Source organism: Cryobacterium sp. TMT2-18-2, from assembly GCF_004402245.1.
Classification (GTDB): domain Bacteria; phylum Actinomycetota; class Actinomycetes; order Actinomycetales; family Microbacteriaceae; genus Cryobacterium; species Cryobacterium sandaracinum.
In genome coordinates, this window is record NZ_SOFU01000005.1 from 1 (window position 1) to 57,671 (window position 57,671).

General features: G+C 69.3%; 50 protein-coding genes and 2 tRNA genes (1 of these 52 running past the window's edge). 16 read left to right on the plus strand and 36 right to left on the minus strand.

The features are described from left to right. Positions 1-771 (plus strand): ATP-binding cassette domain-containing protein (locus tag E3O22_RS00665; protein ID WP_134397064.1); only part of this gene is annotated, 771 nt, incomplete at its 5' end. Positions 772-991: 220 nt separating this feature from the next. Here E3O22_RS00665 and E3O22_RS00670 read toward each other — a convergent pair. Further along, a complete protein-coding gene (locus E3O22_RS00670) occupies positions 992-1,456 on the minus strand; it encodes a glycosyl hydrolase-related protein (RefSeq protein WP_134395626.1) in 465 nt (154 codons plus the stop codon). A gap of 222 nt (positions 1,457-1,678) precedes the next feature. Further along, complete coding sequence (locus E3O22_RS00675; protein ID WP_134395627.1) at positions 1,679-3,532, minus strand: phosphoenolpyruvate carboxykinase (GTP); 1,854 nt, start codon at positions 3,530-3,532, stop codon at positions 1,679-1,681. A gap of 154 nt (positions 3,533-3,686) precedes the next feature. Here E3O22_RS00675 and E3O22_RS00680 point away from each other — a divergent pair, with 154 nt between their 5' ends. Further along, positions 3,687-5,129, plus strand: a complete 1,443-nt coding sequence (locus tag E3O22_RS00680) for a helix-turn-helix domain-containing protein (RefSeq protein WP_134395628.1) — start codon at positions 3,687-3,689, stop codon at positions 5,127-5,129. A gap of 82 nt (positions 5,130-5,211) precedes the next feature. Here the strand turns inward: E3O22_RS00680 and E3O22_RS00685 are convergent, their stop codons facing one another. The 7 genes from E3O22_RS00685 to E3O22_RS00715 all read right to left on the minus strand — a co-directional run bounded on the left by E3O22_RS00685 (position 5,212) and on the right by E3O22_RS00715 (position 13,401). Further along, positions 5,212-6,342, minus strand: coding sequence for an ABC transporter ATP-binding protein (locus E3O22_RS00685; protein WP_134395629.1), 1,131 nt, complete (start codon positions 6,340-6,342; stop codon positions 5,212-5,214). After that, a complete protein-coding gene (locus E3O22_RS00690; protein ID WP_370448435.1) occupies positions 6,339-7,982 on the minus strand; it encodes an ABC transporter permease in 1,644 nt (547 codons plus the stop codon). The genes E3O22_RS00685 and E3O22_RS00690 overlap by 4 nt, the downstream gene beginning before the upstream one ends. Before the next feature lie 10 nt (positions 7,983-7,992). After that, positions 7,993-9,042 (minus strand): iron ABC transporter substrate-binding protein, encoded by a 1,050-nt coding sequence (locus E3O22_RS00695; RefSeq protein ID WP_134395630.1) that lies wholly within the window; start codon positions 9,040-9,042, stop codon positions 7,993-7,995. 112 nt (positions 9,043-9,154) lie between these two features. After that, entirely contained in the window at positions 9,155-9,994 is an 840-nt protein-coding gene (locus E3O22_RS00700; RefSeq protein WP_134395631.1) for an SDR family NAD(P)-dependent oxidoreductase, read from the minus strand. A gap of 1 nt (position 9,995) precedes the next feature. Further along, complete coding sequence (locus E3O22_RS00705; RefSeq protein WP_134395632.1) at positions 9,996-11,297, minus strand: thiolase family protein; 1,302 nt, start codon at positions 11,295-11,297, stop codon at positions 9,996-9,998. A 267-nt stretch (positions 11,298-11,564) separates the two neighbouring features. Further along, positions 11,565-12,362 carry an RNA methyltransferase gene (locus E3O22_RS00710; protein WP_134395633.1) on the minus strand — a complete coding sequence of 266 codons (798 nt, stop codon included), beginning with the start codon at positions 12,360-12,362 and terminating at the stop codon, positions 11,565-11,567. A gap of 322 nt (positions 12,363-12,684) precedes the next feature. Continuing rightward, on the minus strand, positions 12,685-13,401 hold the full coding sequence (locus tag E3O22_RS00715; protein WP_134395634.1) for a hypothetical protein: 717 nt from the start codon (positions 13,399-13,401) through the stop codon (positions 12,685-12,687). 629 nt (positions 13,402-14,030) lie between these two features. Between E3O22_RS00715 and E3O22_RS00720 the strand changes: the two genes are divergently transcribed. From E3O22_RS00720 to hpaD, 7 genes are all read left to right on the plus strand, one after another. Beyond that, positions 14,031-14,768, plus strand: coding sequence for an IclR family transcriptional regulator (locus tag E3O22_RS00720; RefSeq protein ID WP_134395635.1), 738 nt, complete (start codon positions 14,031-14,033; stop codon positions 14,766-14,768). 214 nt (positions 14,769-14,982) lie between these two features. Next, complete coding sequence (locus tag E3O22_RS00725; protein WP_134395636.1) at positions 14,983-16,338, plus strand: MFS transporter; 1,356 nt, start codon at positions 14,983-14,985, stop codon at positions 16,336-16,338. Positions 16,339-16,351: 13 nt separating this feature from the next. Continuing rightward, positions 16,352-17,935, plus strand: coding sequence for a fumarylacetoacetate hydrolase family protein (locus E3O22_RS00730; protein ID WP_134395637.1), 1,584 nt, complete (start codon positions 16,352-16,354; stop codon positions 17,933-17,935). After that, complete coding sequence (locus tag E3O22_RS00735) at positions 17,932-18,681, plus strand: GntR family transcriptional regulator (RefSeq protein WP_134395638.1); 750 nt, start codon at positions 17,932-17,934, stop codon at positions 18,679-18,681. The genes E3O22_RS00730 and E3O22_RS00735 overlap by 4 nt, the downstream gene beginning before the upstream one ends. A 113-nt stretch (positions 18,682-18,794) precedes the next feature. Beyond that, positions 18,795-19,754: a 4-hydroxy-tetrahydrodipicolinate synthase gene (gene dapA, locus E3O22_RS00740; RefSeq protein ID WP_134395639.1), complete on the plus strand. Its 960-nt coding sequence runs from the start codon at positions 18,795-18,797 to the stop codon at positions 19,752-19,754. A 33-nt stretch (positions 19,755-19,787) separates the two neighbouring features. Continuing rightward, positions 19,788-21,308, plus strand: coding sequence for a 5-carboxymethyl-2-hydroxymuconate semialdehyde dehydrogenase (gene hpaE, locus E3O22_RS00745; RefSeq protein ID WP_134395701.1), 1,521 nt, complete (start codon positions 19,788-19,790; stop codon positions 21,306-21,308). Between the two features lie 82 nt (positions 21,309-21,390). Next, positions 21,391-22,467, plus strand: a complete 1,077-nt coding sequence (gene hpaD, locus E3O22_RS00750) for a 3,4-dihydroxyphenylacetate 2,3-dioxygenase (RefSeq protein ID WP_134395640.1) — start codon at positions 21,391-21,393, stop codon at positions 22,465-22,467. Positions 22,468-22,486: 19 nt separating this feature from the next. Here hpaD and E3O22_RS00755 read toward each other — a convergent pair whose 3' ends face one another. The 16 genes from E3O22_RS00755 to topA all read right to left on the minus strand — a co-directional run bounded on the left by E3O22_RS00755 (position 22,487) and on the right by topA (position 41,688). Continuing rightward, a complete protein-coding gene (locus E3O22_RS00755; RefSeq protein WP_134395641.1) occupies positions 22,487-23,347 on the minus strand; it encodes an anti-sigma factor domain-containing protein in 861 nt (286 codons plus the stop codon). Continuing rightward, a complete protein-coding gene (locus E3O22_RS00760; protein WP_241976459.1) occupies positions 23,334-23,990 on the minus strand; it encodes an RNA polymerase sigma factor in 657 nt (218 codons plus the stop codon). Before E3O22_RS00760 ends, E3O22_RS00755 begins: the two co-directional genes overlap by 14 nt. A 29-nt stretch (positions 23,991-24,019) precedes the next feature. Next, positions 24,020-24,679: a class F sortase gene (locus E3O22_RS00765; protein ID WP_134395642.1), complete on the minus strand. Its 660-nt coding sequence runs from the start codon at positions 24,677-24,679 to the stop codon at positions 24,020-24,022. A gap of 28 nt (positions 24,680-24,707) precedes the next feature. Beyond that, positions 24,708-25,547: a DUF4397 domain-containing protein gene (locus E3O22_RS00770; RefSeq protein WP_134395643.1), complete on the minus strand. Its 840-nt coding sequence runs from the start codon at positions 25,545-25,547 to the stop codon at positions 24,708-24,710. A 154-nt stretch (positions 25,548-25,701) separates the two neighbouring features. Beyond that, a complete protein-coding gene (locus tag E3O22_RS00775) occupies positions 25,702-26,988 on the minus strand; it encodes an MFS transporter (protein ID WP_198410545.1) in 1,287 nt (428 codons plus the stop codon). Between the two features lie 423 nt (positions 26,989-27,411). Then, positions 27,412-28,161 carry an alpha/beta fold hydrolase gene (locus E3O22_RS00780; RefSeq protein ID WP_241976460.1) on the minus strand — a complete coding sequence of 250 codons (750 nt, stop codon included), beginning with the start codon at positions 28,159-28,161 and terminating at the stop codon, positions 27,412-27,414. 77 nt (positions 28,162-28,238) lie between these two features. Continuing rightward, positions 28,239-28,829, minus strand: a complete 591-nt coding sequence (locus E3O22_RS00785) for an isochorismatase family protein (RefSeq protein ID WP_134395644.1) — start codon at positions 28,827-28,829, stop codon at positions 28,239-28,241. A 28-nt stretch (positions 28,830-28,857) separates the two neighbouring features. Next, positions 28,858-30,276 carry a D-alanyl-D-alanine carboxypeptidase/D-alanyl-D-alanine-endopeptidase gene (locus E3O22_RS00790; protein WP_241976461.1) on the minus strand — a complete coding sequence of 473 codons (1,419 nt, stop codon included), beginning with the start codon at positions 30,274-30,276 and terminating at the stop codon, positions 28,858-28,860. Positions 30,277-30,320: 44 nt separating this feature from the next. Then, positions 30,321-32,621 (minus strand): bifunctional diguanylate cyclase/phosphodiesterase, encoded by a 2,301-nt coding sequence (locus tag E3O22_RS00795; RefSeq protein ID WP_134395645.1) that lies wholly within the window; start codon positions 32,619-32,621, stop codon positions 30,321-30,323. Positions 32,622-32,886: 265 nt separating this feature from the next. Next, complete coding sequence (locus E3O22_RS00800) at positions 32,887-33,885, minus strand: Gfo/Idh/MocA family protein (RefSeq protein WP_134395646.1); 999 nt, start codon at positions 33,883-33,885, stop codon at positions 32,887-32,889. A 248-nt stretch (positions 33,886-34,133) separates the two neighbouring features. Next, positions 34,134-34,209 (minus strand) — tRNA-Thr (locus E3O22_RS00805). 45 nt (positions 34,210-34,254) lie between these two features. Further along, positions 34,255-34,893 carry a TetR/AcrR family transcriptional regulator gene (locus E3O22_RS00810; RefSeq protein WP_134395647.1) on the minus strand — a complete coding sequence of 213 codons (639 nt, stop codon included), beginning with the start codon at positions 34,891-34,893 and terminating at the stop codon, positions 34,255-34,257. A 45-nt stretch (positions 34,894-34,938) separates the two neighbouring features. Then, entirely contained in the window at positions 34,939-36,420 is a 1,482-nt protein-coding gene (locus E3O22_RS00815) for an alpha/beta hydrolase (protein WP_134395710.1), read from the minus strand. 101 nt (positions 36,421-36,521) lie between these two features. Beyond that, a complete protein-coding gene (locus E3O22_RS00820) occupies positions 36,522-37,685 on the minus strand; it encodes a DNA polymerase III subunit delta' (RefSeq protein WP_134395648.1) in 1,164 nt (387 codons plus the stop codon). A 326-nt stretch (positions 37,686-38,011) separates the two neighbouring features. Then, entirely contained in the window at positions 38,012-38,668 is a 657-nt protein-coding gene (tmk, locus tag E3O22_RS00825; protein WP_134395649.1) for a dTMP kinase, read from the minus strand. Then, positions 38,665-41,688, minus strand: coding sequence for a type I DNA topoisomerase (gene topA / locus E3O22_RS00830; protein WP_134395650.1), 3,024 nt, complete (start codon positions 41,686-41,688; stop codon positions 38,665-38,667). Before topA ends, tmk begins: the two co-directional genes overlap by 4 nt. 138 nt (positions 41,689-41,826) lie before the next feature. On the opposite strand from topA, the gene E3O22_RS00835 reads away from it, so the two are divergent. Then, positions 41,827-42,066, plus strand: a complete 240-nt coding sequence (locus tag E3O22_RS00835; protein ID WP_134395651.1) for a hypothetical protein — start codon at positions 41,827-41,829, stop codon at positions 42,064-42,066. Positions 42,067-42,100: 34 nt separating this feature from the next. Here the strand turns inward: E3O22_RS00835 and E3O22_RS00840 are convergent, their stop codons facing one another. The 5 genes from E3O22_RS00840 to E3O22_RS00860 form a co-directional block, all read right to left on the minus strand. Continuing rightward, on the minus strand, positions 42,101-42,484 hold the full coding sequence (locus E3O22_RS00840) for an Rv3654c family TadE-like protein (RefSeq protein WP_241973528.1): 384 nt from the start codon (positions 42,482-42,484) through the stop codon (positions 42,101-42,103). 59 nt (positions 42,485-42,543) lie between these two features. After that, positions 42,544-42,990, minus strand: coding sequence for a TadE family protein (locus E3O22_RS00845; RefSeq protein ID WP_134395652.1), 447 nt, complete (start codon positions 42,988-42,990; stop codon positions 42,544-42,546). Continuing rightward, positions 42,971-43,234: a DUF4244 domain-containing protein gene (locus E3O22_RS16660; RefSeq protein WP_134395653.1), complete on the minus strand. Its 264-nt coding sequence runs from the start codon at positions 43,232-43,234 to the stop codon at positions 42,971-42,973. Before E3O22_RS16660 ends, E3O22_RS00845 begins: the two co-directional genes overlap by 20 nt. Positions 43,235-43,346: 112 nt before the next feature. Next, entirely contained in the window at positions 43,347-44,351 is a 1,005-nt protein-coding gene (locus tag E3O22_RS00855) for a type II secretion system F family protein (RefSeq protein WP_134395654.1), read from the minus strand. Beyond that, positions 44,348-45,556 (minus strand): TadA family conjugal transfer-associated ATPase, encoded by a 1,209-nt coding sequence (locus E3O22_RS00860; protein WP_134395655.1) that lies wholly within the window; start codon positions 45,554-45,556, stop codon positions 44,348-44,350. The genes E3O22_RS00855 and E3O22_RS00860 overlap by 4 nt, the downstream gene beginning before the upstream one ends. A gap of 437 nt (positions 45,557-45,993) precedes the next feature. On the opposite strand from E3O22_RS00860, the gene acs reads away from it, so the two are divergent. Further along, the gene (acs, locus tag E3O22_RS00865) at positions 45,994-47,949 is read left to right on the plus strand and encodes an acetate--CoA ligase (RefSeq protein WP_104170784.1); all 1,956 of its coding nucleotides are present in this window, start codon (positions 45,994-45,996) and stop codon (positions 47,947-47,949) included. A 103-nt stretch (positions 47,950-48,052) separates the two neighbouring features. Here acs and E3O22_RS00870 read toward each other — a convergent pair whose 3' ends face one another. Together E3O22_RS00870 and E3O22_RS00875 are read right to left on the minus strand one after the other, a co-directional pair. Further along, the gene (locus tag E3O22_RS00870) at positions 48,053-48,523 is read right to left on the minus strand and encodes a RidA family protein (RefSeq protein WP_134395656.1); all 471 of its coding nucleotides are present in this window, start codon (positions 48,521-48,523) and stop codon (positions 48,053-48,055) included. A 3-nt stretch (positions 48,524-48,526) separates the two neighbouring features. Then, positions 48,527-48,691 carry a DUF4177 domain-containing protein gene (locus E3O22_RS00875; protein WP_134342594.1) on the minus strand — a complete coding sequence of 55 codons (165 nt, stop codon included), beginning with the start codon at positions 48,689-48,691 and terminating at the stop codon, positions 48,527-48,529. A 50-nt stretch (positions 48,692-48,741) separates the two neighbouring features. Between E3O22_RS00875 and E3O22_RS00880 the strand changes: the two genes are divergently transcribed. The 5 genes from E3O22_RS00880 (at position 48,742) to E3O22_RS00900 (ending at position 54,747) form a co-directional block, all read left to right on the plus strand. Further along, positions 48,742-51,324 carry a transglycosylase domain-containing protein gene (locus tag E3O22_RS00880; RefSeq protein WP_134395657.1) on the plus strand — a complete coding sequence of 861 codons (2,583 nt, stop codon included), beginning with the start codon at positions 48,742-48,744 and terminating at the stop codon, positions 51,322-51,324. Then, positions 51,321-52,304, plus strand: a complete 984-nt coding sequence (locus tag E3O22_RS00885) for a metallophosphoesterase (RefSeq protein WP_134395658.1) — start codon at positions 51,321-51,323, stop codon at positions 52,302-52,304. The genes E3O22_RS00880 and E3O22_RS00885 overlap by 4 nt, the downstream gene beginning before the upstream one ends. An 80-nt stretch (positions 52,305-52,384) precedes the next feature. Continuing rightward, a tRNA-Pro gene (locus E3O22_RS00890) sits at positions 52,385-52,458 on the plus strand. A gap of 112 nt (positions 52,459-52,570) precedes the next feature. After that, the gene (locus tag E3O22_RS00895) at positions 52,571-54,040 is read left to right on the plus strand and encodes a DHA2 family efflux MFS transporter permease subunit (RefSeq protein WP_134395659.1); all 1,470 of its coding nucleotides are present in this window, start codon (positions 52,571-52,573) and stop codon (positions 54,038-54,040) included. Between the two features lie 221 nt (positions 54,041-54,261). After that, positions 54,262-54,747 carry a VanZ family protein gene (locus E3O22_RS00900; protein ID WP_134395660.1) on the plus strand — a complete coding sequence of 162 codons (486 nt, stop codon included), beginning with the start codon at positions 54,262-54,264 and terminating at the stop codon, positions 54,745-54,747. Between the two features lie 423 nt (positions 54,748-55,170). Here the strand turns inward: E3O22_RS00900 and E3O22_RS00905 are convergent, their stop codons facing one another. The 4 genes from E3O22_RS00905 to E3O22_RS00920 all read right to left on the minus strand — a co-directional run. Beyond that, entirely contained in the window at positions 55,171-55,392 is a 222-nt protein-coding gene (locus E3O22_RS00905) for a hypothetical protein (protein ID WP_134395661.1), read from the minus strand. Continuing rightward, a complete protein-coding gene (locus E3O22_RS00910; RefSeq protein ID WP_134395662.1) occupies positions 55,380-55,700 on the minus strand; it encodes a hypothetical protein in 321 nt (106 codons plus the stop codon). The genes E3O22_RS00905 and E3O22_RS00910 overlap by 13 nt, the downstream gene beginning before the upstream one ends. 138 nt (positions 55,701-55,838) lie before the next feature. Further along, a complete protein-coding gene (locus tag E3O22_RS00915) occupies positions 55,839-56,672 on the minus strand; it encodes an LCP family protein (RefSeq protein ID WP_166784515.1) in 834 nt (277 codons plus the stop codon). 342 nt (positions 56,673-57,014) lie between these two features. Further along, a protein-coding gene (locus tag E3O22_RS00920) for an HAD-IIB family hydrolase (protein WP_134395664.1) crosses the window boundary here: on the minus strand, positions 57,015-57,671 show its 3' portion. 144 nt of this gene lie beyond the right edge of the window; only the last 657 of its 801 coding nucleotides appear in the window; the start codon falls outside the window, past its right edge; it ends in the stop codon at positions 57,015-57,017.

The following is a 57,671-nucleotide window of genomic DNA, read 5'->3' on the forward strand; positions in this document are numbered from 1 at the left end:
GCCGCCGCCGCGGCCGCGGCCGACCGTGCTGCCGAGCAGGCGACCGAACGGGCGACCGAGCGCAGCGACGCCGACGCCGCCGGCAAGCCCCGCCCGGTGCTCCGCGGCGTCTCCTTCGACGCCCCGCGCGGCAAGCGCACCGCCCTGGTCGGCCCGTCCGGTGCCGGCAAGAGCACCATCCTGGCCCTGATCGAGCGCTTCTACGACCCGACCGGAGGCGTTGTGCGCATGGGGGGACTGGACATCCGCACCCTCGACCGCACCGCGCTGCGCTCGCAGATCGGCTACGTCGAACAGGATGCCCCCGTGCTGGCCGGTTCGCTGAGGGACAACCTGACCCTGTCCACGCCCGACGCCACCGACGAGGAGTGCATCGCCGTGCTGCACGCCGTGAACCTCTCCGAGGTGCTCGAGCGCGACCCGGCCGGGCTGGGCGCGGCGGTCGGCGAGTCCGGCGTGATGCTCTCCGGCGGCGAACGCCAGCGGCTGGCGATCGCGCGCGCCCTGCTGGCCGCGCCGCCCATCCTGCTGCTGGACGAGTCCACCTCGAGTCTCGATGGCGTCAACGAGCAGAAGATGCGGGCCGCAATCGACGCGGTCGCCGTGGACCGTACCCTGATCGTGATCGCGCACCGCTTGTCGACCGTGGTCGACTCCGACCAGATCGTGGTGCTCGACCACGGCCAGGTCATCGGCACCGGCACGCACTCCGAACTGGTCGCCTCGACGCCGCTCTACCGCGAGCTCGCCAAGCACCAGCTGCTCGTTTAGCCTGGGCTGCCCGAACGAATTCGACGGAGATTTAGTCTAAACCGCCAGTTTTGGGCCTGAAACACCCGATCCAGCCAAAATCTCCGTCGAATTCGTTAGGCGCATGTGACCCTGTCAGCGCGCGGACGGCGGGTAGCAGGGAGGGAACCAGGGCGGGTACCAGGGCGGGTAGCAGGGCGGGAACCAGGGCGGGTAGCAGGGCGGCCGGGACCGCGGGCGGTCAGCGGCGTGCGAAGCGCAGGGTGACCTGCTGGAAGGGACGCAGCTCGAGCGTCAGCGCGGAGCCATCGGCGGCAAACGGAGCCCGCGGCGCGGCCAGGGGGCGTTCCAGCAGGTCGGTTTCGGTGACATCCGTCGCGGCGAAGTGACGGATGACCCGCGCCCGCACCCGCGACCCGTGCGCCTCGTAGAGCCGCACGATCAGATCCCCGCTGTGGTCCTCGGCCAGCTTGACCGCCTCGACCACGACGGCCGGGTGGTCGACCTCGATCAACGGATCCACGCGGGCCGCTCTCACCCCGGTCACCGAACAAAGCGGCAGGTTCAGCTGGCACCCCTCCGCGACCGCCTCGGGGATACCGGCGCCGGCCCGCAACGGCACGGGTGCCCGGTGCACCGCCGGGCGCAGCCGCTCCCGCACGAACCGGTCGATGCGTTTCTCCACGAGTGCGCCGTCGTCATGCATCGCAACCTGCGACTTCCCGCCGGGCACCGCCGCCCGACTGGCAGCATCGTACGACCGCCCCCGGCCCCACAGGCGCCCCACTGCAGGCGCTCGTGAACCAATTCGACGGAGATTTTCGGATCTGAAGCGGTTTACACACCCGAAACAGCCCCACGGGAGCAAAATCTCCGTCGAATTCGTCAGGCAACGGATGCCGCAGCGCACCAGCGGCGCCGAGCCCCGCTACGCGTTTCGGAGGTTGTAGCGCACGCTCGCGAGCTCGGAGAGCAGCGCCGGCGGCACCCGGTCACCGAACTTGGCGAAGTACTCCTCGGTGAGGTCGCACTCGGCCAGCCAGGAGGCCGGGTCGATCGCAAAGAGCTGCTCGACATCCGCGTCGGCCAGGTCCAGACCCTTCAGGTCGAGGCCACCCTGGACCGGAAGGTGTCCGATCGGGGTGTCCACGGCGTCCGCGAAGCCTTCGACGCGGCGCACGATCCACTCGATCACGCGGGAGTTCTCGCCGAAACCGGGCCAGAGGAAGCTTCCGTCCGCGCCCTTGCGGAACCAGTTCACCTGGAAGATCTCCGGCGCCTTGCCGCCGAGACCACGGCCGACCTTGAGCCAGTGCGCCCAGTAGTCCGCCATGTTGTAGCCGCAAAAGGGGAGCATCGCGAACGGGTCCCGGCGCAACTCGCCGACGGTGCCCTCGGCGGCCGCGGTCTTCTCCGAGGAGATGGTCGCGCCCATGAACACGCCGTGCTTCCAGCTGCGGGCCTGGGCCACCAGCGGCACGTTCGTCGCGCGGCGTCCGCCGAAGAGGATGGCGTCGATCGGCACGCCGCCGAAGGCCTCCCAGTCGTCGGCGATCGACGGGCACTGCGCCGCAGAGACCGTGAAGCGGGAGTTGGGGTGGGCGGCCGGGCGTCCGGAGGCGGGCGTCCAATCCTTGCCCTCCCAGTCGATCAGGTGGCTGGGAGTGGTCTCGGTCAGACCCTCCCACCACACGTCGCCGTCGTCGCGCAGCGCGACGTTCGTGAAGATCGTGTTGCCCCAGACGGTGGCCACGGCGGTCGGGTTGGTGACCTCGCCGGTTCCGGGGGCCACACCGAAGAAGCCGGCCTCCGGGTTGATCGCGTACAGCCTCCCGTCGGGCCCGGGGCGCAGCCAGGCGATGTCGTCGCCGATGGTCTCGACCTTCCACCCGGGGATGGTCGGGCGCAGCATCGACAGGTTCGTCTTGCCGCAGGCCGACGGGAACGCCGCGGCCAGGTGCGACACGCCGCCCTCCGGGGAGGTGACCTTGATCAGGAGCATGTGCTCGGCCAGCCAGCCCTCGTCGCGGGCCATGACGGATGCGATCCGCAGCGCGAACGACTTCTTCGAGAGCAGCGCGTTGCCGCCGTAGCCCGAGCCGAAGGACCACACCTCGCGGGTCTCCGGGAACTGCACGATGTACTTGGTGTCGTTGCACGGCCAGGAGACGTCCCCACGGCGGCGCCCCTCGGCGTCGACCAGCGGGTAGCCCACGCTGTGCACGGTGTGCACCCAGGGGGCTCCGGCCTCGATCATGTGCAGCACCTTCTGGCCCATGCGCGTCATGATGCCCATGTTCAGCACCACGTAGGGCGAGTCGGTGATCTCCACGCCGAGCTGGGAGATGGGGCCGCCAAGCGGGCCCATCGAGAACGGCACGATGTACATCGTGCGCCCGCGCATGCTGCCCGCGAAGACTCCCTGCAGCTCGCCCCGCATCGCGTCCGGGTCGGCCCAGTTGTTGGTGGGGCCGGCATCGCCTGGGTCGACCGAGCAGATGAAGGTGCGGTCCTCGACGCGCGCCACGTCCGACGGGCTCGTGCGGGCCAGGTAGCTGTTGGGGCGCCACTCCGGGTTCAGGTGGATGAGCTTGCCTTCGGCTACGAGCTGTTTCGCGAGCACATCGGCTTCGCGCAACGATCCGTCGCACCAGACGACGGCGTCGGGCTGGGTCAGCCGGGCAATTTCGTCCACCCAGGCCTGAAGGTTGGGGTCGGTGGTGCCGGCGACAAAGCGGGACTCGCCCCCGCCGGTCTCGACTCGGGAATTCGCGATCGTCATCTCCTGGCCTTTCGTGGTCAATCCGGCGTGAACCAGTGGTCTGCAGTCGTGGGGGGACGCAAATACGCCCTCCCTCTCCACAATGATCCACCGATGCCACCGGTGCCGGAAGTGCTCAGGTTAAGAACAGCGAATCTTTCGTTATCGTTAAGGAATGTCGACACGTGCCGCTGATCTGATCACCCTGGGACTCCGTGTCCGTCATTTCCGGGCCGAGCGCGGCTTCACGCTCGACCAGCTCGGCGAGCAGGTCGGCATGGCCGGGAGCCAGCTCTCCCTGATCGAGAACGGCCGCCGCTCCCCCAAGCTGTCGACGTTGCAGGACATCGCCACCGCCGTCGACGTGGAGCTCACCGACCTGCTCAAAAACGAAGCGCCGAACACGCGGGCCGCACTCGAGATCGAGCTGGAGCGCGCGCAGCGCAATCCGCTCTACGGCGCCCTCGGCCTGCCGCGGGTGAAGATGACCAAGGGCATGCCGATGGCGGCGCTCGAGTCCCTTCTCGGCCTGCACCGCGAACTCGCCCGCCGCGCCAGCGAGGCCATCGCCACGCCGGAAGAGGCCCGCCGCGCGAACACGGAACTGCGCGAACGGATGCGCGAACAAGATAATTTCATGCCCGACATCGAGCAGCTCGCCGAGGACCGAGTGCGGGCATCCGGGCATGTGTCGGGCGCCCTCACCCACCGGGAGGTCAGCGTGATGGCCGAGCAGCTCGGCTTCAACCTCATCTACGTCAATGACCTGCCCGGCTCGACCCGGTCGGTCACCGACCTGGTCAATCACCGCATCTACCTGCCGCCGGCGTCGATCCCCGGCGGTCACGGCTTGCGCTCGATGGCGCTGCAGGCCATGGGGCACCGGCTGCTCGGCCACGAGCGGCCGGGCAGCTACGCCGAGTTCCTCTGGCAGAGGCTGCAGATCAACTACTTCGCGGCCGCCTGCCTGATGCCACAGACGGCATCCGTCGCGTTCCTCTCCCACGCCAAGCGCGAACGCGAACTCTCGGTCGAGGACTTCCGCGACGCCTTCGGGGTGACCCATGAGGCCGCGGCGCTGCGACTGACGAACCTGGCCACCTCGCACCTGGAGATGCCGCTGCACTTCCTACGCGTCACCGGCGACGGCGCCCTGCAGAAAGGCTACGAGAACGACGACCTTCCCCTGCCGGCCGACGTGACCGGCTCGATCGAGGGCCAGTTCGTCTGCAAGCAGTGGAGCGCCCGAAGCGCCTTCACCCACACCAACCGCACCACCGAGTTCTACCAGTACACCGACACGCCGGCCGGCACCTTCTGGTGCGCCACCCAGACCGGGGCAACGGATGCCGGCGAGTTCTCGATCAGCGTCGGCGTGCCCTTCGTTCAGGCCAAGTGGTTCCGCGGCCGGGAGACCACGCAGCGGGCGGTGTCCCGCTGCCCGGACGAGTCCTGCTGTCGCCGCCCGGCCTCCGAGGTCTCCTCGCGCTGGGCCGGCAAGGCCTGGCCGAGCGCCCGGCTGCACGCGCACGTGCTGTCGCCGCTGCCCAGCGGTACCTTCCCCGGCGTCGACGACACCGAGGTCTACGAGTTCCTCGAGGCGCACGCCGCGGAGTAGTGGGGAACCTGGCGCTGAGCCTCTGACGGCACGGCGAGGGTCAGGGTCCGACGGGGCGGCACGGCGAGGGGCAGGGCGAAGGTCAGGGGCGGGCGGCGAACGCGGTGGCTGTGCCGCGGGCGGTGAGGCTGACCCGGCTGCCCACGACGGTGCCCATCGTGCCGTGCTGCCTTACGTGCACCAGCGTTCCGGGGCTCTGCGTTCCGAAACTCTGGGAAAAACCGGGCGCCGGGGCGCCCCCGGAGAACAGGCGCACCGCCAGCTGCACCTCGGGCCCGTAGAAATCGACCGCTTCGACCTGGCCGGTGCAGGAGGCGGCGGAGGCGCCATCCACCCCTCCGGACTCGCAATGCTCGACCATGATCTGCTCCGGGCGCAGCATGATGCAGGCGTCGCCGCGCAGGCTGGTGGGGGCGACGGCGACCGTGCCCAGCGCGCAGGCGGCGAAGCCGTCCGAGATGGTGGCCGGCAGCACGACCGCGTCGCCGAGGAACCGGGCCGTGAACAGGTCGACGGGGCGCCAGTAGACCTCACGCGGCGGCCCGACCTGGCAGAGGTTGCCGTCGCGGAGCACCGCGAGCTGGTGGGCGAAGCTCATCGCCTCCGCCTGGTCGTGGGTGACGAGCACCGTGGTGATGCCGGCGCGCTCCAGCGTTTCGGCGACGATGTCGCGGGTTGCCGCCCGCAGACCGGCATCGAGGGAGGAGAACGGTTCGTCGAGGAGCATCACCCGCGGCTGGCGGGCGAGGGCCCGTGCCAGGGCCACGCGCTGCTGCTGGCCGCCGGACAGCTCGTCCGGGCGGCGGGCGGCGAAGTCGGGCCTCAGCGACACCATCTCGAGCAACTCGCTCACGGCACGGGCGCGTTGCTTGCGCGTGCCGCCGCGGAGCGCCGGGCCGAGGCCGAACGCGATGTTCTGCCCCACGGTGAGGTGCGGGAACAGGGCGCCGTCCTGCGCGACGAAGCCGATCCCGCGCCGATGCGCGGCCACGGCCACTCCCGGGCCGGCCACAGTGCGGCCGAGCACGCTGATGGTGCCCGAGTCGGGCAGCTCGAAGCCGCTGATCAGGCGCAGCAGGGTGGTCTTGCCCGACCCGGACGAGCCGACCACGACCGTGCGGCTACCCTCCGGCACCGAGAGGGCGATGTCCTCGAGGATACGGGCGCTGCCGAAGCTCTTGTCGACCCCGGACAGTTCGATGGCGGCGGTCATGACACGCTCGTCAGCCGGGAGCGGGCGAACAGCAGGTAGGTGACCGGCAGGCTCAGCACGATCATCAGCAGGGCGTAGGGCGCGGCGCCGACATAGTTGATGTCGTTCACCTTCGACCAGAACTGGATCGCGAGGGTGCGGGTGCCGCTCGGGGCCAGCAGCAGCGTAGCGGTCAGCTCGGTGACGATGCCGAGGAACACGAGCGCCCCTGCGGCCAGGGCCGAGGGTGCGAAGAAGCGGGTGGTGACACTGAGGAACGCGGCGAACGGATGCTTGCCGAGCGACCGGGCCGCCTCCTCCAGTCCGACCGGAACCTGTGCGAGCCCGGCCCGGAGGTTCACCAGCGCGCGCGGCAGGAACATCAGCAGGTACGTCACGATCACCAGCACGGTGGTCTGGTAGAGCGGCTGCACGAAACGGATACTGATGGTCACCAACGCGAGGGCCGTGACGATTCCGGGGAGGGAGCTGGTGAGGTAGTTGACCGATTCGAGGCCGCGGGACAGCCGGCTCGGGTAGCGCACCGCGAGGAATGCGATCGGGAACGCGAGCACACAGGTGACCGTGGCGCCGACGAGGCCGTAGCCCACGGTCTGCAGCAGGGCCTGGACCAGCACGGCATCGGTCCACACGGCCAAGCCGCCCTGGTAGAGCCAGCGGATGACGCTCCAGAACGGGACTCCGATCGCGAGTGCGAACAGCCCGCCGAGGAACAGGTAGCCGACCGGCGTGAAGGCGCGGAGGGAGCGCCGCGGCGTGACCCGGGCCACACCCGAGCCGATGCGGGCGTACCGGGAGCGTCCGCGAGCACCGGACTCCCCGATCAACAGGAACAGGCACAGCAGCACGAGAACGCCGGCGAGGGCGTTGGCTGCGGGGCCGTTGAACGTGGACCGGTACTGCTCCACGATGGCGGTGGTGAAGGTGTCAAAGCGGATCATCGCGAACGCACCGTATTCGGAGAGCAGGTGCAGCCCCACCAGCAGGGCGCCGCCGAGGATCGGCAGCCGCAACTGCGGCAGGATGACGCGGAAGAAGACGCCCCAGGCACCGCTGCCGAGCGACTCGGCTGCCTCTTCGACCGTGGGGTCCAGCCGCCGGAGCGCGGCGACGCAGGGCAGGTAGACCAACGGGAAGTACGACAGGGTGGCGATCAGAACCCCGGACCAGAGCCCGTTCAAGGAGGGTACGGCGCTCACCCAGCCATAGCTGTTGACGAAGGCCGGCACCGCGAGCGGCGTCGCCAGGAGCACGGCGAACACCCGGTGGCCGCGCAGGGAGGTACGGCCGACCAGCCAGGCGGCGGCCACCCCGATCGCCGCGGTCAGCGGCACGGTGATCACGACCAGCCCGATCGTGTTCAGGAGCAGCTCGCCGACCCGCGGCCGGAACACGAGCGCCGAAAGGGTTGGCCAGCCGGTCAAGATACCGGTGACGATGACGTAGCCCAGCGGAAGAAGCCCGAGCACGGACACGGTGACGGCGGCCGCCACGATGAATGGTGAGGGTCGTTTGCCGACCCGGACGGCGGCATCCGTGCGCCCCGCTGGCCCCGTTGCGCCGGTTTCGGCGACGGCTCCGCGACCGGTGTCCGACGGGTCGGGCGCCGGTTTCGCGGTCGAGGGGGCTGCAGGTATCACCAGTTTCAGCCTAGAGGAAACCGGCCTCGGTCATCAGATCGGTGACCTTGGTGCTGTTGAGTTTGGACGGGTCGATGACGGGGGCGTCGAGTTCGCGGAGCGGCACCAGCGCGGGGTTCGCATCGACCGCGTCGGAGACGGGATATTCGAACGAGGTGCCGGTCTTCAGGATTTCCTGGCCTGACTTGCCGGTGATGAAAGCGAGGAACGCCTGAGCGGCCACGGGGTTCGCGCTGGTCTCGAGCACTCCGCCGCCGGAGACGCTGACGAACGCACCGGGATCCTGGTTCTTGAAGTAGTGCATCTGGGTGCTGGAGCTGTTCTCGCCCGTACCGGCCTGGTCTGCGAACCAGTAGTAGTGGTAGATCACGCCGCCGGGGATCTCACCCGCGTTGACGGCCTTCATCACGGTGCTGTTGCCTTTATAGACGACCGCGTTCTCCTTCATGGCCGCGAGCCAGTCGCTCGTTGCGGCTTCGCCCTTGAGCTCGAGGAGCGCACTGACGATGGCTTGGAAGTCGGCGCCGGAGGGCGACGCGGCCCAGCGGCCGGCCCAGGCCGGGTCGGCGAGGCCGAGCAGCGAGGCCGGCAGTTCGTCCGCGCTGATCATGCTCGGGTTGTAGGCGAACACGGTCGAGCGGGCGGCGATACCGGTCCAGGTGCCGGTGGACGGCTGGAACTGCTTGGGCACTTGGGCCAGCGTGGCGTCGTCGACCGGGGCGAACAGGCCGGCCTCGTCGACGAGGCTGATCGCGGGCGAGTTCTCGGTGAGGAACACGTCGGCCTTCGACGCGGTGCCTTCCTGCACGAGCTGGTTGCCGAGTTCCGAGTCGTCGCCGTTGCGGAGCGTGACGGTGACGCCGGTCTCCGCGGTGAATTCGTCGGCCCAGGCCTGGGTCAGTTCCTCGTGCTGGGCGTTGTAGACCGTGATCGAACCCGACGGGGTGGACGCGTCGGTCGCACCAGGAATGGATTCCTCGGGTGCGCTGCACCCGGTCACCCCGAGCAGGGCCACCGTTCCGATAGCGGTAAGCAGTGCCCATCGGCGTGTCAAGATCATCGTGTTGCGTCCCTACTGTTGTGCGGGCAGAACCCACAGTTCTTTTAGGTAAGCCTACCCTAAAGAGTCAGCGTCGTCGGGGCCGCAGGGGAATACACAGGCTCGGCCCCGGTCAGCGGGGCGGCATCCGGATGGCGCCGTCGAGCCGGATGGTGTCGCCGTTGAGCATCGGGTTCTCGACGATGTGCCGCACGAGCGCGGCGAACGCGGCCGGGTCGCCGAGCCGGGAAGGGTGTGGAACCTGCGCCGCGAGGGACTCGCGCACGTTCGCGGGGAGCCCCTGAAGCAGCGGGGTGTCGAAGATGCCGGGCGCGATCGCCACCACCCGGATCAACGACCGGGCGAACTCGCGGGCGAGCGGCAGGGTCATCGCGGCGACGCCGCCCTTCGAGGCGGCATAGGCCGCCTGGCCGATCTGCCCGTCGAAGGCTGCGACGGATGCCGTGTTCACGATCACACCGCGCTCCGGGACGGTGGCGGCCGTCTGGTCGATCGTGCCGGGGGCGCCGTCCGTGCCGCTGGTCCCGGGGGCTCCGTCCGTGCCGCCGACCGGGTCGGTAGCCTGCATGGCGGCCGCGGCCAGCCGGATCACGTTATACGTGCCGACGAGGTTGATGCGAATGACCCGGTCGAAGTCGTCCAGCGGCAGCGGGGCCCCGGTGCGGTCGACGGTGCGCCGGCCGGGGGCGATGCCGGCGCAGTTGACCACGATGCGCAGCGGGGCGATCGCAGCGGCGGCATCGACGGCGGCCTGCACGTCCTCGGTGCGGGTGACGTCACCCGGCACGAAACACGCCCGTCCGCCGATCACGACCGCCGCCTGCTCCCCATTGGTGCCGGGCAGGTCGAGCAGCACGACCGCTGCCCCAGCGTGGGCCAGGGCGGTGGCGGTGGCCAGCCCGAGGCCGGAGGCGGCTCCGGTGACGAGGGCGGAGCATCCGTCGACGCGCATCTCAGAGCCGTTCGATGATGGTGGCGTTGGCCATGCCGCCGCCCTCGCACATGGTCTGCAGGCCCCAGCGGCCGCCGGTCAGTTCGAGGTGGTTGAGCAGGGTGCCGAGGAGCCGCGTGCCCGAGGAGCCGAGCGCGTGGCCGAGAGCGATGGCCCCGCCACGCGGATTGAGCAGGGCCGGGTCGGCGCCGAGTTCGCGCAGCCAGACCAGCGGCACGGTGGCGAACGCCTCGTTGACCTCGTAGGCGTCGAGGTCGTCGATGCTGAGACCGGAACGCTCCAGGATGCGCCGGGTCGCCGGGATCACGCCCGTGAGCATCAAGAGCGGGTCGCTTCCGGTCACCGCGAAGCTGTGGAACCGGGCGCGCGGGTTGAGGCCGAGCTGGGCGGCGCGCTTGGCGCTCATGATCAAAGCCGCGGAGGCGCCGTCGGTGAGCGGCGACGAGTTGCCGGCGGTGATGTGCCAGTCGAGTTTCGGGAAGCGGGCGGCGAGGGCGTCGGTGCGGAACGCCGGCGGCAGGGCGGCCAGGGAGTCGAGGGTGGTGCCGGGGCGGATGGTCTCGTCGGCGGCCACGACCCGGCCGTCCCGCAGAGTCGTCGGCCGCAGTTCGCCGTCGAAATCGCCGCGTTCGGCGGCGGCCGCGGCGAGGCGGTGCGAGCGGGCGGCGAAGGCATCCAGTTCGCCGCGGCCCAGTTTCCACTTCTGGTTCATCAGCTCGGCCGAGACGCCCTGGTTGACGAGCCCTTCGGGGTAGCGGTCGCGCATCAGCGTGCCGTGCGGATTCGGGATCTGTCCGCTCTGCTGGTTCTGGTGGCTCTGCCCGCCCTGCTGGTTCTGCGGGCTCTGCCCGCCTTGCTGGTTCTGCGGGCTCTGCCCGCCTTGCTGGTTCTGCGGGCTCTGGGCCGTGCCGAGCGACGAGCCCAGCGGCACGCGGCTCATCGATTCCACGCCGCAGGCGATGACGATGTCGTAGCTGCCGGCCCTCACGCCCTGCGCGGCGAACGTGGCCGCCTGCTGGCTGGATCCGCACTGCCGGTCGATGGTCGCGCCGGGCACGGAGTCGGGAAAGCCCGCGCTGAGCAGGGCGGTGCGGGTCACGTTGTAGCCCTGCTCGCCGACCTGGCTGACGCAGCCGCCGATCACGTCCTCGACGAGCGCGGGATCGAGCCCGTTGCGGGTGACCAGTTCGCTCAGCACCCCGGCCAGCAGGTCCGCGGGGTGAACGCCCGAGAGGGCGCCGCCCGGTTTGCCTCGACCTGACGCGGTGCGCACGACATCGACAATGACAGCCTCGTTGCTCATGACCTCAGCCTAGGCTTCCCGTGCCGCCGCGGCGCGGAGCGAGGAGCGCGTGTGGGCTGCGGGCCGCGGGTGGGGCTAACTCAGGAGATCCGGTGGGGAATCTATCGGCCGGCGGATCCCGCCGCACTGGTCCGGGGGCTCACAGAACGCGGCCGACGTATCTCCTGAGTTGGCCACAAACCCGGCAGGACAGGGGCGTGCGGGTGGGACGCGCGGGTTCGGGTGTAGCGGGTGGGACGCGCGGGTTCGGGTGTAGCAGGCGGGACGTCAGCCCGAGAGCGCCCACATCGCGACGGCGCTGGCGGCGGCCACGTTGAGGGAGTCAATGCCGTGCTTCATCGGGATCTGCACCACGGTGTCGGAGGCCGCCAATGCGTCCGGGGTGAGCCCCTCACCCTCCGCGCCGAGCAGCAGTGCCAGCCGTTCGTGCTCGTGCCCGGGGAAGTCGCGCAGGCTCACGGCATCCGTTGTCAGGGCGAGCGCGGCGAGGTGGAAACCGTGCCGGGTGAGCAGCGCGCGGGTACTCGGCCAGTCGCCGACGCGGGTCCAGGGCACCTGCAGCACTGTGCCCATCGAGACGCGGATGGCGCGACGGTAGAAGGGGTCGGAGCAGCGCGGTGTGACCAGGATCGCGTCGGCGCCGATGGCCCCGGCGGAGCGGAAGATCGCGCCGACGTTCGTGGGGTCGGACACATTCTCGAGGATCACGATGCGGCGGGCGCCGGCGAGTAGCGACTCCGGGTCGGGCAGCTCGGGCCGGTGCATCGAGGCGATCACGCCGCGGTGCAGCACGTAGCCGGTGAGCTCGGCGAGAAGCGCCCCCGGGCCGACGAAGACGGGCACGTCCTCGCCGACGAGGGCGCGGGCCTCCGGGGCGGTGTTGCCGAGTGTGAGCACCGACCGGGGCCGGTGTCCGGCGCGCAGCGCACGCTCGAGAACCAATGCCGATTCGGCTATATACAGGCCGTTTTCGGTGCCGCGCGCCTTCTTCAGGGCCACATCGGTGAGGTGGGCGTAGTCCACGAGCCGCGGATCGCTGAGGTCGCTGATCTCGATGACGGGCATTCGATCAGTCTAATCGCGGGGCGGTGGCGGGTGCGGGCGTGGGCGGCTGGTTGCGAGGGCGGGCGGTCGGATGCGGGTGGCGAGTGGCCGGCGTGCCGCTCTGGGGCTAACTCAGGAGATCCGGGCGGCGGACGGTAGCCGGCACCCGGAACAGTGCGGCGATCTACGGATGCCGCAGCTCATCTCCTGAGTTAGCCGCACCGCTCGACGTGTCGGCACGGTCGAGGATGCCGGTCGGGACGGTACGGTCCTGTCGGCCCGGTCGTGTGGTGGTGAGATCATGGCTGCGGCTTCCTCCCGGCCAGGTGGCGCCCGGCATCCGTCAGTAACCGGTCAGCGTCAGGAACATCCCCGCGGCCATCAACGTCATCGCCAGCGCCATACTCAGGTGCTGGGCCGACTCCAGTCGGAGCGTGGCCGGCTCGATCCCCGACCCGGCCGGGCGGCGCGTCGACCGCACGGCGCTGGCCGCAAGGGCAACGGATGCCGCAGCCAGCAGCACCACAAGCCCGGCCGGCAGCATTCCGCCGTCGGTGATCGCCCGCCCGTGCCCGGCATGGGCGCCGTTTCCCACAGCGGGCCCGGTGGCAGCGGGCCCGGTGGCAGCGGGCGCAGCGGCAGCAGGCGCAGCGGCAGCGGTGGCACTGGCCGGAGCACTGGTTCCGGCGCCAGCGCCGGCCACCGCGACCGTGCCGACCGAGCCGACCGAAGCCTCAGTCGACGCCGCCGGCAGCATCGCGACCCACATCACGGACATCAGCAGCAGCGATACGGCGTGATGCGCGGCGGGCATGCGGTGACGCCGGTCCAGCAGAGCCAGCAGCGCCACCCCGACCAGAAGCCCCGCCCAGGCCAAGGAGCCGAGCAGCTGCACGCCCGGCAGAACCATGTCGGCGCACGAGACGGTCATGACGACCATGGCGGGAGCCGCGACCAGGGTGCGGCCCGGCATCCGGAGCCCGGCGAGCGCGCACGCCGCACCCAGGCCGGACGCCGCGACGGCGGCGACCAGGCACACGGACACCCAGATCGCGGTCATTTCGGATCACGATAGGCCGGTCTCCCCCGCGGGTCTTGCCGGTCAGCGCACGGATGCGCGGCGGCAGCGCACGGATGCGCGCACCGTGGCGAGAGCGCTCCGTGTGGCTAACTCAGGAGATTCACCGCGGCGAAACCACCATCCCCCACCTGTGGCGCACGGGTTCGCACTGGCCCGGGCCGAATCGACCGCACCGATCCCAGAACTCCTGAGTTAGCCGCCGCGAACCCGGCATAAGTTCTGCACTCTGGCGGGTCGCCGGCCCGGGCCGCCGAAAGACCCGAACGGGGGCTCGACACGGCCCCCCACAATTTGCGGGAGTAATACACGAGGAGGATTCGGACCCGAGGACCGGGAACCCGCGAACGCGGGCACGCCGACATGGTGGTGTGGCCAACTCAGGAGACGCGCCGCAGCACCCCCCCTGACTCCCCGCACTGGTCCGGGCGACGGATGCCACGCGGCACCCGAATCTCCTGAGTTGGCCACACACACACACACNCACACACACACACACACGCACGCGCACGCGCACACACTCCGAGTGCATAGCTCCTGCGGCGACCGGGGGCCACGAACCACGAATGCGAGAATGGCACCGTGTCGACGTCAATGAGCGGGGTAACGGGATGAGCGAGCAGAGCAAGCCCAGCGGGCCGAGTGCCAACGGCCCGAACGGAGCGCCGCATTCGCAGACCCTGTCGCGCGGCATCCGCGTGCTCGAGATTCTCGCCGACGCCGACGAGGCCCTGACCATTGCCGACGTGGCCGCCGCCCTCGGCGTGCACCGCTCGATCGCCTACCGAATATTGCGCACCTTGGAGGACCATGGGGTCGTGATCCGGGATGCCGCGGGCGCCGTACGCCTCGGCCCACGGATGGCCGCGCTCGCCCGCGGTGTCTCCCGCGGTCTGCAGGCCGCGGCGCTGCCCGAGCTGACCAGCGTCGCGAACGAGTTGGGGATGACAGCCTTCGTGACCGTGCTGGACCGGGCGGAGGTCGTCACCCTGGTCAGCGTGGAACCGCGGCAGGCGCACGCCACCGTCGCGCAGCGCCCCGGCACGCGGCATCCGCTCGGCCGGGGTGCCCCCGGGATTGCCATCCAGTCCCTGCTCACGGCGGCCCAGTGGGTGAACCTCAGCGAGAGCGCCCGCCGCGGCGAGGCCGCCGACGTGCGTGCACGCGGCTACGCCACCAGTCATGACGAGGTCCTTCCGGGGCTGGCCTCCGTGGCGGTGCCGCTGGTCGTGCCCGGTGAGGCACCGGCGGCTCTGGCGGTCGTCTACCTCGGCACCGGGCAGAGTGATGCCGAGATCGGCGCGCGACTCGTGACGGCCGCGGCCGTAATCGCGGCCGACCTGCGCTAATCGCCGGCGCACCGGGCCAGACGCGGGCGCCGCCGGCTCGGCGCACGGCGGCGTCCGGCCCGGCGCGCAGTGGCATCCGGACCACGAGACGGCGGCACCATCCAGGCTCCCCCGGACGACCCCGTTCCTACCCTGTAGATAATATACGATCTGTGATACCGTTTCGAGATCGCACGATTCCAGCACCACACAGGGAAATACAAAGGGGTATTCCATGGCATTGACGACCGACCGAACGAGCGCCGCGAAAGCGACCGCCGCGAAACGACACGAGGAACGCCGGGTCCTTGCCGGCACCATGGTGGGTACCACCATCGAGTGGTACGACTTCTTCATCTACGCGCAGGCCGCCGGCCTCGTGCTGGCCGGGCTGTACTTCGCCCCGCTCGCCAACGACAACGCCGGTCTGGCGCAGCTCGTGGCCTGGGCCTCCCTCGGCATCAGCTTCCTCTTCCGCCCACTGGGCGCAATCGTGGCCGGCCACCTCGGTGACCGCCTCGGCCGCAAGGCCATGCTCGTGCTGACCCTCGTCATCATGGGCGCGGCCACGGCACTGATCGGCCTCCTGCCGACCTTCGAGCAGATCGGCGTCTGGGCGCCGATCCTGCTGATCGTGCTGCGCATCCTGCAGGGCTTCTCGGCCGGCGGGGAATGGGGCGGTGCCGCCCTGATGTCCGTCGAGCACGCCCCGGTCAACAAGCGCGGGTTCTTCGGCGCATACCCGCAGATCGGCGTGCCGACCGGGCTCATCCTCGCCACCGGCGTCATGCTCCTGGTGACCAGCACGATGAGCGAGGAGGCCTTCCTCGCCTGGGGCTGGCGCATCCCGTTCCTCGTCTCGGTGCTGCTTATCGTGGTCGGCTTCATCATTCGCCGCTCGGTCGACGAGAGCCCCGTCTTCAAAGAGATGCAGGATCGCAAGAAGGAATCGGCCGCCCCGCTCCGCCAGCTCTTCCGCGGCCACTGGCGCCAGGTCGTCCTGACCGCCCTGATCTTCATCGCCAACAACGCCGCCGGCTACCTGTTGATCGCGTTCTTCTCCTCCTACGCCACCAAACCGGTCGAGGCCGGCGGCCTGGGCATGGAACGCTCCCCCGTACTGCTGGCCAGCACCATCGCCGCCGTGTTCTGGCTCGCGTCGACGATGATCGGCGGCATCCTGTCCGACAAGATCGGGCGCATCCGCACGTTCCAGTTCGGCTACGCCTGGCTGTTCCTCTGGGCCGTCCCGATGTTCCTGCTGATCGACACCGGAGAGATCCTCTGGTTCACGGTGGCGCTCGTCGTGCTGGCCAGCGGGCTCGGCTTCTCGTACGGCCCACAGGCGGCGCTCTACGCGGAGATGTTCCCGGCTCAGGTACGCTACTCGGGCGTGTCCATCGGCTACGCCATGGGTGCCATCCTCGGTGGGGCGTTCGCCCCCCTGATCGCGCAGCTGCTGCTGGACGAGACCGCCTGGTCACCGTCGATCGGCATCTACATCATGGTGCTGGCCACGATCTCCTTCGTCGCGGTCTCCGTGGTGAAGGAAACCCGTGGAGTCCCGCTCGGCATTTCCCAGCACGACTAGAAAGCCGCAAAACATGCCGAACTCGACCTCCGTGGGCGCCTCCGACGTCAGCGCAAGCAGCAGAGCAGACGTCAGCGCAAGCAGCAGCGCGGGGAGCAGCGTCACCGCCACCACCGATCTCGCCCCACCGGGCAAGATCATTGCAGTGCACCTCAACTACCCGAGCCGGGCCGCCCAGCGCGGCCGCACGCCGGAGCAGCCGTCGTACTTCCTCAAGCCGGCGTCGTCGCAGAGTTCCAGCGGCACGCCGGTGGAACGGCCCGACGGATGCGAGCTGCTGGTGTTCGAGGGCGAGATCGCGCTGGTGATCGGGCGCCGCACCCGCGGCGTCTCGCCCGAGGAGGGCTGGGCGGCGGTTTCGCACGTGACCTGCGCCAACGACTTCGGCGTGTACGACCTGCGCTACGCCGACAAGGGCTCGAACCTGCGCTCGAAGGGCGCCGACGGCTTCACCCCCGTCGGGCCGACGCTGCTGCCGGCGGCCGGCCTCGACCCGGCAGCGCTGCGCATCCGCACCTGGGTCAACGGCACGCTCGTACAGGAGGACACGACCGCCGACCTGCTCTTCGGGTTCGGCCGGCTCGTCGCCGACCTCTCGCAGCTGCTCACGCTCGAGCCCGGCGACCTGATCCTCACCGGCACGCCGGCCGGATCGTCGGTCGTCGTGCCCGGCGACATCGTCGAGGTCGAGGTGGATGCCCCAGGCGCCCCGGGCGCACCCCGCACCGGCCGCCTCGTCAGCCCGATTCGGCAGGGCACGGTGCCGTTCGGCGCGTTCGGGGCCGGCCCGCGGGTCGACGATCTGCAGCGCACCGAGGCGTGGGGTTCGGCGGAGGCGGCCGGGCTCGCGCCGGCATCCGTCACCGCACCTACAGCGGAGCAGACGCCCCCGCCGTTCGCCCTCACCCCCGAGCTCACGGCCCGGATCAACAGTGTGGGCACCGCCACCCTCAGCGCCCAGTTGCGCAAGCGCGGGCTCAACTCAGTGTCGATCGACGGCCTCGGCTCGACCCGGCCGGGCGCCCGTCTCGTCGGCCGGGCCCGCACACTCCGGTACATTCCGGCGCGGGAGGACCTGTTCGAGGCGCACGGCGGCGGCTACAACGCCCAGAAGCGCGCCTTCGACTCGCTCGGGCCGGGCGACGTGCTCGTGATCGAGGCCCGCGGCGAGCGCGGCACGGGCACGGTCGGCGACATCCTCGCCCTGCGCGCCCAGATTCGGGGCGCGGCCGGCATCGTGACGGATGGCGGTGTGCGCGATCTGGCGGCCGTCACCGCCCTGGAGATCCCCACCTACCACGCCGGACCGCACCCTGCCGTGCTCGGACGCCGGCACGTGCCGTGGGACACGGACCTGACCGTGGCCTGCGGCGGGACATCCGTGCAGCCCGGCGACGTGATCGTCGGGGACGCCGACGGGCTGATCGTGATCCCGCCGCACCTGGTTGAGGAGGTGGTCGCCGCAGCCATCGTGCAGGAACGCGAGGAGACCTTCATCGCCGCGATGGTCTCGGCCGGGCACGGCGTCGACGGGCTCTACCCGATGAACGCCGAATGGAAGGCCCGGTATCGGGTCTGGCTGGAGGAGCAGGCATGACGGCCTCGGTCTCGGCTGGCTCGGCAGGCGTCGCAGCTGGCTCAGCTAGCTCGGCCGGCGTCCCGACTACCGGCGCGGAGGCGTCGCTGAGCAAGGCGCAGCTCGCCCACCGATGGATCCGGGCCCGCATCTCCGACGGCAGCTTCAGCCCGGGCTACCGCCTGGTGCTCGGGCAGATCGCCCGGGAGATCGGTGTCAGCACCGTGCCGGTGCGGGAGGCTATCCGTCTGCTGGAGGCGGAGGGTCTGGTCACGTTCGAGCGCAACGTCGGCGCCCAGGTGGCCATGCTCGACGTCACCGAGTACACCCACACGATGCAGACGCTGGCCCTCGTCGAGGGTTACGCCACCGCCCTGTCGGCGCCGCGACTCGACCCGGAAACGCTGCTGCGCGCCCGGGAGATCAACACGGAGATGGACGAGTGCCTGCACCACTTCGACCCGGTGCGTTTCACCAGCCTGAACCGCGAGTTCCACTCGGCCCTGTTCGAGGCCTGCAGCAATGCGCACATCCTCGACCTGGTGCAGCGGGGCTGGAGCCGGCTCGGCACCCTGCGCGAATCCACGTTCAGCTTCGTGCCCGGCCGGGCGCACGAGTCCGTCGCCGAGCACACCGCGCTGCTCGACCTGATCGAGGACGGCGCCGATCCCCTGCAGATCGAACTTGCCGCGCGCGACCACCGACTCGGCACCCTGAACGCCTTCCTCGCCCAGCAGCACGCCGCCCCCTCCGCCTCCGCCCCCTGACAGCCAATCCCGCAACTGTTCCCGTAACGGACGACTGTTGCCCGCACACCGGGAACACTCGTCCGATTCGGCAACAGTCGCGAACGCATCCGATGCCCTCGAAAGGAAGAACAATGAAGTTCCGCACCGACCCGAGTCAGATCACGGGCTCTATCGCGCCCCTGATGAGCCCGTTCACGGCCGACGGCGCCGTCGACCACGCCGGCCTCACCAACCTCGTGAACTGGCAGCTCGCCTCCGGCACGCACGGCATCTCACTCGGCGGCTCCACCGGCGAGCCGAGCTCGCAGACCATCGCCGAGCGCGCCAGCGCGATTTGCACCGTGGCCGCCGCGGTCGGCGACCGGGTGCCGTTCATGCCCGGCACCGGCTCGGCCAAGCTCGACGAGACCCTCGAGCTCACCGCCGCGGCCCGGGACGCCGGCGTCGACGCCGCCCTGATCATCACCCCCTACTACGCCCGCCCCACCCAGGAAGCCCTCTACGTCTGGTACAAGACCGTGGCAGAGGAGTTTCCGGACCTGCCGATCGTCGCCTACAACGTGCCCAGCCGCACAGCCGTGGACATCGCCCCGGAGACCATCGCCCGCCTCTACCGCGATTTCGACAACTTCGTCGGCGTCAAGGAGACCACCAAGGACTTCGAGCACTTCTCCCGGGTGCTGCAGCTCTGCGGCCCCGAACTGCTGGTCTGGAGCGGCATCGAACTGCTCTGCCTGCCCCTGCTGGCCCTCGGTGGCGTGGGATACATCAGCGCCACAAGCAACATCGCCCCGGTCGCGCACGTCGAGATGTACAACGCGTGGATGGCCGGCGACATCGAGACGGCCCGGCGCATCCACTACGGCCTGCACCCACTCGTCGACCTGCTTTTCGTCGAGACGAACCCGGCCCCGGGCAAATGGGTGCTCGAGCAGCGCGGCCTGATCGAGAGCGGCTTCGTGCGCCCGCCGCTGATCACGCCGACGGATGCGGGCATCGCCAAAATGCAGACGCTCCTGGCCGCCGGCGAGCAGTACCTCTCCCCCGTCGACGGCTTCACTGTCGCCGGCTTCACCCCGAAAGCAGCCTGAGCCATGACCGAGACCGCCATGACCGAGACCGCCATGACCGGCGCAACCACCACGAGAACCCGCGCGCAGCATGTGCCCGAGAACCTGCCGACCCGCATCCAGCACTACATCGGCGGCCGGTTCGTCGACAGTGTCTCCGGCGCGACCTTCAACGTGCTCGACCCGGTGTCGAACCAGACCTACGCCACCGCCGCGGCCGGCCAGAAGGAAGACGTGGACCTCGCCGTCGCCGCCGCGACCGACGCCTTCGTGACCGGGCCGTGGCCGAGGATGAAGCCGCGCGAACGCTCCCGCATCCTGAACAAGATCGCCGACGCCGTCGAGGCCCAGGATGCCCGCCTCGCCGAACTCGAGACGTTCGACACCGGCCTGCCGATCACCCAGGCTCTCGGCCAGGCCAAGCGGGCGGCCGAGAACTTCCGCTTCTTCGCCGACCTGATCGTGGCGCAGACCGACGACACCTACCAGGTGCCCGGCAGCCAGATCAACTACGTCTTCCGCAAACCGGTCGGCGTGGCCGGGCTGATCACCCCGTGGAACACCCCGTTCATGCTTGAGAGCTGGAAGCTCGCCCCCGCACTGGCCGCCGGCTGCACGGTCGTGCTCAAGCCGGCCGAGTTCACACCGCTGTCGGCGAGCCTGTGGGCGGAGATCTTCCGCTCCGCCGGGCTGCCCGACGGGGTCTTCAACCTGGTCAACGGGCTGGGTGAGGAGGCCGGGGACGCACTGGTCAAGCATCCGGATGTCCCGCTCATCTCGTTCACGGGCGAGACGACCACGGGTCAGACCATCTACCGCAACTGCGCCGCGAACCTCAAGGGCATGTCGATGGAGCTCGGCGGCAAGTCCCCCGCCGTGGTCTTCGCCGACGCCGACCTCGATGCCGCGCTCGACTCGACCCTGTTCGGGGTGTTCTCGCTCAACGGCGAGCGCTGCACCGCCAGCAGCCGCATCCTGGTGGAACGCCCGATCTATGACGACTTCTGCGCCCGCTATGCGGCCCGGGCACAGCACATCGTGGTCGGCGACCCGCACGACCCTGCCACCGAGGTCGGCGCGCTCGTGCACCCCGAGCATTACGCCAAGGTGATGAGCTACGTCGAGATCGGCAAGAGCGAGGGCCGCCTGCTCGCCGGCGGCGGCCGCCCCCAGAACCTGCCGGAGGGCAACTACGTGTCTCCGACCGTGTTCGCGGATGTCGCCCCGACGGCCCGCATCTTCCAGGAGGAGATCTTCGGACCGGTCGTGGCGATCACACCGTTCGACACCGACGAAGAGGCCCTCGAGCTGGCCAACGGCGTCAAGTATGGCCTGGCCGCATACATCTGGACCAGCAACCTCACCCGGGCGCACACCTTCGCGCAGTCGATCGAGGCGGGCATGGTCTGGCTCAACTCGCACAACGTTCGGGACCTGCGCACCCCGTTCGGCGGGGTCAAGGCCTCGGGCCTCGGCCACGAGGGCGGCTACCGCTCGATCGACTTCTACACCGAGCAGCAGGCCGTTCACGTTTCCCTCGGGCCTGTGCACACCGCCCGCTTCGGCGCCCACTGATCTCGGGTCCCGGGTCCCGGGTCCCGACACGCTCGACCACCGACACGCTCGACCACCGCGACATCTCAATGAGGAGGATTCCATGACCACCACCCCCATCCCCACGCCGACCGCGACCCCGCCGGACATCCTGCGCTGCGCCTACATGGACATCGTCGTCACCGACCTGGCCCGCTCGCGTGCATTCTACGTCGACGTGCTCGGCCTCGTCGTGACCGAGGAGAGCGACACCGAGATCTACCTGCGCAGCTTCGAGGAGTTCATCCACCACAACCTGGTGCTGCGCCAGGGCCCGGTCGCCGCGGTCGCCGCGATGGCCTTCCGGGTGCGCGCCCCCGAAGACGTGGGTTTGGCCGAGGCCTGGTATCAGGAGCTCGGCTGCCGCACCGAACGCCGCATCAACGGGTTCGTGAAGGGTGTCGGTGACTCCGTGCGCGTCGAGGACCCGCTCGGCTTCCCCTACGAGTTCTTCTACTCGGTCGACCACGTCGAACGCCTGGCCTGGCGCTACGACCTGCAGGGTCCCGGCGCCCTCGTGCGCCTGGACCACTTCAACCAGGTCACCCCCGACGTGGGCCTCGGCCGCGGCTACCTCGAGGACCTCGGCTTCCGCGTCACCGAAGACATCCAGGACGAAGACGGCGTCACCTACGCGGCCTGGATGCGCCGCAAGGACACCGTGCACGACACCGCCCTGACCGGCGGGGACGGCCCGCGGATGCACCACATCGCCTTCTCCACACACGAGAAGCACAACATCATCTACATCTGCGACAAGCTCGGCGCCCTGCGAATGTCGGACGTCATCGAGCGCGGCCCCGGCCGCCACGGCGTCTCGAACGCGTTCTACCTCTACCTGCGCGACCCCGACGGCCACCGGGTCGAGATCTACACCCAGGACTACTACACCGGCGACCCCGACAACCCCGTCGTCACCTGGGACGTGCACGACAACCAGCGCCGCGACTGGTGGGGCAACGCGGTCGTGCCGAGCTGGTACACGGATGCCTCCCTGGTGCTCGACCTGGACGGCAACCCCCAGCCGGTCATCGCCCGCACCGAGTCCAGCGAGATGGCCGTCACGGTCGGTGCCGACGGGTTCTCGTACACCCGCAAGAACGACGTGGAGCACGGCTTCAAGCTCGGCAATACGCTCTGACACTCACGTGCGGGTGGTGTCAGGCCGTGCGCAGTTCCCCGCGCAGGATCGAGTCGCCGGAGTGCTGCGGGTCGCCGTCGTCGGGTTCCGCGGAGACGTCGACCAACGGGTACTGCGACAGGTCGACGCCGTCGGGGATAGCGAAGCGCCCGGACTCACCGTCGAGCAGTCCGATGCTGATCAGCCCGGACGCATCCGCCTTGATCAGCCACACCTCGCGCAGATCGGTGTCGGTGCCCACCCCGGTGACGTCGAGCACGACCTCCCGGTGGCCGTCGGCCGTCTTCGCGACGTAGGCGCTGCCGGCGGCGTCCCAGCCGGGGTACGGGTCCAGCTGGGCCTCGGCGAGTAGCACCGGCGCGGGTTCCTGCTGCTGTGTGGACTGCCACCAGATGCCGCCGCCGAGGCCGCCGAGCAGCCCGGCGATGCCGGCGGCCACGGCCATCGGCACCCAGTTGCGGCGTCGTGGGAGGGGGCGCAGGGCGGAGCCGATGTCGGTGACCGTGGCGGACGGGGTCTCGACAGACTCGGCCACCGGTGCAGGGGTCTGGACAGGCTCGACCGCTGCAGGGGGCTGGTCCGCTGCAGGGGGCTGGTCCGCTGCAGGGGGCTGGTCCGCTGCCTCGTAGTCGCTGCGCCCGGGGGTGGCGGCCACGGCGTCGGACAGGCCGAGGGCGGCGTGGATGCCGGCCCAGACTCGATCGCCGGGCTCCACGAGTTGCACGCTGCGCGCGGACCGGCCGACATGGGCGGTGTTCTGCAGGGCGATGAGTTCCAGTGAGCACTCGGGGCATTCCGACAGGTGCTGGCGTTCGGGTTCGGTGAGGTCGAACTCCGTCATTGCAATGAGAGCAAGGTTTTCCCGGTCAATGTGTGTCATCGTTCGCCTCCAATCTGGTGCGCAGTCTCGAAAGACTTCGGCGGATGTGACTCTTAACGGTGCCGAGCGGCAATCCGAGGTTATCGGCGATTTGGGTGTGCGTGAGATCGTCGTAGAAGGCCAGCTGCATCACCTGCTGCGGAACGGGTCCGAGCCGGCGAAGTTCGTCGCTCATCAGCACACGATCCGCGATGTCGGCGGATTCGTCGGTCTGGCTGAGCGCGGTGTCAACGAGGACAGCCTCCTCGACCCGCCGCCGTCGTGAGCGGGCCTCGTGGGCATCCGCAACGGTGTGCCGGGTGATCCCGACGAGCCAGGACGGCAGAGGCGACCGCGACGCATCAAATCCGTCCCGCCCGCGCCAGGCGGCGATGAAGACCTTCTGGGTGACGTCTTCGGCTTCGCCGGGATCGCCGAGCGAACGAACGGCGATCGTGTAGACGAAGGATGACCAGCGGGCGTAGGCCTCGGCGAGCGCACGTTCGTCTCCCGCTCGAAACGCGAGAACGAGCTGGGCGTGGTCATCTTCGTCGGTGAGTGCCGTCACGTCGTATCGGTGTCCCCCGGTTGGTGAGCGCATCGGGAGGTCGTACATGTCAGACTCCGCCGGAGAGCAAGCCTCGACCACCGTGATGACCAGCATAGCCACCCCTCTGCGTCATGGTGCCTGGGTCATGCGATTGGACTCGCCGAGACGATTACGTTGGACAGATAGGTGCGGGCGTCGTAGTCGAATTCGCCGCCGCAGGTCACAAGGGTGAGCCGGTTGGGACCGGACCGGTCGAAGATCGAGTCCCAGGGCACATCCTGTTTGGCCACGGTTTGAACGGATTCCACGGAATAGCGGCGCTCCTGACCGTCGTCGGTGGTCACCACGATCTCGGTGCCCGCACGCGCCGAGGCGAGCTGGGCGAACGGTCCGATGTCGTAAATCAGGGAGTCGACGTGGGCGGCGATCACGGTCGCGCCGGTGGTGCTGGCCGGTGACGGTCCAAAGCGATACCAGGCGGCGAGCGAGGGGTCTTTTGGCAGCTCCATCGCCCCGTCGTCGTCCAGACCGACGGACTCGATTGCCATGTCGATTCCGAGGGAGTCGACTCGGATGGTCTGGGGCGGCCGGGCCTGCGGGGTCTGGTTCTGATCCAGCGAGGAACTGACGGTCGGCACGTCGACCTCGGCGACGGGCAGCGGGGCCGACGGCGTCGGAGTCGGCGCTGCGTTCGTCGGGGGAACGTAGGCCGTGGGCGATGATGTGCTCGGGGCGCTGCTGCAGCCCGTGAGCAGGGCGAGAGCCACAGCGAGCACTGTGAAATTGCCCGCTGTGGCTCTCATTGTGGATCTCCCTTTCTGACTGGAGTGACTAGCGGCGAGCCGCGGACAGGCGACGCACACCGACGACGGCGGCGGCGACCAGACCCATCAGCGCGGCGGCGAAGCCACCGACCATGAGCCCCGTGGAGTCGTCCGCCTGGTTGGTGGCGACGAGACCGGCCTCACCGGCGGGGATGCTGTCCGGGTTGGAGTGAAGCCCGTCGATGGTCTGAACGGCCAGGGCCAGGTTCTTGTCGGTCAGGCTGCCCCACGCGTAGACGATCGTGTTCGTGCCCTCTGCGACGTTGACGTCTGCCGGGCCGATCACCGGGTCAGTCGTTCCGGTAGCGGCGACGGCGGCCGAGATGGTGCCGGCCGGCAACGTGAGCACGGATTCCTTCGGGTTCACCAGGGCGGTGATCGCAACGGCTCCGTTGGCGAGAACATCGACCGCGGGGGCTGCTGCCACGTGGCGAACCGTCAGGCGGCCCTCTCCGGCGGCGAGCTGCGAGATGTCGTTGGTGAACAGTGACGCCGTGGGCTTGCCGGCCTCGTCGAGGTGCGCGGCGGCGGTGTAGTTCTTGCCGGCTTCGAGCGGGAGGTCGACCGGGCCGATGGCAGGTGCGCTGGCATCCGCTGCGTCCGACGCGGTGATGGCCACCTTGTAGGTGCCGGGTGCGAGGTCGAGTGGACCGGCGAGGTCGCCGGGCTTGAAGTCGTCCAGGGTTAGCTTGTCGTTCACGTAGACGTCGACGGTGAGGCCGGGAACTCCGTGGAACACGGACAGCTTCGCGACGTCTTCGGCTGCCTGTGCCGGAGCGAGGCCGCCGAGGGCGACGAGAGCACCGAGAGCGCTGGCCGTCATTCCGATCTTGAGGGACTTGTGCATCGTTTCCTCCTGCGTAATGGGTCTGTGAGTGGGTCACTCTGAAGAGATTCTTGAAACCTCTCTAACCCCTACTTCTCTCGCACGTCCCCAAACGGATGCACATGCATGGAAATCTCTGTAAAACTTTTTTGCGGGCTGCAGGTCGCGCGCGATTTCATCGGCTCGCCGCGGCGCGATGCAGGGAGATGTCCCGGCGGAAGACCAGCATCACCACCACCAGCGACACGGCCGAGAACGCGGCCCCGCCCGCGAACATCGCCGGGTAGCCGAGCCACGGCTCGAGCAGGGACAGCGCCAACGGCACGAAGAACCCCAGGTAGGTGATGCCGTAGTAGATCGCGGTCAGCCGGGCGAGGTGGTCGGGCGGCGCGATCCGCTGCACCTCCTGCAGCCCCGACACCATCAGCAGGCCGTACGCGGCGCCGAGCAGGGCCGCCGCCGGCAAAATCAGCCAGAGCACGGGTGGGCTCACGGCGACGGATGCGAGCAGCAGCGACCCGACGGTCAGCATCAGCGCGAACATGATGCCTCGGGCATTGTGCCCGGCGGTGATGCGGTGGCTGAAGAGCTGCAGCGACGCTCCCGCGACGAGAGCCACCACGCAGAGCAGGGCCGCGAACGCCACCGGCGCGGACGGGATCTCGGTCGCGGCGAGCGCCGGCAGGATGGCGTAGGCGGTCGTGGCCGTTCCGAAGACCCACGGCGCCACCGGCACGATCAGGAGCAGGAACCGCGGGTACGGGGAGATGGCCGGGTGGACGGCCGGCAGGGCCCCGGCCGCGATGCCCCGTCCCTGGGACTCCGGGGTGCCGAACAGGAGAAGGCCGAAGAGCACGGCGATGACGGTGTGCGCCGCGTACGGCAGCACGCCGGGGAACGGCGCCCACTGGGCCAGCGCTCCGGAGCTCGCCGCGCCGAGTGCGAAACCGAGGGACAGCGCGATGGTCGCCCGTCGTGCCCCCGAGGAACGGTCGGCCCCGAAGTCGAACGGTCTCGCGGAGAGTTCCTTCACCCAGCTGGTGCCCACGGCCATGGCCAGGCCGAGGGCGACGCCGGAGAGGATGCGGCCGGCCAGCAGCATGGGCACATTGCCCGCGGACAGGGCCAGCAGCACGCTCCCCGCGATCGCGACCCAGGGCGCGGGCAGCATCAGCGGTCGGCGGCCGAACCGGTCCGACAGCGGGCCGGCGATCAGTAGCGCCGGGATGATGCCGAGTACGTAGGCCCCGAGCAGCAGGTTCGCCAGCTGGTTGGAGAACCCGTCCGCCTGTCGGTACATCACCAGCAGTGGGGTGAATTCGTTGCCGCCCCAGGCGACGGCGAAGATCGCGGCGGCCGGCGCCAGCCAGTACTTCCTGCCCCGGGCGCCGGTGAACGAGCCGGATCCGGTGGTCGAACCTGTCGAAACCGAACCCATCGCATCCTGGATGTCGGTTGTCATGACGGTCCCCCGGTCGGCATTCGGCGGCCTCGGCAGCGAGGCCCGCACACCCCCAGCCTAGGGGAGGCGCCGGGGCTCACTCCCCCGCCGGCTCCGAACCAATTCGACGGAGATTTTGCGATATGAGCGGGTTTTCGGAGTGTTGGACGCGGTTATGGGCAGAATCTCCGTCGAATTCGTCAGGGACAGGGCCAGGTCGAGCCGAGCTCGCGCGTGTGGCCAACTCAGGACATCCGTCGCCCGGTGGCCCGGCCGCCCCGGACCAGTGCGGAACCAGCGCGGATGTCCGGGCCGGCCCGGACGGATCTCCTGAGTTAGCCCCAACGCCGGCCGGTTGCCCAGCAGCGCCAGCCGGATGCGCAGCATCTCTTGTGCGGTTCGGGCAGCCCCCACGCGCTCCGCCACAGCCCGGACTCGGGGCGCTCAGGCCAGGAACTGCAGTGCGGCGCGCTTGAACTCGCGGGAGGTGAGCGTGTTCACGTGGTCCCGGCCCGCCAGCTCGAGGTAGTCGGCACCACGCGCGCGGGCGAGTTCGGCGACCCCGGCGGGGATGGAGTCTGCGCCGCCGGCGACGTAGAGCACGGGGATTTCGGCCGGCACGTCCAGCGAGGAGCCGGCCACCCCGCCGACACAGGCCACGAGGGCCTCGCGGTCGGCGCCGGCGGTGATTGCGGCACCCAGTATCGCCGCGATCGACGGGTCGGCGGAGACGGTGCCGTCGGTCACGAACCGGCGCACGGCATCCGGATGCCACGTCTCGAACAGTTCGTCCGGCCCGGCTCCGCCGAGCACCAGTCGGCGCACCCGGGACGGCGCCAGCCGCGCGAGCGCCGCCGCCACACGCGAGCCCATCGAATAGGCGACCACGTCGACCTGCTCCAGGCCGAGGGCGTCGAGCACGACCACGAGGTCGGCGGCGAGTTGCCGGGGCAGGTAGTCGATGCTGCGGTGCGGCTTGTCGCTGCGTCCGTGACCGCGGAGGTCGAGGGTGATCACGCCGCGCCCGGCGTCCTGCAGGGCTCGCACCCAGCCGGTGCCGACCCAGGTGACCTGCGATGTCGACGCAAACCCGTGCACGAGCAGGATCGGGCGCTCGCCGGGCACGACGTCGTAGGCGATCCGCACGCCGTCGAGGCGCCGCGCGAACAGCGCCCCGCCTGCAGAGCCCGCCAAAGCAGAAACCGCCGGAGCAGAGCCCGCCGCGGCCGGCCCCGACGGCGTCGGACTCGCCCGGTCGGTCACCCCCACGCTCAGACGACCACGTCGGAGGTGACGAGCACGGCACCGGCATAGGCCAGCTCGCCCAGGGCCGCGTCACTCGTGTCCGGGGCGACGCCGGCGACGAGGTCGGTCAGTACCCGCACATGCTGGCCATGGCCCCGCGCGTCCAGGCCCGACGCGCGCACACAGTGGTCGGTGGCGAGGCCGACGATGTCGATGTCGGTCACCCCGTTCGCGATGAGCAGCTCGCCCGTCTTCTCGCCGTCCTCCGAGATGCCGTCGAAAATGGAGTAGCCCGCTTGGCCCTGCCCCTTGCGAATGTGGATGGTCGTGTCCGGCAACAGCAGCGAGGGGTGGTACTCGGCGCCGGGGGTGCCCGCCACGCAGTGCACGGGCCAGGAGTCCGTGGAGTCGGGCTCGCCGGCCCGGGCGAAGTGGCCGCCGTTGTCGCTGTCGGGGTCGTGCCAGTCGCGGGAGGCGAAGATCACGTCATAGGCATCCGGATGTTCCGCCAGCAGCGCGCTGACACCCGCGGCCACCGCAGACCCACCCTCGACGGCGAGGGCCCCGCCCTCGGTGAAATCGTTCTGAACGTCGATGATAAGCAGGGCCCTGGTCACGGATTGCTCCTTCTGTCGCCGGTTGTAGTCAGGAGTTTGACAGGTTGTCGCCGCAACGGAAGAACCCGGCGGTGATGGTGTCGAGCGCCTGCTTCGCATTATCGCTCACATCCCCGAGCGCGTAAACGGCGAAGGTGAGCGGCGTGCCATCGGCCGCCCGGATAATGCCGGAGAGCGTGTAGCCGGTGTCGATCCAGCCCGTCTTGGCGAAGACGGAGCCGTCGGCGACGGCGTTGTCGCCCGTGAACCGGTCGCTGTAGGAGAGCGATCCGGTGGGTCCACCGGCGATCGGTAGGCCATCGAAGATGACGCCGAGGTCGCCGTCGCGGGCGTTGATCTTGACGAACAGCCGGGTGAGATACGACGGCGGTACGGCGTTGTCGTCGCTGAGGCCCGAACCGTCCCGGATGATGATGCCGGTCGTGTCGATGCCATAGGCGTCGAGCGCCGTGACGACGGACTCCTGCAGGGCGCCGAAGGTGTTGCCGGCCCCGGACTCCACCGCGACGAGCCGGGCGAGCATCTCTGCGAGGGTGTTGTCCGACACGATCAGCGACTGCCCGATCAGCACGGACACGGGCTGGGACCGGGCGGCGGCGAGCTGTTCGGCCCCGGCCGGCGCGGTGCCGACGCTGACGCTCACGCCGCCGCCGAGCGCGGCGGCGAAGGCCGCGCCGGCGCGCCCGACGGGGTCGGAGCTGCGTGAAGAACTCTGACGTGAGGGGTCGTCGCGGTCACCGTCGACCTGCAGGGCGGTCACGTCGGGCATGGAACCGGCGTTGCGTTCCAGTTCATCCCAGCTCGGTTCCCAGCCGGGCCCGCCGAAGAACGAGGCGTCCAGCACGAGGGAGGTGATCGGCGGGTTCTCCGGGTTCGCCTGCCAGGCGGCGAGGGTCTGGCGGGCGAGCTCATCGACGTGGGCTGCGCCGGGGTAGACGGATTCCGTGCCGGTGGGCAGGCGCGTGAGGGTGAGGTCTCCCCCGCCGACCAGAACGACAGACCCCGGCGTGCTGCCGGTGACGACGGTGGTCGTGGCCCGGTAGTCCGGTCCGAGCACCTCAAGGGCGGCGGCGCTGGTCAGCACCTTGAGCACGCTCGCCGTGCGTGAGGAGGTATCGCCGCCGCGGTCGAAGAGCACCTCGCCGGTGCTGGCGTTGACGACCTGGGCCTGGAATTCAGCCAGCCGGGGGTCGGCGGCCAGCGCTGAGACCGAACACGTACGCAGGTTTCTGGCATCGGAGGCGGTGGCCGGCACGGGGCGCTCCGAAACGGGTTCCGCGGCCGGCACGTTCACGCTCGCACCGGTGTTCGCCGCGGCGATGGAGGCGGTGGCCGCGGCATCCGGGGCCCGGGTCGACGCCCCGATCAAAACGGCACCGGCGCCCAGCAGCAGCGCCACGGCGACGAGAACGGCCGCGAGGCGTTTGCGAGGCTTCGGTTCTTCCACCCGTGAACCCTACCCGCCGGGCGTGTGAGTCACCCTGTGCTTCGCTAGCGCGTGGCCCCCGGCGCGTGCCGGGCGGCGAGCCAGGCATCCAGTTCCGCGGCGGGAAGCGGCCGGGACATGTGGAAGCCCTGGGCCTCGTCACAGCCGTACCGGGTCAGCTCGGCGTAGGCGACGGCGTCCTCGACGCCCTCCGCCACCATGCGCACGCCGAGACTGTGCGCGAGCGCGATGATCGAGGCCACCAGGGCCGCGGCCCTGGCGTCGTCGGCCATCGGGAACACGAAGGACTTGTCGAGTTTGAGCTCGTCGATCGGCAGGTCCCGGAGGTAGGCGAGGGAGCTGTAGCCGGTGCCGAAATCATCCACGGCAATGCGGATGCCGCTCTCTCGCAGACGGATCAGGATGTCCCTGGCCCTGGCCCGGTCTTCCATCAGGAACTCTTCGGTGATCTCCAACATCAGGTCGGCGGCCGACAACCCCCGCACCTGGATCATGGCGGCGATGCGTGCGGGCAGATCGGACTCGATCAGGGTGCTGGGAGACATGTTGACCGCAACGGTCAGCGGTGTTCCCTGCGCACGCCAGACCGCGGCCTGGTCGAGCGCCTTTCCCAGCACGATCCGGGTCAGGTCGCGCATGAGCCCGACGTCTTCGGCCAGGGTCAGGAACAGGTCGGGAGGCAGCAGACCCCGGCTCGGGTGCTGCCAGCGCACCAGCGCCTCCACACCGTGCACGTGCCCGGTGGCCAGCTCGATCTTGGGCTGGTAGTGCAGCACGAGTTCGTCCGTGGCGAGGGCGCCGCGCAGGTCTTCCATCATCCGCAGCCTGGAGTCGCCGTGATCGTCGTCGGAGCAGACGAAGACGTGGTGCCCGCTGCGGGAGGACTTGGCCTTGTACATGGCCATGTCGGCCTTGCGCAGCAGCACCTTGAGGGTGTCACCCTGGTCGGGGAATAGGGCGATGCCGATGCTGACGTTGGACTCGATCGCGATGCCCTCCAGCGTGAACGGCCGGGCCAGGACCGCCCGCAGCCGCACGGCCGCCGCCACGGCCTCGTCGTGGCCGGCGTCCTGGATCAAAAGCGCGAACTCGTCGCCGCCGAGCCGGGCGAGAAGATCGCCCGGTCGTCGCTGATCGAACAGGCGCGATCCGGCCTGCACCAGCAGCAGATCGCCGACGTCGTGGCCGAGACTGTCGTTCACTTCCTTGAACCGGTCGATATCCAGGAGCAGCAGGGCGCTCCGGCGGCCGTCCCCGGGCGCGAGGTGAGCGGATGCCTCGGCGTAGAGGGCGCGCCGGTTCGGCAGCCCGGTCAGGTCGTCGGTGCTCGCCTGGCGGTGAAGGTCGGCCATCCGCCCGATCTGCCGGGAGGCGAGCTGGGTGCGCACGGTCCCGAGCACCAGGGTCACGCCTGCGAGGAGCACGGCGCCTGTGGAGATCTTCACCTGCGTGCCGAGGACGAGCACCGCCATCCCGGCGATCGTGGCTGCCCCGGGCACCGCGAGGGTCCACACGCCGCTCAGGGGGCGCCGGGCGGTGACACCGGGCCGAGCCAGGTCCCACGCCCAGACCGCAATGAGGGTGAGGCCGAGCGCCCAGCCCGCATCCAACGGCTCCCCGAAGGTGTACGTTCCGGCGGAAACCTGGAAGGCGTAGACGGCGTCGGTTGCCGCGAAGATCAGGAGTCCGAGCACCAGCAGGGCCCACCGTCGGCCCACGTCGAGTCCGCGGGCGGCGGCAATCCCCGTGATGACCGACACGAGCAACAGATCGAGCAGAGGGTAGCTGGCGGACACCAGGGCGGCCGGGGAGGGCGGCCAGACACCCGCGGATGCAATCACCGGGCTGAGCAACACGGCCAGCACGGATGCCGCGCCAAGCGACCCGATGGCTCCGTCCACCAGGACCGACCGGGGTATTTCACCACGCTGACGGTGGACCAGGACAGCGAGTCCGGCCAGAATCAGCGGATAGAAAAGCGTGTAACCGATGTCGGCCGGAGACGGAAACGAGAGGGTCGCCGCGCCCGCGAGCAGGTAATAGGTGCTGCCGAGGGTAAAGGCCGTCATCGCGGCCGACACCAGAATCAGCTGCGTGCGGCCGCGCTCCGCGCAGAGCGCGGCTGCCCAGCAGAGCAGGGCCGGGAGCCCCGCAGTGATTAGCGACAAGGAGCCGGTGAAAACCGGGCCGAAGGAGGCGAACAGGCCGATCGCGTAACCGATCAGCAGCACCCACATCAGCCACAGGATCCAGCGGCCGAGCCGCGCATGGCGAAGGGAGCGGTCATCGATTCGATCCGCGTGCGCGTTGGCGTGCATCGGATCCCCCGCTCCCGTTGCGTCCACGCTAGCCGAGCCGTCATGGGCAGACGGACCAGCGCCACCGAGTAAGACCACCCCAGAACGGGGGGTGGCGTCATCCGGCGCGTGGAACGACCTCGAGCGGTGCGACGACGGAGCACGCGACCAGGGTGCCGAGGAGCCGCAACGGCCACGTATGGGGGGCGGTGAGGCCGGTTCGTGACACCACCACGGGATCCACGCAGCGCCATTGCCCCCTCCCGCTCTACTGGTCAGATTATCGACCGGAGCACAGCGCACGGACTCCCGCTTACTCCCCGGGGTACCGCAGGCCGATTTGCGCGCGCACCAGGTCGAGCGTCTCCATGATCGCCACCACTTCCTCGACCGGCAGGATGTCGCTCGAGATCTTGCCGGCCCGGATCAGGTGCTCCGCTTCGGCCGCCTGGTAGTGCATGCCGCGCCCGTTGATCTCGGCGGTGAAGGTCTCGATGACCTCGTTGGCGCTGTTGAGCACCCGGAAGTCCGTGGGCGCGTACCAGACCCGGTCGATGTCGATGCGGCCCAGCGTGCCGAGGATGGTGGCCGTGTTCGGGCCGGTGGTGTTGCTGGCCGACAGGGTTTGGGCGATCTGCCCGCCCGCGTAGCGGAAGGTCGTGGCGATCTGCGCGTCGGCGCCGGTGGCCTTGAAGGTGGCGGTCGCGAGGATCGTCTCGGGGCGTCCGAACAGTTCGGACGCGAAGGTGAGCGGGTAGATGCCGAGGTCGAGGAGCGCCCCGCCGCCCAGGTGCATGGCGTTCAGCCGGTGCGCCGGGTCATCCGGCAGGTCCTGGGTGTGATCGGCGATCAGGGTGCGCACGTCGCCCAGGGTGCCCTCGGCGAGGATCTCGCGGATGCGCACCATGTGCGGCAGGAACCGGGTCCACATTCCCTCGAGCACCAGCAGCCCCAGGGTCGCGGCGAGGTCGACGATCTCGCGGGCCTCGGCGCCGTTCAAAGTGATCGGCTTCTCGATCAGAACATGCTTGCCGGCATTCAGGGCGAGCTTGGCGTTCTCGGCGTGAAACGGATGCGGGGTCGAAATGTAGATGATGTCGACATTCGGGTCCGCGGCCAGGGCCTCGTAGCTCGGATGAGCCGTGGGAATGCCGAACTCGGCTGCGAAGGCATCCGCCGACGCCTGCGAGCGGGAACCGACCGCCTGCACGTGGAAACCGTTCAGAACCAGGTCGTTGGTGAATGCGTGGGCGATGCCGCCCGTGGCCAGGATTCCCCAGCGGATCGCGTCGGTGCGGGTTGTGTCGGTCATGGGATCAGCCTAGCGATCGCGTGCGGCCGGCGGTCGAGCACGTCACGACCCGGCGCCCCGGCCCCGGACATCCGTGGGGACGGCACGGCAACTCCGGATCTCCGCGTATACGTGACGACGGATGCCCCGGTCGGCCCAGTCAGCCGCAGGTTGCGGGCTCAGTAGGGCGGCATCAGCTCGATGAGCCGCGCCGCGAGCGTGCGGGGGTGTGCGCGGCGCGAGCAAAGCCACGGCTGCCTGCGTTGAGATGGAGCCGCCTATCAGAATCGAACTGATGACCTTCTCATTACGAGTGAGACGCTCTACCGACTGAGCTAAGGCGGCGTCACGATTATTCCTCTCGGAAAATCTCGGACACAGCAACAAAGCTTAGCTGGTCTTCAGGGTCATCTCGTACAGGTCCGCGAAGGATGCCGCGACGTGCGCGGCCAGGGGGCGGGCCGCGTCGGAGTCGGCCCAGCACCGCCAGGCGTGGCGGAGCGCGGCCACGGCCACCAGGGTGAACAGGAGCGCACGCTGCTCAAGCTGCGCCGACCCGGCGCCGAGCTCGGGGTGGTCGACGACGAAGCGCCGGGTGACGATCTCCTGCAGTCGACCCTCGAAGTTGCGCAGGGTGGCCATCCGCATCCCGAACAGGTAGGGATTCTCCTTCATGACCTGACGCCGCAGCTGGTGGATCTCCCGGTCACCCTCGGTGTTCCTGAGGCTGACCGAGAGCAGCGCGGCCAGCTGGGCCAGGATGTCCCCCTCGGGGCCGCCGTGCACGAAGGCCTCGATCTGCTCTTCGGACGCGAGATCGAGTTCGTCGCCGACCAGCGCGGCATCCTTCGAGGGGAAGTAGTTGAAGAAGGTGCGCGGCGACACGTCGGCGAGCCGGCTGATGTCCTCGACAGTCACCTTCTCGAGCCCCCGATCGCAGGAGAGCGTCAACACGGCGCGCTGGATGGCGCGTCGCGTTGCGAGCCGCTTACGTTCGCGTAGGCCCGGTTCCTCGTGGTGCAGCGACATGCCTCAATTCTTACACAGCGCGCAAATCTGCAGCCAGGCGGATGCTCAGCACATCGGGTCTTCGGCCGGAACCGTGCCCTTCAGCAGGTAGTCGTCGACGGCCGAGTTCACACAGTCGTTCGATTTGTTGTAGGCGGTGTGCCCCTCGCCGGTGAAGGTGACGAGGTGTCCGCTGGCGAGCTGCTCCGACAGGTTCTCGGCCCAGACATAGGGTGTGGCCGGGTCGTTGGTGGTGCCGATGACCAGGATCGGGTCGGCCCCCTCGGCGGCGATCTCGGACCGCTCCCCGTCAAACTGATAGGGCCAGTTGGCGCAGCCGATGTCGCCGAACGCCATGTACTTGCCGATCGTCGGGGCGGCCTGTTCGATCTCGGCGGCCTGCGCGCGCATCGAGGCGGGATCGTCGTTGTAGCTGTAGTCCACGCAGTTGATGGCCAGAAAGGCCTCGGTCGCGTTGTCGCGGTAGGTGCCGTCGGCGGACCGGCCGTTGTAGCCGTCCGCGAACTGGAAGGCCATGTCGGCGTCGCCCTGCAGAACGCTCGCGAACATCTCGCTCAGGTTCGGCCACGCGGTGGCTTGGTAGAGCGGGTAGATGATGGCGGTGAGCAGCGTGTTCGCGCCGAGTCGACGGCCGTCGGTGGCCGTGATCGGGCTGACGTCGACCGAGGCGAGCAGGGATCCGATGATAGTCATGGCCTCGTCGACGGTGCCGTCGAAGGGGCACTCCTCGCCGGCCAGGCAGTCGGCCAGGTAGGAGCGCAGCGCATTCTCGAACCCGGTGGCCTGCACCCGGGTCACATCGGCGTTGCTGGTGGACGGGTCGAGGGCGCCGTCGAGGGCGAGGCGTCCGACCCGCTCGGGGTAGAGGTCCGCGTAGGTCGCACCGAGGAAGGTGCCGTAGGAGTAGCCGAGGAAGTTGAGCTTCTCGTCACCGAGCGCGGCGCGCAGCAGGTCGAGGTCGCGGGCTGCGCTGAGGCTGTCGACGTGTGCGAGCAGGGGGCCGGTGTTCTCCTGGCAGGCGGCCCCGAAGTCGACGGCGGCCGTCGACAGCTCCTGGATCCAGGCGTCGCTCCCCCGCACCGCGGCGGGCAGGCCGTAGAGGTACTCGTCCATCTCCGCCGGTTCGTAACAGCTCACCGCCGAGGAGCGGCCCACCCCGCGCGGGTCGAAACCGACGACGTCGAAACCGGCCTGCAGCTTCGCATCCGTGGCGTAGTCGAGGGAATCCTTCACGAAGTCGTAACCGGAGCCGCCGGGGCCTCCGGGATTGACCAGCAGGGAACCCACCCGGGTGCCCGTGGCCGGATGCCGCACCAGCGCCAGGTCGACCGTCTCGCCGCTGCCCGGGTCGGCCCAGTCGAGCGGCGCCGAAGCCGTGGTGCACTGCAGGCCGGAGTCGCAGTCCGCCCACTTCAGCACCTGGTTATAGAACGGTTCGAGGTCGGCGTCGACCTTCTCCCCGGTCGGGACCGAGGTGGTCGGCGCCTGCTCCGGCAGGAACAGCGGCACGCAGCCGCTGAGGCCCATGGCGAGCACCAGTGCCAGGGCGGTGGCCCTGGCACGCACCGACAGGGTGCGCACGCGAGTTCGTCTGGTCAACGGATTCCCCTTCTGGGACGTGTTCTCGGTCACCGGCGGATTGCCGATACGAGCATGGCCTCGAGGGCCAGCGCCGGCGCCACGTTCGATTCGATCCGTTGCCGGGCTTGGGCGATCGCGTCCAGGGTGAACAGCGTGGCGGCGGGCGCACAGACGGCTCCCGCCGCCCGCACTTCCCCTAAGAGTTCCCGGTTGATGACGCTGGTCTCCCGGCCGAGCTGCACCATGATCACGTCGCGGTACAGCGACGTGAGGTCGACCAGGATGCGGTCGATCCCGTCGCGGAGGCTGCGGGTGGCCCTCCGCTTCTGGTCGTCTTCGAGGGCCTTGATCTGGCTGCGCAGTCCGGGCGGGACCGACTGTCCCGGCTCGACGCCCAGGGAACGCAACACGCCCTCGCGCTCAGCGGCGTCGCGCTCGAGCGTGATCGCCTTTGCGTCGTCACCGGCGATGGCGAGCAGCCGGGCCGCCGCATTCACCGCCGCCGACACCCCACGGATGCCGAGGGCCGCCCGCAGGGTCTCCTCGCGTCGCGCTCGCGCCTCGGGGTTCGTCGCGAGGCGGCGGGCCATGCCGATGTGGCTCTGCGCCTCCCGCGCGGCCCGTTCGGCGGTGGCCCGGTCGACACCGTCCCGGGCCACGAGCAGCTCGGCGACGTCGTCGATGCTCGGCACCCGCAAGCGCACCGATCGCACGCGGGACCGGATCGTGGGCAGCAGGTCGGCCTCGCTGGGAGCGCAGAGGATCCACACTGTGCGCTCCGGCGGCTCTTCCAAAGCCTTGAGCAGAACGTTGGAGGTGCGCTCGACCATGCGATCGGCGTCTTCGACCACGACCACCCGGTAGCGGCCCACCGACGGCGAGTACTGCGAGCGCTTCACGGCCTCTTTGACCGAGTCCATCTTGATGATGACGCCCTCGGTGGAGAGCACGGTCAGGTCGGGATGCGTCCGGGCGTCGACCAGGCGGCGGGCGCTCTCGTCGCCGGCCTCGGTGCCGGGGCTGAGCAGCGCGGTCGCGAAGGCGAACGCGAGGTTGGAGCGGCCCGAGCCGGGCGGCCCGGTGATCAGCCAGGCGTGCGTCATGGCCGATCCGGCGCGCCCCTCGGCGTCTCCGTCACTCGGACGTTCGGCCGCCGCGCGGAAGATCGCGATCGCTCTCGCCTGACCCGTCAGGCCATCCCACACAGTCATCGGACCAGAGTACCTTTCGTCGGTGACAGAGGGCTTAGAGCCCGTCCAGCCGGCGCCGTCCGCTGGTTGCGCCCCCGGCAGAGCTCGTCCAGTCGGCGCATTCCGTCCAGCCGGCGCAGCACCGCGCCTGGTGCCGAACCAATTCGACGGAGATTTTGCCGAAAACGGCCGGTTTGGGGCCGAAAACAGGGTCCAGGGCCAAAATCTCCGTCGAATTCGCACGGCGCACAGCGCACAGCGCGCGGCGAGCCCGCGCGTGAAACGGATGCCGCCGCAGCGGCGGGCCACCGGGCAGCGGCGGCCTCGGACATCCGTTCACACCATCCCTAGAGCAGCGCGGCGACCCGGTCGCGGATGACGGCGGCGATCTCGGCCACCGGACGCCCGGCGTCCACGACCAGAATCCGCTCCGGCTCGGCGTCGGCCAGGGCGAGGAACGCGGCGCGCACCCGGCGGTGAAAGTCGCTCTTCTCCGCCTCGAGCCGGTCGAAGGGCTTGTTCTCGGCGTCGAGTCGGCCGCGCGCCACTGTCTCGTCGAGGTCGAGCAGCACGGTCAGAGCGGGCAGCAGTCCCTCCGCCGCCCAGAGCGACAGATCACGCACCGCGGTGGCGTCGAGCACCCGTCCGGCACCCTGGTAGGCGACGGATGAGTCCAGGTAGCGGTCCTGGATCACCACTTCGCCGCGGGCGAGCGCCGGCCGCACCGCGGTCGCGATGTGCTGGGCCCGGTCGGCGGCGTAGAGGAGCGCCTCGGCCCGCGGTGCGATCTCGCCGCGGTGGTGCAGCACGATCTCACGGATGGCGCCGCCGACATCCGTTCCGCCGGGCTCGCGGGTGCGCAGCACGGTGCGCCCGCACTGCTGGAGCCAATCGGTGAGAAGCTCCGACTGGGTCGTCTTGCCGCACCCGTCACCACCCTCGAGGGTGATGAACAGCCCGGCAGCGGCGGTACCGGTCGCGGCTTCCGGAACTTCTCGGGTCACGACAGCGACGATGCCTGGGTCGCGGCCTTCGCGGCCGCGGTGGCCGCCCGGGTCGCCGCGGCCTTGGCCGCCGTCGCGGCCTTCTGAGCCGGGGTGCGCTGAGCACGCACCGTCGTGGTGGCACCCGACGGAGTCGGCTTTGTGACGACCGCCTTCCGAGCCGGGGCTTTCCTGGCCGCCGCCTTCTTCGCGGGGGCCTTCTTGACCGCCGTCTTCTTGGCCGGGGCCTTCTTCGCCGGCGCCTTCTTGACGGCCGGGCCCTTGGCGCGCTTGTCGGCGAGCAGCTGCACGGCGCGGTCGAAGTCGACCTCCTCCACCGTCTCGGCTTTCGGGATGGTGGCGTTGGTGATGCCGTCGGTGACGTAGGCGCCGAACCGGCCGTCCTTGACCTTGATCGCCTTGCCGCTTTCGGGGTCGGGAGCCTCGAACTCCTTGAGCGCGCTCGACGCCCGCCGGGCGCCGTACTTGGGCTGGGCGTACAGGTCGACCGCACCGGCCAGGTCGATCTCGAAGATCTGGTCCTCGCTGGTCAGTGACCGGGTGTCCACGCCCTTCTTGAGGTACGGGCCGAACTTGCCGTTCTGGGCCGTGATCTCCGCGCCCGTCTCCGGGTCGAGGCCGACCACGCGCGGCAGGGCGAGCAAATGCAGGGCCGTGTCGAGGTCGATCGTGGCGAGGTCCATGGTCTTGAACAACGAAGCCGTGCGCGGTTTCACCGCGGCGACCTTCTTCGCCGGGGGCTTGCGCTTGGGCTTCGCGGCCGCGGCCGCCGTTTTGGTCGTGGAGGCAGCTTCGGCGGCGGCCGAATCGGCCAGCAGGGTCACCTCGCCGGTGACCGGGTCGATGGTCTCGCCGGGTTCAACGACCTCGACCTCGGGCTCCAGTTCGGTGACGTAGGGGCCGAACCGACCGTCCTTCGCCACGATCCGCTTGCCGTTCTCCGGGTTCTCGCCGATCACGCGGTCGGTGATGACCGGCGCATCGATGAGTTCGCGGGCTTTCGCCGGGGTCAGCTCGTCGGGGGCCAGGTTCGGCGGGATGTTCACCCGGCGCGGCGGGGCATCCGGTGCCGCGCCCGGGTCGATGACCTCGAGGTAGGGACCGTACTTGCCGATGCGCAGGGTGATGTCGTCGCCGATGGGCATCGAGTTGATCGAGCGCGCGTCGATCTCGCCGAGGTTGTCGATGACCTGCCGCAGGCCGCGGTGCTTGTCGGAACCGAAGTAGAAGCTGGTCAGCCAGTCCACCCGGTCGGCTTTGCCGTCGGCGATGCGGTCGAGGTCGTCTTCCATCTCGGCGGTGAAGTCGTATTCGACCAGGTCGGAGAAGTACTCCTCGAGCAGGCGAACGACGGAGAAGGCGATCCAGTTGGGCACCAGCGACTGGCCGCGGGGGGTGACGTAGCCGCGCTCGGTGATCGTGGAGATGATCGACGCGTATGTCGAGGGGCGGCCGATGCCGAGCTCCTCGAGCTTCTTCACCAGGCTCGCCTCGGTGTAGCGGGCGGCCGGGGTGGTCTCGTGGCCCTTGGCTTCCACGTCGAGCAGGGTCAGCTTCTGGCCCTCTTCGAGCGGCGGCAGTTTGGACTCGGTGGCGTCGGTGGGTGCGTTCCGCTCCTCGTCACGGGATTCCTCATAGGCCAGCATGAAGCCGCGGAACGTGATCACGGTGCCGCTGGCGGCGAATTCCGCGAGCACCCCGGATGCCGCGGGGTGCGTGGACGTGCCGGTCGGCCCGGCCGCGATGGTCACCGACGCGGTCGAGCCGGTCGCGTCCGCCATCTGCGAGGCGACGGTGCGCTTCCAGATCAGGTCATAGAGCTTGAAGTCGTTGCCGCGCAGGGTGGAGGCGAGCGACGGAGGGGTGCGGAACGTGTCACCGGACGGACGGATCGCCTCGTGCGCCTCCTGGGCGTTCTTGCTCTTGCCCTTGTACAGGCGAGGCTTGTCGGGCACCGTTTCGGGGCCGTAGAGCGCCGCCGCCTGGGTGCGCGCGGCCGTGATCGCCTGCTGCGACAGCGACGGCGAGTCGGTTCGCATATAGGTGATGTACCCGTTTTCGTAGAGCGACTGGGCCACGCTCATGGTCTGGCGGGCGGTGAAGCGCAGCTTGCGGGCCGCCTCCTGCTGCAGGGTCGAGGTGGTGAAGGGCGCGGCCGGGCTGCGACGGTAGGGCTTGGCGGTCACCTTCGTCACGGTCAGGGCGACCGACGGTTCCTTGAGGGCGGTGGCCAGGGCGAGGGCGGATGCCTCGTCGAGCGTGACCGCCGTCACCTTGGGTTTCAGCCGGCCGAGGTCGTCGAAGTCGCCGCCGGAGGCGATGCGCTCCCCGCCCAGGCGCACGAGCTTCGACTGGAACGCGGAATCCGTCCGGGACGCGCCGGGAGCGAGCTGGGCGATCAGGTCCCAGTAGCCGGCCGACACGAACGCGAGGCGCTCGCGTTCGCGCTCGACGACGAGGCGGGTGGCCGCGGACTGCACGCGGCCGGCGGACAGGCCGGGGCCGACCTTGCGCCACAGCACGGGGGAAATCTCGTAGCCGTAGATGCGGTCGAGGATGCGCCGGGTCTCCTGCGCGTCGACGAGGGCGGTGTCGAGGTCGCGGGTGTTGTCCTTCGCCTGCAGGATGGCTTCCTTGGTGATTTCGTGGAAGACCATGCGCTTGACCGGCACCTTGGGCTGCAGGACCTGCAACAGGTGCCAGGCGATGGCCTCGCCTTCGCGGTCCTCATCAGTTGCGAGCAGGAGTTCGTCGGCGTTCTTCATGGCCCGTTTGAGTTCGGCCACGGTCTTCTTCTTCGCGTCGGACACGACGTAGTACGGCTCGAAACCGTTTTCCACGTCGACCGAGAACTTGCCGAGTGGACCCTTTTTCAGTTCGGGTGGCAGGTTCTTGGGCTCGATCAAGTCGCGAATATGACCGACCGAGGACAAGACCTCGTATCCGTCGCCCAGGTACGCGGCGATCGATTTCATCTTCGTCGGCGATTCGACAATGACCAGCTTCTTAGTGCCTGGCACCAGACTCCTCTTTATAGGTACGGGTCCAAGTGGGCCATGGCACACCATACACACTTCAATATGGTGCCTGCCTAATCGACCACGCCGCGCGAGACCATTGGGGGTTGCCAGGCCTGCGCTGCCGGAGACAATTGGAGCATGGCGAATTCAGCGACGGGCACGTACACCGCGAAGCTCACGGACGGCCCCCTCCAAGGCAAGACAGTCACCACCCAGTTCCTGGAATCCGGCGATCCCCGGCCGCGGATCGAGATCCCCGCCGACGGCAGCAAGCGCTACCTCTATTTGCGCGGCTCCGGCCTCGAATTCGACTCCAGCACATTCCCGGATCGACCCACCGCCGTGGACTATCGCTACATCGAGGCCCTCTTCGACTGAGCCGCCGGCCGCTCTCCCGCCGGCAGAGACGAGGTCAGCCGGCGGGGCCGACGGGCGAATCGGGCGGCCCGGCCCGTGCCTGCGCGCCCAGCTCGAACCCGAGGTAGCCGCGCACCGCGGTCACCGATGCGATCAGCCCGTCCACCGTGCAGACGGTGACGGATGCCCCGTTCAACCTTGCGGCTTCGGCCGCCGCCGCGCAGGGAACCCCGGCCACGGCGCCCGAGGCGGTGTCGGCGGCGGCAAGCGCCGCGGCATCCGCTGCCCCCTGCACCGCCTGGCCGACCACCAGCGCGGCGAACAGCGGCAGCAGCACCGCCGTCAGGAGCATGACCGCGCCCAGCACCCCGACAGCAAGCACCGTGCCCGAGCCGCGCTCGGGTGCTGACCAGTGCCGCCGCACACCCCGGCGAGTCACGGTCCGCCGCCGCCGTACAGCCCGGGAAGTCAGCGTCCGGGACCTCCCCCGGCGGGGCCTCACCGGCCACCGCCGAGCGCGCAGGACCCGGCCCGAAGCGTAAGGCCGAAGGCCGCGAAAGCGCCGAACGAGCTCGGTGCGCGCAGGTTTACGCAGACGAACTCACCCCGGCGCTCCGGGGTCATCGAGGCACCCCGCACCGCCCGCTGCACCAGCCCAGAGGCCCGGTCGACGCTGTCGCCGCGGGAAAGGGACCGGGCGGCGTCGGCCGCGGCATCCGTGAGGCGCACCTGCTGGCCGATCACCTGCAGGGCGCCCAGGCAGCAGGCGAGCACGAGCAGTACGGCTGGGACGACCGTCGCGAACTCGGCGGTGATGCTGCCGCGGTCGCGGGGGCGGTCCCTGGGGCCGGGGCGGCGCCGCGGGCGGCTTCGGGCGCTCGGGGCGTCGTTGGAGTGCCCGTCGGAGTGCCCGTCGGGCCGGCGGCTACCCCACGGAAAGCGCATTGCGCACCAGATCGGTCAGGATGCCACGCACCTCGTCGCCGCGCAGGATGACGATCAGCAGGCCGGCAAATCCGACCGCCGCCATCGTGGCGACGGCGTATTCGGCGGTGGCTGCACCCGTCTCGGCGTGCAGGCCGCGCGTAAGCCGGAACCGGTCGGGGCGCGGAAGCCGGGGTGCCGGTGCCGCCCCGCGGAGAGAATCGTGGCCGAGACCGGGGTCGGTGGTCGGTTCGTTGGTGGGCATTCGTTCGTCTCCTTCTCGCATCGGGCGACGCGGTGTGTGGGCGGCACGAGTGGTCTCAGACTGGCGCGGGCGACGGCGGAACACCGACAGCCGCTCGCTTCGGTGCAGAACTTCAGAAAACGAGCACTGTGGACGAGAGGACGGTCATCAACAGCGGCAGCACTCCGATCAGCATGAATGCGGGCAGCACGCACACCCCGAGCGGGATCATGAGCGTGACCGCGAGGGTGGCGGCCCGGTGCTGGCCGTCGCTGCGGGCCTGCCGGCGCAGCTGGTCGGCCTCGCTTCGCAACAGCTCCGCGGCGGGAACTCCGGCGCGCACCGACAGAGCGAGCACCTGGTCGATGCTGGCCGCCGAGTCCGTGCGGTGCAGGGCGAACCGCTCTGCCGCCGCGTCGACCAGGGTTCGGGCGCGGTCGACGGAGCCGCCGCCGGTCATGGCAATGGCGGTGAGGTCCAGTTCGAGCCCGGGGGTCGGGTCCCGTGCCCGGGCGGAGTTCACGAGCCACCGGTTCCAGCGGTCCGCCGCCACCATGAGGGCGCCGCCGCCGGCGAGGCAGGCCCAACCGGGTGCGGTGAGGAACAGCGTCTGCAGCGTGTTGAAGCCGAGAAGACTGCCGAACAGCACACCGACGACCGGCAGGAACGCGACCATCCGTGCCGTGGCGCTCGGACCGGCGAGCGCCACGGCGAGGTCGGCGTGCAACTGGCCGAGGTCCCGGAAGGATGACGCCAGTTGCCGCAGGCAGGAGGCCAGCGGCGCTCCGGCCTGGGTGGCCACCTGCCAGGCCGCGGCGAGGCCCAGCCAGGCGGTGCCGATCTGGCCGCCCAGTGCGCGGGCCTCGGCGGCCACGGCGTCGGCGATGTTGTCGCCGCGGCGCCCGGCGTCGGCCGCCGCCCGGATGATCTGCGCCCCCGATGAGGGCGGTGTCGGCGACAGAGACTTTTCGCCGACGGGGTGCGAAGCGACGGGTTCGAGGTAGGCCCACGCGGATGCCGGGGAGACGCCGGCGGCGAGGAGAACCGCGATGCGTTGGGTCACCTGCGCCACCTCCTCGATGGCCGGGCTGGCCGGACCCTGCCGTCGCCTCACGCCGAGCCACGTGCCGACTCTCATTCCGACTCTCCAGTGTCGGCGGGCGCGGCGGCCCGCCGCCCGTGTGTGCGGACCGGTCTGGGCGGGCCGGACTCCCCCGGGGCCAAGCGGTTCCCCGGGGACGCGGCGATCACCTGCAGGCGGTCCCGGGCGTCCAGCGCGAACCGGCCGAGCGGGGCGAGCCGGCGGCGGCCCTCGCGTCGCTCGAGGTGCAGCACCAACCCGATCGCGCTCACTGCCTGCCGGGCCACCGCTTCCGGACTCAGTCCGGCGAGAGCGCCGAGGGCCTCGAGTCGGGCCGGAACGTCGTGCAGGGAGTTCGCGTGCAGGGTGCCGGCGCCGCCGTCGTGGCCGGTGTTGAGCGCGGCCAGCAGCTCCCGGATCTCGGCACCGCGGCATTCGCCGAGCACCAGCCGGTCGGGGCGCATCCGTAACGCCTCGCGAAGGAGACTTTCCAGGCCGATCCGGCCGGCCCCCTCGAGGTTCGGCTGCCGAGCTTCGAGCGCCACGACATGCGGGTGGTCGATGCGCAGTTCGGCGACGTCCTCGATGGCCACGATGCGCTCCCCAGGCGGTGCCTCGCCCAGCAGCGCCGCGAGCAGGGTGGTCTTGCCGCTGCCGGCGGCTCCCGTGATGAGCAGGTTCTCGCGCCGGTGCACGGCCGCGCGCAGCCGGTCGGCGACGGCGACGGATGCCTCCCCCACCCCGAACAGACCCTCGGCGGCGAGCGCGGCCAGGCTCAGCCGCTCGGCACGAGGCAACCGGATGGACAGCAGCGTGCCCGTGCTCGACGCCGGCGGCAGCACCGCATGCACCCGGATGCCGTCGGACAGCCGCACATCGACGCAGGGGCTGGCCTCGTCGATGTGTCGCCCACCGAGTGCGATCAGGCGCACCGCCAGTTCAGGCACAGCCGGTTCCGGGCTGCTCCACTGCGGGTCGTGCAGCAGCCCGTGGCCGGCGTCCACCCACAGCCCGGCGACGCCGTTGACGAACAGATCGGTGACCTCGCCGTCGGCGGCAAACTCGGCGAGCGGGCCGAGCACGGATACGTCGAGGTGCCGGATCGCCGGGAGCACACCGGGGCTGGGCACACCGGGGCTGGGCACACCGGGGCTGGGCACACCGGGCGGCGGGGCATCCGTGCGGCGGTCGGGAGCGTCGACGGAAGGGCGGGCAGGCACGGCCCTGCGATACGACGGGACGGCGACGAACGGCTCGGGCATGCCCCGACGTTAGATCGGCGGTGGGAGCGCCGCCGGCCCCTGCGCCGGATCGAGGAGAACCCGAGCCGACCGCCGACTGGGGAGGACCGGGACGCACCACCGCGAAAAACCACCGGTTAAAAAAGGGGGGCGGCACCTATTGGGGGGAACAGGTGCCGCCTCGGCCGTGCGCTGATTGGGGGGAACCAGACACACCGCAGGTCAAAACTTTCGTTCGGACGAGAATCAATGTACAAGGGGAATTACAGATGCGCAAGTCCCCTGTGTCCTCATAAATGAGGACACAGAACCCGGGCGCCTGATGAGACCACAATTGGGGGTGGGAACTCGCCGCAATTCTGCGCAACCTGGGCGACACAGGTCGCCGTGTAGGGTTCAGGAGGGGCTTGATTATCGCGCCCGATACACGCAGCGCATCGCAAAGGAGCGACATACGTATGAGCGTCAAGATCGATAACCTTCTCCATGAATCCCGCAGATTCCCGCCGACACCGGAATTTGCCGCACAATCCATCGCGAAGCCGCAGATCTATCAGGACGCCGCGGACGACCGTTTGAAATTCTGGGCTGATCAGGCCCGCGAGCTTCTGCACTGGCATAAGCCGTTCACAAAAACCCTGGACTGGACCAATCCACCGTTCGCCAAATGGTTCGAAGACGGCGAATTGAACGTGGCCTGGAACTGCCTCGACCGGCACGTGCTGGCCGGCAACGGCGACCGGGTGGCGCTGCACTTCGAGGGTGAGCCGGGAGACTCCCGCGACATCACATATGCCGAGCTCACTGCCGAAGTAAAGCGTGCTGCGAATGTGCTGACAAAACTCGGCGTGAATGCCGGGGACCGCGTCGCGATCTACCTGCCGATGATCCCGGAGGCCGTCATCTCGATGCTCGCCGTGGCCCGCATCGGCGCCGTGCACTCGGTCATCTTCGGTGGTTTCAGCGCCGAAAGCCTCCGTTCGCGCATCGATGACGCCAGCGCCGTGCTCGTGATCACCGCCGACGGCGGTTACCGCAAGGGCAAGGCGTCCGCTCTCAAGCCGGCCGTCGACGCAGCTCTGGAGGGCGGCGAGACCACCGTGCGCAACGTGCTCGTGGTCAAGCGCACCGACGGCTTCGTGGAGTGGTTCGACCGCGACCTGTGGTGGCACGACGAGCTCGCCTCGGTCGCGGGAGAGCATGAGGCGCTGGGCTTCCCGGCCGAGAACCCGCTGTTCATCCTCTACACGTCCGGAACCACCGGCAAGCCCAAGGGCATCCTGCACACCACCGGTGGTTACCTCACGCAGGTGGCCTTCACCCACAAGAACGTGTTCGACCTGCACCCCGAGACGGATGTCTACTGGTGCACCGCCGACGTTGGCTGGATCACCGGCCACAGCTACGTGGTCTACGGCCCGCTCGCCAACGGCGCCACCCAGGTGCTCTTCGAGGGCACCCCGGACACCCCGCACCCCGGCCGGTGGTGGGAAATCGTTGAGAAGTACAAGGTGAGCATCCTGTACACGGCGCCCACGGCCATCCGTACCTTCATGAAGCTGGGTCGCCAGATCCCGCAGGGCTTCGACCTGACCAGCCTGCGCCTGCTCGGTTCGGTGGGCGAGCCCATCAACCCGGAGGCGTGGATGTGGTACCGCGAGGTCATCGGCGGCAATGTCGCGCCGGTGGTCGACACCTGGTGGCAGACCGAGACAGGCGCGATCATGATTTCCGCCCTGCCCGGTGTGACGACGACCAAGCCCGGATCGGCGCAGAGCCCGATCCCCGGCGTCGTGATCGACGTGCTCGACGACGAGGGAAACCACGTGGGCCGCGACAACGGTGGCCTGCTCGTGGTGACCGAACCGTGGCCGTCGATGCTGCGCGGCATCTGGGGTGACCCGGAGCGCTTCAAGGAGACGTACTGGGAGAAGTTCGGTTCGGAGAACCCGCGCTACTTCGCCGGTGACGGCGCCCGCCTCGACCGGGACGGTGAGATCTGGCTGCTCGGCCGGGTCGACGACGTGATGAACGTGTCGGGGCACCGCCTGTCCACGGCCGAGATCGAGTCGTCGCTGGTGGCGCACCCGATGACCGCCGAGGCGGCCGTGGTCGGCGCGCACGACGACACGACCGGCCAGGCGGTGGTGGCGTTCGTCATCATCAAGTACAGCCACCTGGAGGAGTCCTCGCACGCGGACATCCAGGCCGTGCTGCGGGCGCACGTGTCCCAGCAGATCGGTGCCATCGCGAGACCCCGTCAGATCTTCATCGTGAGCGAGCTGCCGAAGACGCGCTCGGGCAAGATCATCCGGCGTCTGCTGCAGGATGTCGCGGAGGGCCGCGAGGTCGGCGACACCACCACCCTCGCTGACACCTCGGTGATGACGGCGATCATGTCCACCCTGAAGTAACCGGCGTCTAACCAATTCGCTCGGGCACGCACCCGAGCAGACACGCACCCGAGTAGACACACGAAAGCGGGCAGGCCCAGTGGGCCTGCCCGCTTTCTGGGGCTCAGGCGAAGGAGACGATGAGCTCCAGCTCGACCGGGGAATCCAGCGGCAGCACGGCGACGCCGACGGCCGAGCGGGCATGCACGCCCCTGTCGCCGAAGATCTCGCCGAGCACCTGGGAGGCACCGTTGACGACACCGGGCTGGCCGGTGAACGACGGGTCGGATGCGACGAACCCGGTGACCTTGACGACCTGCGTCACTCGGTCCAGCGATCCGATCGCGGCCTGGATGGCGGCAAGCCCATTCAGCGCGCACTGCCGGGCGTAGTCATGGGCGTCGGCGGCCGGCACGAGTCCGTGGCCGTCGCCGACCTTGCCGGTGGCCGGCAGCGCCCCCGAGATCATCGGCAGCTGACCGCTGGTGAACACCAGCGAGCCGGAGACCACGGCCGGCACATAGCTGGCCACGGGCGGCACGACGCTCGGCAGCTCGATGCCGAGCTCGGCCAGTCGGGCAGCGATCTGCGCCACGCCTCAGGCTCCTTCGGTGGCGACGGGGCGCTTGAGGTAGGCGACAAGCCCACCCTCGGGTCCGGGAACGACCTGCACAAGCTCCCAGCCCTCCGAGCCCCAATTGTTCAAAATGGCAGCTGTGTTGTGAATCATCAGCGGCGTCGTAAGGTACTCCCAGGCAGGCATAAGGCTCCGATTCAGGCGATTTTCCAGATTTAGCACTTAGTCTAAATAGTATGTCTGCCAAAAATCGTACGGTTAGTGGAGCGCTCGGCGGGTTCCTCGGTTTCGTCGGGATGAGCGCCGTGGCCGGCGTCCTCGTCGCCGCCGCTGTCACCCCCGCTCTGGCCCTCTCCGGCATGACAGCCACGAACACGATCAACATGTTCGAGAGCCTCCCCGACTACCTCGCGATCGACCAGCTGGCGCAGAAGAGCAACATCTACGCGACCAACGCCGACGGCAGCCCCCTACTCCTGGCCTCGTTCTACGACCAGAACCGGGTGGAAGTCGAGTGGGACGCGATCAGCCCGTTCGTGAAGGATGCCGTGATCGCGGGCGAGGACCCCCGCTTCTATGAGCATGGCGGCATCGACCTCGAGGGCACCGTCAAGGGCGTCGTGAGCACCGTGGCCACCGGCACCGCGCGCGGCGGCTCCTCGATCACCCAGCAGTACGTGAAAAACGTGCAGGTGCAGAAGTGCGAGGCTCTGGCCGACGAAAAGAAGCGCATGAGCTGCTACGACACGGCCACGGAGACCACCCCCGACCGCAAGCTCAAGGAGATGCGCCTCGCCATCGGCGTGGAGAAGCAGTACGCGAAAGACGACATCCTTCGCCAGTACCTGAACATCACCGGTTTCGGCGGCACGGTCTACGGCATCGAATCGGCCGCCAACTACTACTACAACACCACCGCCGCGGGCCTGTCACTGGCGCAGGCGGCGAGCCTGGTGGCGATCGTGAACAACCCGGTCAAGTTCCAGCTCGACAACGCGGACAGCGAAACCAACGGCGTCGCCAACGGGTATGCCGCCAACAAGGAACGCCGCGACTACATCCTGGGCGAGATGCTCAAGTACCAGAAGATCACCCAGGAAGACCACGACGCCGCCCTGGCCACCGTGATCGAGCCCACCATCACGGAACCCAGCACCGGGTGTGCGACAGCCGGCGGCAGCGCCTACTTCTGCGACCTGGTCGTCAACACCCTGCGGAACGACCCCTCCTTCGGCGAAGACGAAGTCACCCGCATGGCCAACTTCCGTCGTGGCGGCTACGAGATCTACACCACGCTCGACCTCGACCTGCAGAACGCCGCCGAGACCACCATGAAGAAGCACGTGCCGAAGCAGTACGGGGACTGGGACGTGGGCGGTGTGATCACCAGCGTCGAGGTGGGCACCGGCCGAGTGCTGGCCATGACCCAGAACAAGGATTACAGCCAGGACCCGGCCGTGACCGATAACAACAACGACTACACGGGCATCAACTACAACACCAACTACAACGAGGGCGGCTCGCTCGGGTTCCAGCCCGGCTCGACCTATAAGGTCTTCACCCTCGCCGAGTGGCTGACCCAGGGGCACACTCTCAACGAACGCGTCGACTCCCGCCGCAAGAGCGACTGGGGCGTGTTCAAGAACAGCTGTGAGGGCAACCAGAGCTACGTCTTCGACCCCAAGAACGACGCGAACGAGTCCGGCACCAACTACAGCGCGCTGCAGTCGACGATCGGCTCCATCAACACCGGCTTCATCGGCATGGCGAAGAAGCTGGACCTGTGCGGCATCGCAGACATGGCCAACGCCTTCGGCGTGGGCCGCGCCGACATGGAGCCACTCGTCAAGGGGCCCTCGGCCGTGCTCGGCACGAACGAGGTCGCGCCGCTCAGCATGGCCATCGCCTTCGCCGGCATCGCCAACAACGGCCTCAGCTGCAGCCCGATCGTGATCGACCGGATCGTCGGCGGCGACGGCGTCGACATGACCCCGCCGAAGACCAAGTGCACCCAGGCGGTCACCCCTGAGGTCGACGCCGGCATGACGTATGCCATGCAAAAGGTGATGACCGAAGGCACGGGACGCGCGTCGAATTCCGCGACCTCCCCGCAGGTGCCGATGATCGGCAAGACCGGAACCACCGACGGCAACAAGGACACCTGGATGAGCGGCGCGAGCAGCAAGGTCGCCACCGTGGTCGGCGTCGTCAGCGTCACCGGCGACATCAACCAGCGCCTCGTCCGCGACTGGGTGGGCGGCAGGGCCTCCGACGCCCGTCACCGCATGTGGCCGGAGGTGATGAGCGTCGCGAACGCGAAGTACGGCGGAGACGCCTTCGCCGAGGCATCCAACAAGGTGCTCCAGGCCGTCCAGATTCCGATCCCCGACCTGCGCGGCAAGTCGATGAGCGACGCCACCTCCACCCTGACCTCGGCCGGCTTCGACGTGGTCGACGGCGGTGTGACCGACTCGGAGATGCCCGCCGGCACCGTGGCCCGCACCGACCCGGCCGGCGGCAGCAGCGCCAGCCGCGGATCAACCGTGACCGTCTACTCCAGCAACGGCGCGCTCAAGATCGTGCCCGATGTCGTGGGCAAGACCGAGGCCGAAGCCACCTCCACCCTGGCAGGCTTCGGCATCGTCAAGCAGGAGCAGGACGTCACCGACCCGAAGCAGGTCGGCACGGTGCTCTCCATGACACCGACCGCCGGCTCCGGCGCCGCGGCGGGCAGCGCCGTCACGATCGTGGTCGGCAAGCTTGCCGCCGGCGCGAAGCCCGACGCGAAACCCGACGCAAACGGCGGGGGCAACGGATGACCCGCGCCAACTCCGCAGGCACCTCACTGGCCGTCAGCGCCGGGTTGGTCGCCGCGGCCGGAGTCGCCGCGTTCGCCTGGGGCTTTCTCGTGGAGCGCCGCATGTTCACCCTCCGCGAGGTTCTCGTTCCGGTCCTCGCGCCGGGATCCGCCCCGATCAAGGTGCTCCACCTTTCCGACCTGCACATGGCACCGTGGCAGCGGGATAAACAGGACTGGGTGCGCGGCTTGGCCGACCTCGAGCCGGACCTGGTCGTGAACACGGGCGACAACCTCGGTCACGCCGACGGCATTTCCGGGATCGAGTATGCCCTCGAACCGTTCCGCGGCATTCCGGGCATCTTCGTCAACGGGTCGAACGACTACTACGGGCCGCAGTTGAAGAACCCGATGCGGTATTTCCGTGCCCCGTCGACGCTTCGCTCGGCCTTACACGAGAAGCTCGACATCGCTCACCTGCACCGGGTGTTCGGCGACCTCGGTTGGATCGACCTCGACAACGCTGCGGCCGCGCTCGACATCAACGGCACCCATCTGGAGCTGTTCGGGGTGGACGACCCGCACATCGGGCTCGACCGCCTCGACCTGATCACGCGGGCGATCGACGACCTGCGGGCGAACGATCCGTTGTCGGAGGAGCACTGGCCCGACCCTGAGGAGGCGACCCCGCCGCGGTCGACGCTCACGGTGGGCGTCGCCCACGCGCCCTACCAGCGGGTGCTCAACTCGTTCGTCAACCATGGCGCCCAGCTGATCCTGGCCGGGCACACGCACGGCGGGCAGGTGTGCGTTCCCCGGTACGGCGCCCTCGTCACCAACTGTGACATCCCGCGCAAGCAGGTCAAGGGCCTCAGCCTCTGGGACTCCGGACTGCACACCTCGTACCTGAACGTGTCCGCGGGGCTCGGCACGTCGATCTACGCGCCGGTGCGGTTTGCCTGCGCGCCGGAGGCGACCCTGCTCACGCTGACGGCGGCGTAGCAGGGGTCTCGGCAGGCTCGGCGCCGGATGGTCGTGGTAGGGCATCCGGGGGGTTATACTTGTCAAGGCTTACGGGCCATCGGGGTATGGCGCAGCTTGGTAGCGCGCGTCGTTCGGGACGACGAGGTCGCAGGTTCAAATCCTGTTACCCCGACAGATATGCAAAACCCTCACTCTTCGGAGTGGGGGTTTTTGTAGTTGGTGTTTGGTAGTTGGTGTTTGGTGCGGCCGGGCCGGCGCGGCCAGAAGCGCGAGAGGATCATGTCATGACCGATTCCAGCCCGGGTCTCCCCGCACCTGTCGCTATCCCACGGCATGCCTGGCAGGCCCTGATCGTGCTGCTGGCCGGCATGTTCATGGCGCTGCTCGACACCACGATCGTGAATGTGGCGCTTCCGACCATCCGTACCAGCCTGGATGCCTCGGAGGCCACCCTCTCCTGGATCATCTCCGGCTACGCGCTCGCCTTCGGGATCGCGCTGATCCCGGCCGGGCGGCTCGGCGACCGCATCGGCCACAAGTGGGTCTTCTTCACCGGTCTGCTGCTGTTCACCCTGGCCAGCCTGGCTTGCGGGCTCGCGCAGAACGATCTGCAGCTGATCATCGCCCGGGTCGTGCAGGGGCTTGCCGGCGGCATGTTCGTGCCGGCCGTGACCGCTGTGATCCAGCTTCTGTTCCCGCCCATCACCCGCGGCAAGGCCTTCGCGATCATGGGCACGGTGATCGGCGTGTCCACGGCACTCGGCCCGATCGTCGGCGGCCTGATCATCGAGGCCTTCGGTGACGAGAACGGATGGCGCCTGGTCTTCTGGGTCAACCTGCCGATCGGCATCGTCGCCCTCGTCGCGGCGGCGATCCTGCTCCCGGCCGGCTCCGAACGCGCTCCGGGCACCCCGAGCGGCGGCATCGACTGGGTGGGCCTGGTGCTGATCTCCACCGGACTCGTGGCGCTGCTCGTTCCCCTGATCGAGGGTGAGGACCGGGGCTGGCCGCTCTGGACCTACCTGACCCTCGCCGCGGGCGCGCTTTTGATCGTGGCGTTCGGCTTCTGGGAGGTCGCTTACACCCGGTGGGGCAAGAGCCCGCTGGTGCCGCCGAAGCTGTTCCGGCATCCGGCGTTCACCGGCGGCATTGTGCTCGCCCTGGTCTATTTCGCGGCGTTCACCAGCATCTTCTTCACCATTTCGATTCTCTGGCAGGCTGGGCTCGGGCACACCGCCCTCGAGTCGGGGCTGGTGTCGATCCCGTTCGCGATCGGAACCATCATCGGGGCCTCGCAGAGCAACCGGCTGGCGCAGCGGCTCGGCCGCACCGTTCTGGTGATCGGCGTATCCCTGGTCACCGTCGGTCTGATCTGGATCTGGCTCGCCCTGCTCCTGATCGGCCCCGAGATCACCAACTGGGAGCTGCTGCCGCCGCTGCTGATCGCGGGCCTCGGCAGCGGGTTCTTCATCGCGCCGAACGCCCAGTTCATCGTGGCGACCGTGGACCGCTCCGAGGCCGGTGCGGCCAGCGGCGTGGTCGGCGTCATGCAGCGGATCGGCAGCGCCGTGGGCATCGCCGTGATCGGCAGCGTCTTCTTCGGCACCCTGGTCGTGGCCGGCCCCGGCGCGGAGGCCGTCGCCGCCGGCTTCACCGAAAGCGCCACCGCGGCCATGGGCGTGAGCGCCGCGTTCAGCGTGCTGGCGCTGCTGCTCGTGTTCGTTCTGCCGAAGCGGGTGTCGGCCGAGCGGTAGGGCTCGGTTCCCGTCGTGAGGGTGCCCGTTCCGGTCGAGAGCGCCCGCATTACCGGTCACTCTCGACCGGAATGGAAACGGTCGGCGGTGGGCATCCTTCGGCTCAGAGCGTATTTGCGAGCCACCGTGCGCGGACGCGTCTACGGTAGATAGATCGACAGTGTTGCGGTCAGGTCCCGGCGCCGTCGGTTTGCCGACCGTGACGTACCGGGAGGCGAGACATGACCGGCGCGAGTCGCACTCCCCCGCCGACACCGCCGGGCCCCGCCGCGGCGGGCGGAGCCGCGCACACCCGGCTGCGCCGGTGGGCGCCCTGGCTCATGCTGACCTATCTGGTCGCGCTGGCCTTCATCGCGTTCTGGCCGGTGCCGGTCGACCGGGCGGCCTACGACTCACTGCTGGCCCTTATCGATTGGCTGCAGGAACACGGCGCGCCCGGCTGGGTGCGCTACGGCCTGGTCGAGTTCATCGCCAACATCGCCCTGTTCGTGCCGGTCGGCCTGTTCGTCGTGCTCGTGGCCGGCGCACGACGGTGGGGGCTGGCCGTGCTGGTCGGATTCGCGGCGAGCTGCGCCATCGAACTCGGGCAGCTGATCTTCCTGCCGGACCGCTTCGCCACCCTCGCCGATGTGGTCGCAAACACGGCCGGGGCCACGGTCGGCACGGTGCTCGGGCTGGTTCTGTTGCGCGGCGGCCGCGGGCGCTGACGGGGACTGCAGTGCTGGTGCGGGTGTGCGCCGGGGTGCCCATCGGCACTCGCACTGGCTCTTTCTGTGGCTAACTCAGGAGATCCGGGATGGGCCTGGGTATCCGTTGTGTAATTCCGGGGGCGCAAGCCGCAGCCGGACCGGTTTTCCTGAGTTAGCCCCCGCCGGCGTGCATAACACCCGCAGATTCTGACGGATGTGCCCGGCCCGGCCAGGCGTGACCCTCCGGCCGCGAATTGCAGGAGCTATACCAGCTGAGGCACCGGCCACCGGCCTCACCGGTGGCTAACTCAGGAGACCTGGGCTGGATGCCCGGCACAGCCCCCGGAAACCCGCGGCGACGGATGATCTCGGCCGGGTTTCTCCTGAGTTAGCCGCAGCTGCCAGCCCGACCCGAGTGGGGCGGGACTAGCAGGGGCGGGCCTACTGGGAGAAGAGGATGTCGCGCAGACGCAGGGCGGTCGGCTCGGAGGGGTCCTGCGCGAGTGCGCGCCGCACCGCGACGTCGTAACCGGAAATGTCGCCGGACACGTACAGCGCAACCGCATGCTGCACCGCGACCGCGACGCCCTGGGGCGCAACCATGACCAGGGCGTCCAACGTGCGCACGGCGGCAGCCGCATCCCCGCCGCTCAGTTGCCCCACTGCCAGCGCCCGCTCGGCGCGCCCGCCACCAGCACCTCGACCAGAACGGCCGCGAGGATCGTGGTACACGGCGCGGTGAAGTGCGTCAGCAGCGCAACCTCGATGCCGGACAGGCCCGCCAGTGCGGCGGCAAGCGGGTCGCCACGCGCGGCATCCGCTCGGGCGAGGACGGCGGCGGCGTGGGCCGCACAGCCGCGCGCGGCATCCGTCTCCCTGCAAGCCACCTGTCGCCAGGCCCGCAGGCCGCCGGATGCCGCGGCCACGACGATGCCGAGAACCAGGACCAGCTGCTGGATGTCTCCGACCATGGCGGCCTGGAACAGTTCTCAACAGGGGCCGGGCGACAGCGAACGGATGGGCGACTGGCGACTGGCGAACGGAGAACGGAGAACGGAGGCCGCCGAAGAACGGAGGCCGCCGGAGGCTGGCCGGAGCCGGCCGCACCGCTACCCGATCGTCTGCAGCTCCGGCCGGTAGGCGCTCAAGGTGTCGGTCTGGAAGCCCTCGCGCACGGCATCGAGACCCTCCCAGTCCACGTTCACGATCGACTGGCCGTCGTTTGATGTTCCCGTTCCGTCGGTCGGCATCGTGAAGAACGTGATCTGCGGCTGCCGCAGTTCGCGCAGTTCCCAGGCCAGCGACGTCAGGTAGGCGGAGTTGAAGCCGTCGTCCACGGCGAGATAGGGCGTGACCGTCTCCAGCAAACCCGACGTCTTTACCGGATCGGCGAGCACGGACCTGTGCATCGCGGCGGAAAGCAGACTCTTGATGATGAGCTGCTGGTTGCGCACCCGCTGGAAGTCGCCGTCCTGGAAGGCATACCGTTCTCGCGCGAAGGCGATGGCCTCCGAGCCGGTCAGGTGCTGCAACCCCTTGCCGAAGAAGTGCCCCTTGAGGTGGTACGAGTCGAAACCGATCGGGTTGTCGACGTTGACGCCGCCGAGGGCATCCGTCACCTGTTCGAACCCGGAGAAGTCGACCACGGCCACGTGATCGATGCGGGTGCCGAGAAGGTTTTCCACGGTTTGCACTGCCAGCGGCACCCCTCCCCAGGAGAGCGCGGCATTGATCTTCGCCGGCCCGTGCCCAGGCACCTCGACCCAGCTGTCGCGCAGGATCGACATGGCGAAGAGGTTCTTGCGATCGGCCGGCACGTGCACCACCATCATGGTGTCCGAACGCTCGCCACGGATGTCGGAGAGGTCCTTCCCGGTGGCGCCGCGGGTGTCCGATCCGAGTAGGAGGATGTTCTGCGCCTGCCCGTCGGGAACCGCATCCACCGCTGCAGATGGGTCGGCGGACGAGAAGCCTCGTCGGGGAAGGCGTTCGAGATCTTCTCGGTGCCACTGTCGAAAGCGCGGGTCAGGCTGAACGCATAGATGCCGCCCGCGGCGATGGTGACCAGCACAACCGTGACGAGCACGCCCAAGGTGATGCGCCAGGGATGACGTTTCCGCGGCGCTTCGAGCACCGGATCGGGGGTTTTGTGGCGCAGTTCGCTGGCTCCGCTTGGCATTCGGGTTGCCTCCTGTGGCCGCTCGGGAGAACGGTGTCGACAGCATAGCCCGGCCTATCCTCACCGGATATGGGAGTTCATCGCGGGGTCCGGTGAGCAGCATCCGTCAGGCGGAAGCTTCGGCGGCCGAGGAGGCGGCGGCGGCGGCCTCGAGCTGAGGAATCAGCGTCTCAAGGAACGCGGCCGTGTCTTCCCAACCCTCCACGGCGACGCATTCCACGCCGAGAACCTTGACCGGGTAGTCGTTGCCGTTTTCGTCGAGGCGGTCGCCGACGAACAGCATGTCGTCGAGGGGCACGCCGGTGAGGGCGGCCAGCTTGTTCATGCCGTAGGCCTTGTCGATGCCGCGACGTGTGATGTCCACCGAGGTGGAACCGCCGGAGCGCACCTCGAGGCCGGGGAGCAGCACCTGCACGGCTTCGCGCAGGGTGTTTTTCTTCTCGCCGGTGGGGTCCCACGCGGCTTTCGCGGCGACCGGGGCGGCCTGGCCGAGAGCGGAGAAGGTGATCTGCGAGCCGCGGTCCTCGAGGATCGGGCCCCAGGTGTCGCTCTCCCAGTAGCCCAGCGAACGCGCGGAGATCTCGACGGCGCGGAGGGCATCCGTCTTCTCGGCGTCGGTCAGGTATTCGGCGTAGATCTGGTTCCAGGCGCCGTCGGCGTGCCGGTAGTACTGCGTGCCGCAGGTGGGCATCAGGTGCAGGCGCGAGAGGATGTCTTCATTCACGGTGTCGAGGTTGTCGATCAACTGCATGTGGAACTGGGC

Excerpts from the sequence above, each read along its gene's own strand:
- E3O22_RS00835 (WP_134395651.1), top strand. The coding sequence starts at position 41,827 with ATGGCGAATTCAGCGACGGGCACGTACACCGCGAAGCTCACGGACGGC.
- E3O22_RS00685 (WP_134395629.1), bottom strand. The coding sequence starts at position 6,342 with ATGACCGCCGCCATCGAACTGTCCGGGGTCGACAAGAGCTTCGGCAGC.
- dapA (WP_134395639.1), top strand. The coding sequence starts at position 18,795 with ATGAAGTTCCGCACCGACCCGAGTCAGATCACGGGCTCTATCGCGCCC.
- hpaD (WP_134395640.1), top strand. The coding sequence starts at position 21,391 with ATGACCACCACCCCCATCCCCACGCCGACCGCGACCCCGCCGGACATC.
- E3O22_RS00855 (WP_134395654.1), bottom strand. The coding sequence starts at position 44,351 with ATGAGAGTCGGCACGTGGCTCGGCGTGAGGCGACGGCAGGGTCCGGCC.
- E3O22_RS00680 (WP_134395628.1), top strand. The coding sequence starts at position 3,687 with ATGTCGACACGTGCCGCTGATCTGATCACCCTGGGACTCCGTGTCCGT.
- E3O22_RS00820 (WP_134395648.1), bottom strand. The coding sequence starts at position 37,685 with ATGACTGTGTGGGATGGCCTGACGGGTCAGGCGAGAGCGATCGCGATC.
- E3O22_RS00700 (WP_134395631.1), bottom strand. The coding sequence starts at position 9,994 with ATGCGCGTCGACGGATGCTCCGCCCTCGTCACCGGAGCCGCCTCCGGC.
- E3O22_RS00670 (WP_134395626.1), bottom strand. The coding sequence starts at position 1,456 with ATGCATGACGACGGCGCACTCGTGGAGAAACGCATCGACCGGTTCGTG.
- E3O22_RS00715 (WP_134395634.1), bottom strand. The coding sequence starts at position 13,401 with ATGACCGCGATCTGGGTGTCCGTGTGCCTGGTCGCCGCCGTCGCGGCG.
- E3O22_RS00800 (WP_134395646.1), bottom strand. The coding sequence starts at position 33,885 with ATGACCGACACAACCCGCACCGACGCGATCCGCTGGGGAATCCTGGCC.
- E3O22_RS00695 (WP_134395630.1), bottom strand. The coding sequence starts at position 9,042 with ATGATCTTGACACGCCGATGGGCACTGCTTACCGCTATCGGAACGGTG.
- E3O22_RS00810 (WP_134395647.1), bottom strand. The coding sequence starts at position 34,893 with ATGTCGCTGCACCACGAGGAACCGGGCCTACGCGAACGTAAGCGGCTC.
- E3O22_RS00775 (WP_198410545.1), bottom strand. The coding sequence starts at position 26,988 with ATGACAACCGACATCCAGGATGCGATGGGTTCGGTTTCGACAGGTTCG.
- E3O22_RS00895 (WP_134395659.1), top strand. The coding sequence starts at position 52,571 with ATGACCGATTCCAGCCCGGGTCTCCCCGCACCTGTCGCTATCCCACGG.
- E3O22_RS00705 (WP_134395632.1), bottom strand. The coding sequence starts at position 11,297 with ATGAGCAACGAGGCTGTCATTGTCGATGTCGTGCGCACCGCGTCAGGT.
- E3O22_RS00860 (WP_134395655.1), bottom strand. The coding sequence starts at position 45,556 with ATGCCCGAGCCGTTCGTCGCCGTCCCGTCGTATCGCAGGGCCGTGCCT.
- E3O22_RS00730 (WP_134395637.1), top strand. The coding sequence starts at position 16,352 with ATGCCGAACTCGACCTCCGTGGGCGCCTCCGACGTCAGCGCAAGCAGC.
- E3O22_RS00815 (WP_134395710.1), bottom strand. The coding sequence starts at position 36,420 with ATGGGCCTCAGCGGCTGCGTGCCGCTGTTCCTGCCGGAGCAGGCGCCG.
- E3O22_RS00875 (WP_134342594.1), bottom strand. The coding sequence starts at position 48,691 with ATGCCTGCCTGGGAGTACCTTACGACGCCGCTGATGATTCACAACACA.
- E3O22_RS00910 (WP_134395662.1), bottom strand. The coding sequence starts at position 55,700 with ATGGTCGGAGACATCCAGCAGCTGGTCCTGGTTCTCGGCATCGTCGTG.
- E3O22_RS16660 (WP_134395653.1), bottom strand. The coding sequence starts at position 43,234 with ATGCCCACCAACGAACCGACCACCGACCCCGGTCTCGGCCACGATTCT.
- E3O22_RS00725 (WP_134395636.1), top strand. The coding sequence starts at position 14,983 with ATGGCATTGACGACCGACCGAACGAGCGCCGCGAAAGCGACCGCCGCG.
- E3O22_RS00770 (WP_134395643.1), bottom strand. The coding sequence starts at position 25,547 with ATGCACAAGTCCCTCAAGATCGGAATGACGGCCAGCGCTCTCGGTGCT.
- E3O22_RS00845 (WP_134395652.1), bottom strand. The coding sequence starts at position 42,990 with ATGCGCTTTCCGTGGGGTAGCCGCCGGCCCGACGGGCACTCCGACGGG.
- acs (WP_104170784.1), top strand. The coding sequence starts at position 45,994 with ATGAGCGTCAAGATCGATAACCTTCTCCATGAATCCCGCAGATTCCCG.
- E3O22_RS00735 (WP_134395638.1), top strand. The coding sequence starts at position 17,932 with ATGACGGCCTCGGTCTCGGCTGGCTCGGCAGGCGTCGCAGCTGGCTCA.
- E3O22_RS00885 (WP_134395658.1), top strand. The coding sequence starts at position 51,321 with ATGACCCGCGCCAACTCCGCAGGCACCTCACTGGCCGTCAGCGCCGGG.
- E3O22_RS00880 (WP_134395657.1), top strand. The coding sequence starts at position 48,742 with ATGTCTGCCAAAAATCGTACGGTTAGTGGAGCGCTCGGCGGGTTCCTC.
- E3O22_RS00755 (WP_134395641.1), bottom strand. The coding sequence starts at position 23,347 with ATGACACACATTGACCGGGAAAACCTTGCTCTCATTGCAATGACGGAG.
- E3O22_RS00900 (WP_134395660.1), top strand. The coding sequence starts at position 54,262 with ATGACCGGCGCGAGTCGCACTCCCCCGCCGACACCGCCGGGCCCCGCC.
- E3O22_RS00765 (WP_134395642.1), bottom strand. The coding sequence starts at position 24,679 with ATGAGAGCCACAGCGGGCAATTTCACAGTGCTCGCTGTGGCTCTCGCC.
- E3O22_RS00760 (WP_241976459.1), bottom strand. The coding sequence starts at position 23,990 with ATGCTGGTCATCACGGTGGTCGAGGCTTGCTCTCCGGCGGAGTCTGAC.
- E3O22_RS00675 (WP_134395627.1), bottom strand. The coding sequence starts at position 3,532 with ATGACGATCGCGAATTCCCGAGTCGAGACCGGCGGGGGCGAGTCCCGC.
- hpaE (WP_134395701.1), top strand. The coding sequence starts at position 19,788 with ATGACCGGCGCAACCACCACGAGAACCCGCGCGCAGCATGTGCCCGAG.
- E3O22_RS00720 (WP_134395635.1), top strand. The coding sequence starts at position 14,031 with ATGAGCGAGCAGAGCAAGCCCAGCGGGCCGAGTGCCAACGGCCCGAAC.
- E3O22_RS00710 (WP_134395633.1), bottom strand. The coding sequence starts at position 12,362 with ATGCCCGTCATCGAGATCAGCGACCTCAGCGATCCGCGGCTCGTGGAC.